This is a genomic window from Algoriphagus confluentis (genome assembly GCF_036245625.1).
Classification (GTDB): Bacteria; Bacteroidota; Bacteroidia; order Cytophagales; family Cyclobacteriaceae; genus Algoriphagus; species Algoriphagus confluentis.
Genome location: NZ_BTPD01000018.1, coordinates 1 through 57671, shown reverse-complemented (window position 1 = coordinate 57671; position 57671 = coordinate 1). Strand labels below are relative to the sequence as shown.

Genomic DNA, 57671 nt, shown 5'->3' with positions numbered 1-57671 from the left:
CCTGTCTTAAGTAAGGAAGGTAGTACTTTTCCTTGAGGCAAGAAGTCAAAACTCCGAAAATCAAGTCTTACTCCAGCCCATTCCTTTCAATCAAAAACATATTTCTTGGCATTTCCCCAAAAATCATCCATTGGTAAATTCCTTTTATCAAAATCGAATGGTTTGGATTAGCTTGTATCCCCAAATCCAATCCCTATGAAAAAACTAACCCAACCGGCTGTACTTCTGGCCTTGGGGCTGACCGTCAGTACGGCAGCAATTTTGCCAAAAACCGCTGAATTGTTGTCCCCTCTGGAAGAAAACAAGGCAATTGCTGCTGACAGTACCGCTAAAGACTCGCTGGACTACCCCAAGTTCAAAGACCTTCCCCTAAAACCCGAGCGCGAAGTCAAATTCACCACTCAAGAAGGCACTTGGATGAGCGTGGATGTCAGCCCCGACGGCAAGACGATCGCCTTCGATCTCATGGGGGATATCTACACCATTCCTTTGGAAGGGGGAAAAGCAACCCCAATTACCACAGGGATGGCCTATGAGACCCATCCCAGATATTCTCCTGACGGAAAGAAAATCCTTTTCACCTCTGACCGTGCCGGAAATGACAATCTTTGGTACATCGACCTAGAAAAAAAGGATACCGTCCAGGTCACTAAAGATAAAAACGGCGATGTCCCCGGAGCGCACTGGACTCCGGACGGGAAATATATCGTGGTGGCCAAAGGTCGACGAATCACCAAACTATGGATGTACCATGTTGATGGAGGAGGTGGAATCCAGCTCAATGAGAATCCGGCTTCCATGAAGACCATAGATCCTTTTGTAAGTCCGGACGGAGAAAAAATCTATTTTTCATGGAGAACTGGGGCATGGAATTACAATGCCATGCTTCCCCAATATCAAATCGGAACATACGATTTGGACAAAGGAGATATTACCAGCATCACCTCCAGATATGGTTCAGCTTTCACCCCTACCCTGAGCAAAGACGGCAAATGGATGGTATATGGATCCAGATGGCAGGATAAAACCGGCTTGGTGATCCGAGACCTGAGCACTGGAGATGAAAAATGGCTCGCCTACCCGGTGCAGCGGGACGAGCAGGAATCCATAGCTCCACAGGGAGTGCTTCCAGCCATGGCATTCACTCCCGACAGCAAATTTGTTATCGCTTCCTACGGCGGTAAGCTTTGGAAGCTCCCTGTAGACGGGAGTGCAGCCACTGAGATTCCATTCGAAGCGGATGTAAAACTGGCCATGGGTCCTCGCTTGTACTTCAACTACGCCATCAAAGACACCACTCACAAGCTAGCCACTCAGATCCGCGATGCTGTCCCTTCCCCTGACGGGAAAAAACTGGCATTTACTGCCCTAAACAGACTTTATGTAATGGACTATCCCAATGGTACTCCAAAGCGGATAACCAAAAATGAGTTTGTAGAAGCAATGCCTTCCTGGAGCCCTGATGGTACCCAACTGGTCTTTGTCACTTGGGAAGAAAAGAACGGTGGAAGCATCCACAAGGCAGCCATTTCGGGCAACATGACCACGACAAAGATTTCCTCCGAAGCTGCCTTGTATTCTGGTCCAGTTTGGGGTCCAACTAACCGAATCGTAGTATTCAAGGGTCCCAAGAGAGTCTTGGAGGAGGCCGAAGGACCCGGTGTGGATGGTGCCGAGGCCGAATTGATCTGGATTCCAGCCAACGGTGGACCAGAAAGGAAAATACTGGATGCCGGGAACTATGGAAATGCACACTTTACTCAAGATACCAGCAGAATCTACTTAAACAGTCCGGGAGGCACACTTTTGAGCATCAAATGGGATGGGACAGACCCTCAGGAACATGCCAAAATCACAGGTATCACTCCTTTTGGATCAGCCTTGGATGACCACTCAGATCACGGACACCTCACTCAGGATGTCCGGTATGTAATGGGCAAAGCATTTTCCAACGCAGACGCAGTAAACTACTGCATGCTACCCGAGGGAGTAAGTGCAAGAGAGCCCCAAATGCGTCCTGCAAGTGCCAGTACCATCCTTATGGCACCGGTTGGGGACATGGCTTTGGCCCAGGTAAATAATAATGTCTACGTCATCACTATTCCCAAAGCCGGAAAAACCCCAAGCATCAATGTGGCAGATCCTAGCTCAAGTAATTTCCCTTCCCGGCAGCTGACCGAGATCGGTGGAGAATGGCCTGCCTGGGAATCCAATGGAAAGAAAGTCCACTGGTCCCTTGGAAACGGGCACTGGGTGTATGATTTGGATCGCGCCGAATATGTCGAGGATTCGGTCAAATCTGCGAAAAAATCCAAAACTCTGGCAGATGCAGACAGCCTAGCTTCGCTTAAGGCGAAAGGTGAAGACGCGGTTAAACTTGCTGATTCCTTGGCTAAAGCTGAGAAAAAGAGAATCGATTCGCTATTCAAAGCAGACAAAGCCTTGGCAAAAGCAGATAGCCTTCACAAAGCACAGCTGAAGGAAAAAGAAACCTACAAGCCAAGCGAAAACCAGGTAAAAGTCTATTTTGCGAAGGACACTCCTAAAGGAAGTATCCTCCTGAAAAATGCCCGAATCGTGACCATGAACGGTTCTGAAGTCATTGAAAATGGGGACATCCTGATCGAAAACAACCGAATCAAGGCTGTGGGAAAAACAGGAACCCTGGATGCAGGTTCGGCCAAAGTGGTCGATGTCTCGGGCAAAACAATTACTCCGGGTTTCATCGACACCCATGCCCACATGTGGCCAACTTGGGGCTTACACAAAAACTCCGTTTGGATCTACGCAGCCAACTTGGCCTATGGGGTGACCACTACCCGAGATCCTCAGACGGCCACCACCGACGTGCTCACGTACGGCGATATGGTGGAAGCAGGAATGGTCCCTGGACCACGGGTGTATTCCACAGGACCGGGTGTGGGCTACTGGATGTACAACCTAAAATCTCTCGAGCAGACAAAGAACGTCCTCAAGCAGTATAGCAAGTACTTCAATACCCAATACATCAAGATGTATCTGGTCGGAAATCGACAGCACCGTCAGTGGGTGATCATGGCTGCCAAAGAGCAGCAATTGATGCCTACCACGGAAGGGGGGTTGGATTACAAACTCAACATGACCCAGCTCTTTGATGGATATCCCGGGCATGAGCACTCCATTCCTGTCTTCCCGCTTTACAGCGATGTCACCCGCACTATTGCAGAAAGCAAAATGGCCTACACACCGACCTTATTGGTATCCTATGGCGGACCTTGGGCAGAAAACTATTTCTACACAACCGAAAGTCCACTCCATGATCCAAAGCTGAATCGCTTTACCCCATACAATGAGCTCAATGAAAAGGCAAGAAGAAGAGTAGGCGGTCTCGGTGGCTGGTTTGCTCCAGAGGATCATGTATTCCAAAAGCATGCTCAGGGGGTGAATTCCGTCGTGAAGCAAGGCGGATTGGCCGGTATAGGTTCACACGGTCAGCTTCAGGGACTGGGTTACCATTGGGAGCTTTGGTCAGTCGCCAGTGGTGACATGAGCAATTTGGATGCCCTGAGAGTTGCGACCATTTTGGGAGCCGAATCGCTTGGCTTGGATAAAGAACTCGGAAGTATCGAAGCCGGAAAATTGGCCGACCTGGTGATCATGGATAAAAATCCGCTGGAAAACATCCGGAACACGAATACCATCACCCATGTCGTGAAGGATGGACGAGTTTACGATGGAAATACGCTGGATGAAATCCTGCCAACTCCTCGTAAGCTGGACGTGAGTCCTTGGACTAAAGAGGCACCGAAGGTGACGACTTCGGTAAAGGAATAATTGGCACTTTGAAAAATGCAGGCCAGCTAATTTGATGTTAGCTGGCCTTTTTTTTTAATTCAACCACCAAATGGCAGCATTCAATGCTGTCGCAAAAGACACCCAAAGCAGGTAAGGAACCATCAATCCTGAAGCCCAAGTACTGACTTTTTTGAACTGAATGACACAAATCAAAATCATCACCCAAAGCGGAAGGATCACCACCAAACCCAATATCGGACTTTCAGCTCCAAAAAAAGCCGGAGACCAAAGGGCATTGAGCCCCAGTTGGACAAAATAAAGGGTCAAAAGCTGCTTTTTCTGAGGATGCTCGCTTTTCCAGATCAGATAGCAAGCGATTCCCATCAACACATACAGCGCAGTCCACATCGGTCCAAAAATCCAATTCGGTGGATTCCAACTGGGTCGATTGATGGTCAGGTACCAGTCCCGGACCGATGAAAAGGTAAATAAGGCACCCAAGCCACCTGCTAATTGTGGCAATGCCAAGCTGATAATTAATTTCAGGGCCTTAGACATCAGATCGTCTCCAGTAAGGTACGAAATGCCACTGCCTTGTCTCTATACCTTTCCTGGGTTTTGGCCCGAAGCAGCGCAGCATGCTTTTTTTCGTACTCCATCATCTGCTCCATGCTGTGAGTAAAGTATTGGATACAGTAATTGGTAGAACCATCTTCGGACTCATGGAGTAGACGCAAAAACTTGTGGTCATGGAAAATTCCCGTTTCCAACACTTCAGGGATATGGGTAGACCTCATCCAGGACAAAAAGTCCTCTTCGATGTCCGGGGTTACATTTATCGTGATATTATACAGGATCATATCCGTAAAATTGGGTTTTATTTACATTTGTCGGCAACAAATAAAGCTTCACAAAGTTAGGAATCCCAAACAGATTCCTTTGCCATCCCTGACAAATATGCACAAATACGTTCCCTCGAGAGGAGAAAACAGGATTTCCAGAGAATTGATTGCAAAAATTGTAATTGTTGTATTGCACCTAGTAGGGCTGATTGGGCTGAGTATTCCAGAATATCGATCCATGTTTCAGGCACTCACTCCTGCACAGCTAATTACCACACTGGTTATCATTCTTTTTTTTCATCGAGGCTGGAATGATGCCTTTCCCATCTTTGCAGCTGCAGCGTTTTGGATTGGATTTGGGTCCGAATTGATCGGAATCCACACGGGCTATTTATTTGGAGACTACGTATACGGACCCGTTTTGGGCCCAAAGCTTTGGGATGTTCCTTTGGTGATTGGGGTGAATTGGTTTATTCTCAGCTATCTCACAGGATCCGTATTCCGAAATATTCCCAACGACTATTATGCTGCCTTTTTAGGTGCAAGTGCCATGACTGCACTCGATTACATTCTGGAACCGGTGGCAGTGGCTTTGGACTTTTGGGCTTGGAAGTGGGAGATCATTCCGATCAGTAATTTTGTTGGCTGGTTTATTATCGCATTTCTGATCCACCTGATTTGGAGAAAAGCCAACTTTGAGAAATCCAATCCTATTTCGGCATTTCTGTTAATCACTTGGATTATATTCTTCACCGTATTGAATTTTACACTCGATATTTGATAGAAAGCTGAAAAAGCAAAATCTTTGTTTTAAAAGGCTAAAAATTCTTTTCTTTAACAAAACTCTCTAAATCTGGTTGTTCTGATAATGATAAAAGCAATTGGTTTCGTCGCTTTAGGTTTTGGAGTTATGGAATTATCCGGATGGTTCATTCATAAATACCTGATGCATGGTCCGCTGTGGATGATCCATAAAACTCATCATCAGCCATCCAAGTCTTTCTTTGAGCTGAATGATTTGTTTTCCTTACTGTTTGGGGGGATTGCTGTACTATTAATTGTACTCGGTGCGGAGGAATTGGACTATCGGTTTTGGATGGGTGTCGGCATCAGTGTCTACGGGATTTTATATTTCATCTTGCATGATGTGATGGTCCATCGTAGACTGAAGTGGTTGGAAAGGCCAAAGAAGGGATTTTTGAAGGGAATCTTCAAAGCCCATCAGGCTCATCACAAAACCAATGCGAAGGAAGATGCCGTTTCATTCGGCTTATTTGTTGTACCCAGAGAATTCTTTAAAGAAGAAGAAAAGTGAGCACGTATTCAATAAAAGATCTAGAACAGCTATCCGGAATCAAGGCGCATACCTTGAGAATCTGGGAGCAACGATACAATCTCCTCTCTCCCAAGAGGACGGAGACCAATATTCGTTTTTATGACGATGATGATCTCAAGCTGATCCTCAATGTGGCCTTGCTGAATGACAATGGTTTCAAAATCAGCAAAATCGCCTCTATGGACATGGGAGATATCCGGGAGGAAGTGATGAAGCTTACCGAACGCTCCCTCACTCACGACGATCAAATCCATGCGCTGACCATCTGCATGATCGAAATGGATGAAGAGCGTTTTGAAAAAGTACTCTCCACCAATATCATCAAACTGGGATTTGAGCAGACCATGCTCAATATCATCTATCCTTTCATGTCCAAGATCGGTGTCCTATGGCAAACAGGAGCGATCAATCCTGCACAGGAGCATTTCATATCCAACTTAGTGAGGCAGAAACTGATCGTAGCGATTGATGGACAGGTGAGCAACGGCACAGGGAAAAAATTCCTCCTTTTCCTCCCGGAAGGAGAATTGCACGAAATCTCTCTGCTCTTTGCCAGTTATCTGATCAAATCCAAAGGGCACAAGGTGATTTATCTGGGCCAAAGTACTCCTAATGAAGATCTTCTATCTGTATACAAGGTGCACAGCCCCGAATATCTGCTCACCGTAATTACCACCTCTCCCTCCTCAGAATATGCACAGGATTACATCAATGCCTTGGCAGACCGGTTTTCCCAATCCCAGATTCTGGTCACTGGATATCAGGTGATAGGACAAGACTTGGTTTTCCCTGCCAATGTCAAGCAAATGAATTATATCCGGGACATCAAAGAGCTATTGGAAGAGATCGAGCAAGTTCCCCAAGAAAAGTAAGTGGAACAAAATTAACCAAACCTTAAACAAAGGCACTTTCCAAAAAAGTGCCTTTTTTCATTATATGGGAGCAATTCAGATCAATTTTTGGCCATTCCTCTAATTTTGTTTAATATTTATTAAAAATAATTCCACAAAATGTTTGCTATTTGTTTAATCATTACTAGATTTGATTAAACAAAAACCAAAAGCCATGACGACTCTAGAATTTAGCTACTCCCTCCACAAGCTTTCCAGTTCGTTGAAGCCTTTTGCACTTAAGTTGACCAGAGATGTCGATGATGCAAATGATCTTCTACAGGATACCATGGTGAAAGCTTTCACCAATCGTGAAAAATTCACTGAAGGAACCAACCTTAAGGCATGGCTCTACACCATCATGAAAAACACCTTCATCACTAATTATCAGCGAATGGTGAGAAGAGGTACTTTTGTGGATACCACGGATAATCTCCACTACATTAACTCCAGCAACGTGCAGATCGAAAACGGGGTTTTTGGCAACTTTACCATGGATGACATCTACGAGGCCATTGGCAAATTGGATGATGTATACAAGACTCCATTCATGATGCACTATCGAGGTTTCAAATACCATGAGATTGCCGATAAGTTGCAGATTCCGATTGGAACTGTAAAAAATAGAATCCATATTGCCCGAAAGCTTCTCAAAGAAGATTTAATGGTCTATAAGCACAAAAACTAATTTCATGGCACAAAAGCATGTGGTAGTCATCGGGTCTGGATTTGCAGGCCTGTCAGCCGCTACCCATCTGGCCCATCATACGAGTTGTTCAATCACCCTTTTAGAAAAAAACGATTCCCCCGGTGGGAGAGCTAGAAAGTTCGAACACCAGGGGTTTGTTTTTGATATGGGTCCCAGCTGGTATTGGATGCCCGATGTATTCGAAAATTATTTTTCGCATTTCAATAAAAAGCCTGCAGACTATTACGACCTCATTCGGCTAGACCCCTCCTATGCAGTAATCTATGGAGAAAATGATACGTTGGACATCCCCGCTGATTTGCAGGAATTCAAGTCCATGCTGGAAAAAATCGAGCCTGGAGCAGGCACCAACTTGGACAAATTTCTGGCTCAGGCCAAATACAAATACGAAGTGGGGATTCATGATTTGGTGAAAAAGCCAAGCCGATCTCTTTTGGAATTTGCTTCTCCTGGTCTTTTGGTGGATATGGTAAGGATGGACATCTTTCAGTCCATGTCCAAGCATGTGAGAAAATATTTTTCTCACGACAAAATCATCCGCCTGATGGAGTTCCCGGTATTGTTTCTGGGAGAAACAGCAGAGAACATTCCCGCACTCTACAGCTTAATGAATTATGCAGACATCGCTTTGGGGACTTGGTATCCAAAAAAAGGCATGCATGAGATCATTCGAGGTATGGTGGCCTTGGCTGAAGAAAAAGGAGTAAAAATCAGATATTCAGCCGAGGTCGAAGAAATCGAAATAAAAAATGGCCTTGCCAACAAAATCCGCTTGAAATCCGGTGAAAAAATCGAGGCAGATGTGGTCGTAGCCGGCGCAGATTATCACCATGTAGACAAACACCTAATCAACCCCAAATACAGCAATTACTCCGAAGACTATTGGAATAAGCGAGTCATGGCTCCATCCAGCCTCCTGTTCTATTTGGGTATCGACAAAAAACTCAAAAAACTCAGGCATCACAATCTATTCTTTGACGAACCCCTGGGGCCTCATGCTGATGCGATTTACAAAAATCCAAGGTGGCCGGAAAGACCTCTGTTTTATGCTTCAGTCCCTTCCATTACCGATCCGACCGTAGCTCCTGAAGGAAAGGAAAATCTGTTCCTGTTGATCCCTCTGGCTCCTGATTTGGAAGACTCTGAAGAGATGCGGGAAAAATATTTCACAATTATTTTAGACCGTTTGGAAAAAATAACGGGACAGGATATTCGATCCCATATCCTTTTCAAACGTTCCTATGCACACAGCGATTTCAAGGCAGATTACCATGCGTATAAAGGGAATGCCTATGGATTGGCGAATACGCTCCTTCAAACGGCGATTTTAAAGCCTGGACTGAAAAACAAAAAGGTCCGCAATCTGTATTATACAGGACAGTTGACCGTACCGGGACCGGGGGTGCCACCCTCACTCATCTCGGGTCAGGTAGTGGCAGATGAGGTGATGAAAGAAAACAATTTGTAAACAAAATGGTATATTAAAGCAATGGACGCTATCGAGCTTTTTGATCATACCACGCTGGAGTGCAGCAAGCTGATCACCCAACGTTACAGCACCAGCTTCACGCTGGGGATCAAGACGCTGGACAAAAAATACCACTTACCCATCTACGCCATCTATGGATTCGTGCGCTACGCGGATGAAATTGTAGACACGTTTCACGACAAAGATAAACAAGCCCTGTTGGACCGCTTCAAAAAAGACACCTATGAAGCCATAGAATCCCGGATATCTCTCAACCCTGTCCTCCACGCCTTTCAGCTCATGGTCAACAAATACCAAATCCCTTTGGACTTGATTGAGGCCTTTTTGCACAGCATGGAGATGGATTTGGATTTCAAAACCTACAACGACTCCAAATACCATGAATATATCTATGGATCGGCCGAAGTCGTCGGACTGATGTGTCTGAAAGTTTTTTGTGAAGGAGATGAGCAGATGTACCAAAGACTCAGAGAGCCGGCATGCAAGCTGGGAGCAGCCTTTCAAAAAGTCAACTTCCTCCGGGATATCAAAAGTGACTTTGAAGAGCGGGGCAGAGTATACTTCCCGGGAGTGGATTTTACCCGCTTTGACAAATCGGCCAAGACCTTGATAGAAGAGGATATTCAAAAGGATTTTAATGATTCTCTCATTGGAATTGAAAATCTGCCTTCCGGGGCCAAACTGGGAGTAAGAGTAGCCTATCTCTATTACCAAAAGCTATTTGACAAAATCAAAGGGCTTCCGGCAGAGACAATAACCCAACATCGGGTCAGAATCCCCAATTCCAAAAAGCTTTCCCTATTAGTAGGCACTTATTTTGAAACCAAACTAGGCTTGCTCTGATGGAAAAGTACCTCTATTTCGGTGTGCTGCTATTTGCGATATCCTATCCCTTGGCTCAATCATTTGAGCACAGGATTCGCTATGCGACCAAATGGGGGGCCTTATTTCCTGGAATGGTCCTTACCGCTCTATTCTTTATCGTTTGGGATGTATGGTTTACCCGGATTGGGGTATGGGAATTCAATCCCCGATACATTCTCGGAAGCTACATTTTCAATCTTCCGATTGAGGAATGGTTATTTTTCTTCATCATTCCATTTGCATGCGTATTCATATATGAAGTGCTGATTTACTTCTTTCCCAAAGACTACTTCAAGCCTCTTGGAAAACCTTTTGTATTTGTCCTGATACCGGTTTTATCGCTGTTAGGTATACTCAATTTAGACAAATGGTATACTTCAGTGAATTTTATCATCGGCGCACTCACCCTTCTCATTCACTACCTGATCTTTAAAGATCAGTATTTGGGGAGATTTATTTTTGCCTATCTGGTCCACCTGATTCCTTTGATGCTTTGCAATGGTATATTGACCGGAGGATTGACTGAAGAACCCGTAGTGATTTACAACAATGCAGAAAACTTAGGAATCAGAATTTGGACGGTGCCAATAGAGGATACCATCTATTCCATGACTCTTTTCCTTATGAATATCAGCTTCTTCGAGAAGTTTAGAAGTCAAAAAACAATTGCCAATCTGGAAAGTTTGAAATCCAATGAAGAATCTCCAAGTACATATTGACAATCACTCAGGCTTCTGCTTTGGGGTAGTGTACGCCATAGAAATGGCCGAAGAAATTCTCGATGAGCAAGGCTACCTATATTGTCTGGGAGATATTGTCCACAATGACGAAGAAGTCAATCGCCTGACCAGAAAGGGACTTAAAATCATCGATCATTCGGATTTACATCTTCTTTTCGACGAAAAAGTACTCATCCGGGCTCACGGAGAACCTCCATCTACCTACGAACTGGCCATCAAAAACAACCTGACGCTAATCGATGCAAGCTGTCCGGTGGTCCTCAAGCTTCAAAACCGGATCAAAAATTCATTTGACAAGGACGAGACCATTTACATTTATGGCAAGCATGGCCATGCAGAAGTGATTGGCCTTTTGGGACAAACCAATAACAAGGCAGTGGTATTTCAGGACATTTCAGAGTTGGATATTCCTTCCTTACCCAAAAATCTCACCCTGTACAGTCAGACGACCAAAAGCACGGACAAATTCTATGAAATCAATGAAATTCTTACTAACAATGGGATTTCAGTAAACACGAATGATACCATATGCCGTCAGGTCTCCAATCGGGATAAAGAACTTCGGGATTTCGCGGATAAATTTGACAAAGTAATTTTTGTGAGTGGAACTAAATCTTCCAACGGAAAGGTTCTGTTCAATGTCTGCAAAGAGCGAAACCCAAACACCTATTTTGTATCCAATCCGGATCAAATCGAAAAGGGATGGTTTGAAGATAATGACCGAGTTGGGATTTGCGGAGCTACTTCCACACCCATGTGGTTGATGGAAGAAGTCAAGAACCGCATCCTGACTTTCTGATTAAAAATGCCATGAATACCGCTAAAAGTACCCAAATCATCGATCCCAAAGGTCTTTTGATTGGATGGACGATTATTGGCTTGTGGTTGATTTCCGTGATTCTTTTGCTTGGCTGGGACTTTACTTGGACCAATCCTCTCACCTACATCGGCATTTTGATCCAAACTCACCTATACACCGGTCTCTTCATTACCGCTCATGATGCCATGCACGGAATAGTATCTTCCAACAAAAGATGGAATCACTTCACCGGATGGATTGCTGCTATTTTGTTTTCCTATAATTTCTATTGGAAGCTTTTCCCAAAGCATCATGAGCACCACCGCTATGTCGCTACGGACCAAGACCCGGATTATCATCCTTCGGGTAATTTTTTCATTTGGTACCTGAGCTTTATAAGACAATATGTGACTATCTGGCAGATTCTACTCATGGCCATTACCTTCAATATTTTGAAGCTTTTTCTCCCTACTGAAAACCTGATCGTATTCTGGATGCTTCCTGCCATCCTTTCTACCCTTCAGCTATTCTATTTTGGAACCTACCTGCCCCACATGGGAGAATGTGAAAACCAGCACCACTCACGTTCTCAATCCAAAAATCACCTTTGGGCTTTTGTCAGCTGTTACTTCTTTGGTTATCACTTTGAGCATCACGACTCACCGGGGACTCCTTGGTGGAGGCTCTGGAGAGTAAAGGAGCAACAAACAACCTGATTCTGTCAATTTTTGACGAAAAATCAGAAATAAGAAAACTTTTTCTGTGAATTCAACTTGTAGGAATAAACCAACTATCCGATGAAATACTTGTATTCTCTTTTCCTATTCAGTATCGTATCCTTTCAGGCAATTTCTCAGGGTACGATTCGGGGAAAAATCACCAATCCGGTCAACAACCAACCCGTTGCCTTTGCCAATGTACTGGTCTTGGAAACTGATCTTGGGGCTATTACTGATGAAAATGGGAATTATGAAATCACTGATGTACCTCCGGGCTTATACAATGTCCGTGCAAGTTTTGTAGGGTATAAGACCTCCACCCAATTCGAAATCCAAGTGACCCTGGCCCGGGCTGTTCAGCTGGACTTTTCCTTGGAGGAAGACGCCTCTGAGCTCTCTGAAGTAGTGGTGGCCAGTGAGTTTACGCGCTCAGATGAGACCCCAATTTCGGTGCGAAAAATCAACTCCAACGAAATCGAACGCTATCCCGGAGGAAACCGGGACATCTCTCGGGTCATTCAGGCTTTACCGGGGGTGGCAAGTACTCCAAGCTTTAGAAATGATATCATCATCAGAGGGGGCGCACCCAATGAGAACAAGTTTTTCGTAGATGAAATAGAAATCCCCGTGATCAATCACTTTGCTACCCAAGGCTCCTCCGGAGGTCCTACCGGTATTCTGAATGTGAATCTGATCAAAAGTGTGGACGTCATCACCGGAGGTTTCCCCGCTGACCGGATGAACAGCCTGAGCTCCTTCTTCGAGTTTCAACTGAAAGAAGGAAGAAATGACAAAATGTTTACCCAACTCACCTTGGGTGCCAGTGAATTTACTTTTTCCAATGAAGGTCCTATCGGAAAAAACACCACCTACCTCATCTCAGCAAGGAGGTCCTACCTTCAGTTTCTCTTTTCCGCTTTAGGCCTTCCCTTTTTGCCTACTTTCAATGATTTCCAAGTGAAAACCACCACCAAAATCAATGAAAAAACCGAGCTGACGTTTATCGGGGTGGGCGCGATCGATGATTCTGTACTCAATTTCGATGTTCCGGATGATGAAACCGAAGACGAAAAGGACGCCAGACTTTATCTTTTGGATAATCTGCCCTACACTTCCCAATGGAACTATGCCACGGGCCTGAAATTGAAAAAATTTAGAGACAACGGTTTCTGGACTTTTATCCTGAGCCGAAACATGCTCAATAACCGGTCATACAAGTACTTTGAAAACAACGAGAGCAATCCGGACAACCTGATCTACGATTACACTTCTCAGGAAAGCGAAAACAAATTCAGAGCAGAAAATTCAATATTCAAAAAGACCTTTACCCTAAAGTATGGGGTGAATTATGAGTATTCCCGCTTCCTGGTAGATACCTATGACGAGTTTACCTTCGCCAGTCAGGGAATCATTCTCAATGTGAATGACAAAACCAATTTTAACTCCTATGGAGCTTTTATTTCGGCAAGCAAAAACTTCAATCAGGAGCGTCTGCTAGTCACAGGCGGTGTCCGTGTGGATGGAAGTGACTTCGGACAAACGGCCCAAAACCCGCTTAATCAGCTTAGCCCGAGGGTTTCTATTTCCTATCAGCTGAAGCCAAATCTCTACCTCACGGCCAATTCAGGCATCTATTATCAAAAACCACCTTACACTGCACTCGGCTTCCGAAACAATGAAGGAGACTTGGTCAATCAGGAAAATGATATCCGATTCATCCGATCGACTCATTTTATTACAGGTATCGAGCGGGTGATTCCTGAGAAAAACAGGAGATTCTCCATAGAAGGATTTTACAAACTGTATGAAAATTATCCTTCTTCAATTGCAAACGGAATCTCTCTGGCTAACCTAGGTGCAGACTTTGGGGTCATTGGCAATGAGCCCGTGCTTTCGGATTCCCGTGGGAGGGCTTATGGACTGGAGTTTCTTGCTCAGCAGCGGTTGTTTAAAGGATTCTATGGTATCGCTGCGGTAACTTTGGTTAGAAGCGAATTTACCAATCCGAACACGGAGGGTTTTGTTCCATCAGCCTGGGACAACGGAATCATTGTCAGCATGACTGCCGGAAAACGCTTCCAGAAAAACTGGGAACTGGGAGCAAGATGGAGATACCTTGGCGGCTTGCCCTATACCCCAATTGATGTAGCTACTTCTTCCCAAATCCCTATTTACGACAGCAGGCCTCAAGGCGTGCTGGATTTCAATCAGATCAACACCCTGCGACTGGAAGGCTTCCATCAATTGGACTTGCGCGTAGACAAAAAATACTTCTACGAAAAGTGGAACCTCAACTGGTACATTGACATCCAAAACCTGTACAATTTTGAAGCCGAACAGCCCCCACTTTTAGTACCCAATCGGGATGCGAATGGAAGGCCCATCGTAGACCCAAACAATCCGGGTAGCTATCAGACCCGTTTGGTAGCGAATACAGCCGGCCGAATTCTACCTACCGTGGGAATTATTGTGGAATTTTAACGTGTTCAATAAACGGAGAAAACAGGAGGTATTTTCTGGGAAAGGTAAGGAGCCAAAGCATCTTTACCTCCCCAAGTACCTTCGGAGTGCCAAGGAAAAAATCGGGTAAACATTTGTTCTTTGAAACCATTAAGCCGGTAGACTTCCCGAACTGCCTCCCCATGAAAAGACTTCCGGGCAAATGCCTCCATCTCCTCCACACTTTCCCAGACTGTAAACGTAGCCTGCTCCACCAAGGGAAGTTCACCAATCCCCTGAGAGAAAACCAATCCTTTGTAATCTTTTTGCTCCAGACTGATCGGGCTCACCATTTTCCAGAAGCGGTATAAAAATTCAGGCTTTAATGAAGCTCGGGTAAGGCTGCAAATCAGTCCTGAAGTGCCCTTTTCTTCGCTTATTTGCCAGGAATCGAAACTGCTCCAAGAACCTCTGGAAGAGGTCGGGGTCATAAATATGCAGTAGTTTTCTTCTGATTTTTCCAAAAATTCTCCGAATTCCTCTCTGGATCTGAAATCCATGGCTGCTTTGGCATTTTCGAAGACCATAAAAAAGCCCGAGGCCTCCCATTTAGGCCATGCCCTATACCCATGGCCGCTGCCGATTCCCAAGGGTTTTATAAACTGCAAACCCGGAAAATAAGGGGTGAACAATCGGGAATGAAACATCCGGTAGGCTCCCCAGGTTTTGGAAATCGCTCCTTTAAAACTGAAGAGTTGCAAAACTGCACATTGCCCGGAAGGAATTAAAAAAGGGTCCATGGTTCGCCAGATTTTGATACCATGGAAACCCTCCGGTTTCGACTTGGTTTTCTCAGATTATGATTATCTCCTGAAGTGTAGAATTTGTGCCTTGAACTGAAAAAAATGACCTATAAAAAAAGCTACCCAAAAGTAGCTTTCTATAACTGAATAAGGAATTAATTGAACCTCCATCGGATATTTAATCCAAATCCTCCTGCATCAAACGTCGTTTCTTCTACCAAAATAAAATAGGGTCTCCAATCCAACCCTATAGTTATGGGAACATCTGCGAAGGGATATTCCAATCCGATCTCCCCGGCTGCTCCAAATCTGAAATCATCAGCAAGAAAAAGAGAGGGACCAAAGCCCGCATACCACATGAAATCTGAGGAAGAAATATTATCATAAATAGGGTTCCATAGAGCATCTATTCCCACACCTCCGTTGCCAAAGCTTACATCGGCATGAATTCGGCTAAACTCACCTAAGGCAAATACTCCGTCTAAGGCTACATTATTCCCATTGACATTTCCGAATCGGAGACCTAATTCTTGAGCTTGAAGCTCAACAGTTGAAATAAGGGCAAGCCCAACTACAAGTAGTACTAGTTTGATCTTTTTCATATTTGTTTTAAAAGTTTAAACCTTCATCAGCGAAAATTACGCCAACTGATCGGAGAATTTTGAATTTTGGCTTAAACTAAATCTCAGATCCAAGCCTCAAAACTTCTCTAATCAACAAATCTATATCCTCCATTCGGGTTCGTTGATTGACATTGGCTACACGCAAGGTGTATTTTCCATTTAAAATGGTGCTGCTTGGAGAAGCAATGCCTTCCTCCTGCATGCGAAGAAGGATTTCTCGATTAAGTTCTCTAAGCTGATTCTCAGAAAGACCTGGCTTTACCATTCGAAAACAAGTAATGCTCATGGAAACAGGAGCCATTAATTCTAGATTGGGATGGCATTCTACCAAACTCGCCAAATATTCCGCCTGCCGATTATTCTGGGCAATCATTTGAGCGTATTTCTCCCGGCCATGCTCTTTGAGTGACATCCAGATTTTTAGGGCTTTGAACCCTCTAGACAATTCAAAACCATAATTATTGATCGAATCCAAACCTCCGGAAAGACCTCGGGACTCCTGAAGCAAGTAATTCGGGGTGATGGCAAAGGCTTCCCGATGCTTTTTGGCATCCCGAATCAGCGTACAACCCACTTCATAGGGTACATATAGCCACTTATGCAGGTCAAAAGCCAAGGAATCAGCCTCTTCAATTGCCTTTAAACGCTCAGAATAAACAGGATCTAATTTGGCCAAAGCCCCATAGGCTCCATCCACATGAAACCACAAACCATATTTTCTGGAAATGGCCAACAATTCCTCCATCGGATCGATAGCTCCGGTATTCACAGTGCCGGAGGTGCCGACTACAGCAAAAGGAAGCAATCCCTCTTGAATATCTTGATGGATTTGCTGTTCCAGTTCGTCGGCATTCATTTCATATTTGGCATTCACTCCGATTTTTCTGACCGAATCCGTCCCCAAGCCAATGATTTCAGCTGCTTTCTGAATGCAGGAATGGGTTTCCACCGAACAATACAGCACCAACTGTGCTGAAGCGGCTTTCAATCCTTTTTTTCGAATCTGCTCTTCTCCAAATGAATTACGGGCTACGGTCAATGCAGTGATATTGGCCATTGACCCGCCGCTAACCAGAATTCCTGAAGCCTCCGCAGGGAAATTCATCATTTCCTTACACCAATTCACGACTTGGCGATCCACATACATCGCTGAATGTTCTCCAATTGTAGTATTTGGATTCATACCTGAGGCTAAAAGATCAGCCAAGACCCCCATGGGCGTGCCCGTCCCCTGAATCCAGGCAAAAAATCGGGGATGTACATTGCCTTTATTGTATTGGAAAATATACTTTTTGAACTCCTCGTAAACCTCCTGAGGATTTTGTCCTTTTTCAGGAATCGGTTGATCTAAAAATTCCTTGACCTCATCGGGCATAGGTTTCCAGATTTTCTGATCTCGAATAGACTGCCAATAATCAAAGAGATCATCAATTATCTGATGGCCTAAGGCTCTCATTTGATCCCAGTTTTCCGGATCAAGTGTGAGGTCTTTTTGGGGTGTATTATTCATGGTATTCATTTATTCTTTGGCAAAAGACGGATACTAAATATATCTCCCAATCCCTCTGATGGGATCTTTTTTGCCGAGAGGATTAATTTTTCCTTGCCTTCTGCAAGTTGGATCTGACCCAAAAGAATTCTATTCCAGGTTTGCTCTGGAGCTTCTTTTCGGGGGACTCGATCAGGACTTGGGATTGGAATGGATTCAAGGCCTTGATCCAAAGTCTGAGTCAAGTTGGTTGAAGAAGTCGAAAGGTTCAATTCAGCACCTAGCTGATTGGGAGCTGCTGAATACTCCAACCAAACCTCAAATTCTCCCGAATCGATCACATTCAATGGCCAAACAACACTGTCCGATTCATTTTTCCAGTTAGTCACCCAATCTTGGGCCCATCCATGTCCCTCAAAGAATTTTAAATCCCCCTTGAGTTCTGCTTCATAGGTAGGAAGGGCAATTTCTGGTGCCAAATCACTGATAGGAATCTGTCGATCCATTTCTATTTCTTCAGTCACCTCTTGCCACCATTCCCGGTATTCTTTCTCCAAAGAGCTAACTAATTCCAACTTACCCGGTGCCAAATTCACCAACTGCTTGGGATCATTTTTTAAATCATAAAGTTCGGAGCGATTGGGAAAAAGAGTCAAAAGCAAGGAATCCTTCCGTATGGCACCCGGCCTATCTTTTAGTTCTTTATCCAGCTGGGCTACATGAGAAAAAATACTTCGATACGGTATTTCTCCTCCTTTAAAAAGTGGAACCAAAGAAACCCCATCCCATGGTTTTCCTTCTTTTTTCTCCAAACCAAAAAGATCCGTCAAAGTCGGCATCACATCGATATGAGCGGCAGCAGTAGAAATCTCCTGAGGCTGAATTTCACCTTTCCACCTCCAAAAACTCGGCACCCGAACTCCCCCTTCATGAACAGACCCTTTCACACCCTTCATTTCTGCATTGAACCGCTGCCCATTGGGACCATTGTCGGTAAGGAAAATCACCAAGGTATTTTCATCCAAATCCAGTTCTTTCAAGAGATTCATGATCCGACCCACATTCCAATCTATATTTTCCACCATCCCATAGATCGCTGCCAATTCATCACTCAAGCCGGAAATTTTGTACGGATCAAAATATTCATCCGGTACTTGGTGAGGGCTATGGGGAGTATTCAGAGGCAAGTAGGCAAAGAAGGGCTGGTCTTTATTTTTGCGGATAAAATCCAAGGCTTCCTCTGTTAACACATCCGGTAAATAGCCTTCAAAGACCATTTCCTCCCTGTTTTTCTCCAAATGGGTATCAAAATAATTGGACCAATGCCCTGCAGAAAACCCGGTAAACTCCTCAAAGCCCTGAGCCAAAGGATGATGGGGATAATGCTGCCCATTGTGCCACTTGCCAAAGATTCCGGTTCGATAGCCATTGTCACGAAAAAGCTCAGCCAAAGTATATTCCTCAGCATCCATCGTTTCCAAACCCTTAGAAACCGACACGACGCCTGTACGCAAATGATATCGACCTGTCAATAAACTTGCGCGCGTAGGAGCACAGAGCGGACTGACGTAAAATCGGTCAAAACGGGCTGACTCCGCTGCCAAGCGATCCAAATTGGGAGTTTTGACTACCTCATTCCCATGGACTCCAAGATCACCATATCCCTGATCATCCGTCAAAATCAAGACAATATTCGGAGGAATTGCTTTTTCTTCTTTACAGGCAGAAAAAACCAACAAGGCAATCAGTAAAATTGAAAATCGCATGAGCTTTTGGCTACTTTTTGAAAATAAAATAGACAGCCAAAATAAGAAAAATAGCTCCGATGAGGTGATTTAGCCTTAAGGTTTCATTTTTAAAAGCGATCAGGGTAAAAATCATAAATACCACCAGCGTGATCACTTCCTGAAGCACCTTCAGCTGTACGAGCGAAAAAGGTCCTCCATTACCAGCAAACCCGATTTTATTGGCAGGCACCTGAAAGCAATATTCAAAAAGTGCAATTCCCCAACTGATCATAATCACCGAGACCAGCCCGAGTTTGCTAAACCATTTCCACTCGGCAAACTTCAAATGACCATACCAAGCCAAGGTCATAAAGGTGTTGGAAAGGACAAGGAGTCCGATGGTGAGGAGAGCTTTCATAAAATTGAAAATTTAATCCTCTAAAAATACATTGGATTAAAGTTCAAATTTTTAAAATATCAACTGATACATCTCCTCCAGCTTGCTCACCTGGAGGATTTGTATTTTAAACTTATTCAGGTCTAAGCCTTTGACGGCGTATTTGGAAACTACGATCTTTTTAAAGCCTAATTTTTCTGCTTCAGCGATGCGGTTTTCGATTCGGGATACGGCACGAATCTCCCCTCCCAAACCGACTTCTCCGGCGAAGCAAATCTGCTCCGATACAGGCGTATCCTCATAGCTGGAAATCAACGAGGCGCAAACTGCCAAATCCAATCCTGGATCATCCACTCTCAGCCCACCTGCTACATTCAAAAACACATCCTGCTGCCCCAAGCGCATCCCTCCACGCTTTTCCAAAACAGCCAAAAGCATATTCAATCGCTTGGCATCGTGACCGGTACTGCTTCGCTGTGGAGTACCATAAGTGGCGGGACTAACTAAGGATTGGATCTCAATCAATAGCGGGCGATTCCCTTCCATCATTGCACCAATAGCCACGCCGTTTAGAACCTCTTCCCGCTGGGTCAGGAGAATTTCGGATGGATTGGCCACAGACCTCAATCCTTCGGCCCGCATTTCATAGATCCCCAATTCATGAGTAGAGCCAAATCGGTTTTTAGAGGTGCGAAGAATCCGGTAAGTCAGGTGTCGGTCTCCTTCAAACTGCAATACCGTATCCACCATGTGTTCTAGGACTTTGGGTCCAGCGATGGAACCATCTTTGGTGATGTGACCGATCAGGAAGACAGGCGTACCGGTCTCCTTGGCAAACTTCATCAGCTCGGCTGTACACTCTCTGACTTGAGAGACCGAACCAGCGGCGGATTCCACATATTGACTATTCAGTGTCTGAATGGAGTCAATGATCAAAAAGTCAGGTTTTAAGATTTCGATCTGCTGAAAAATCTGCTGGGTATTGGTCTCTGAAAGGACGTAGCAATCCGGATTTTTGGCAGCCATACGGTCTGCTCGCATCTTGATTTGGGCTTCGCTTTCCTCGCCTGAGACATACAGTACTTTTTTCCCTTTTAGCGTCAAGGCAATCTGTAGCATGAGCGTGGATTTCCCGATTCCGGGTTCGCCCCCGATCAAAACCAATGAACCCGAAACAATCCCTCCCCCAAGCACGCGGTCCAGTTCCGGGTCGGAAGTGATCCAGCGGGGTTGTTCTTCGTAGTTGACCTCGGCGATTTTCTTGGGGACACTGGCTTTTTTGAGTCCGGAGCCTTGCGGTTTCCAACTCCCTTTCCCGCTTTCTTCCTTTTGGAGGATTTCTTCCACATAAGTGTTCCATTCCCCGCAAGCAGGGCATTTTCCAAGCCACTTGGGACTTTGCGCACCGCAGTTTTGACAGAAAAAAGTGGTTTTGACTTTAGCCATATGGAGGTACGAATTACGATTTTTGATTTACGACACTCTTGAAATATTTGCCTTTATCCTTGATTTTAGGACCTTACTTAAGTTTTTTTTTTTAACGTCAAGTTTTGTCTGAAAAATCAGTATCAACTACCCTTAGGCTCACCCCTTTCCCAAATCTTGCATCTTGTGTATAAAATCTTACCAATACTCAATGCGCCTGCAGCCAGTCTGTCCCTACACCCACTTCCACTTCGATAGGCACAGGGAGCTTGATGGCATTGGACATCAATCCGGGAATATGCTTTTTGAGCAAGTCCACCTCGTCTTTGTGCGCATCAAAGACCAATTCATCGTGTACTTGAAGGATCATTTTAGATTTCAGTTTCTCCTTCTTCATCCAGTCATGCACATGGATCATGGCCACTTTGATCAAATCCGCTGCAGAGCCCTGAAGCGGGGCATTGATGGCGTTGCGCTCGGCAAAGCCGCGCATAGTCATATTTCGGCTGTTGATGTCACGGAGGTAGCGGCGGCGACCGAGGATGGTTTCCACATATTCATGCTTTCGGGCTTTCTCGATAGCACCGTCCATGTATTCTTTCACTGCAGGAAACTCAGTGAAGTAGGCATCGATGATCTCCTTGGCTTCTCCTCTCGGGATGGAAAGTCGCTGCGCCAAACCAAAAGCCGAAATCCCGTAAATAATCCCAAAATTGGCTGTCTTGGCTTTTCTTCTCATATCCGAGGTCACTTCTTCCAAAGGCACTTTGAAGATCTTGGCGGCTGTAGTGGCATGGATATCCCGACCGTTTCGGAAAGCCTCAAGCATGGACTCATCCTGAGAAAAAGCCGCCATCAGACGCAATTCAATCTGAGAATAATCCGCCGACAGCAAGACATGATTTTCGTCTCGAGGCACAAAAGCCTTCCGGATTTCCCGACCTCTGGAAGTTCGGATCGGAATATTTTGGAGGTTGGGATTGATGGAAGAAAGTCGGCCTGTCGCTGCCACAAACTGATTATAAGTCGTATGAATCCTTCCGGTTTTGGAATTGATCATGGTCGGCAAAGCATCCACATAGGTGGATTTGAGCTTGACCATTTGCCGGAAGTCCAAAATCGCCTGCGCGATTTCATGCTCGTCGGCCAGCTTGCTCAGGATCTCCTCACCCGTGGCATATTGGCCTGTTTTGGTCTTTTTGGCTTTGGGATCGAGCTTGAGCTTTTCAAAAAGTACTTCACCCAGTTGCTTTGGCGAAGCAAGGTTAAATCTCACCCCAGCCAACTCATACACCCGCTTCTCAATTTCTTTGCTCTCCTCATCCAAGGCCACTGAAAGCTCCGCCAAGCTCTCTGTATCAATTCGTACTCCTTCAAACTCCATGTCGGTCAAGACCCGAATCAGCGGATTTTCGACTTCATCAAAGAGCTTTTTCAGACCATTGGATTGGATGATCGGGTCGAGTTTTCCTTTCAGTCTCAAGGTAATATCTGCATCTTCCGCAGCATAGGCAGTGACTTCATCCTCATCCACATCCCGCATATTGCCTTGATTTTTCCCTTTTTTCCCGATCAACTCGGTAATGGAAACCGGTCTGTAGTTTAGGTATTGCTGGGCTAGCCAGTCCATGCCGTGCTTGCCTTCCGGCTCGATCAGGTAGTGGGCCAGCATGGTGTCATACAGCGTGCCTCTGACTTCGACCCCATAGTTTTTCAGCACCAGCATATCGTATTTGATATTCTGTCCGATTTTTAGAATTTCTTCATTTTCCAAAATAGGACGCAGTTGCTCAAGGATAGCCTGGGTTTCTTTTTGGTCTGCAGGTACTGGAATATAAAAAGCCTCTCCCTCGAAGTATGCAAAGGAAAGCCCTACCAACTCAGCCTTCATCGCATCGAGATCGGTCGTTTCCGTATCAAAGCATATTTCTTTTTGCAATAGCAGAAACTCCACCAACTCTTCTATGGCTTCTTTTCCTTTGATTTTATGGTAGCGATGAGCATTGGAATGAATCGTTTCCAGCATTTGGGGTGCTGATGGGACAGCTTGCTCTACTTCATCTCCTTCAGACGGGGTAGCAGGACTGACTGCTGCAGCGGTACTGAAAAGGTCCATTTGTGCCGGAGCAGCAATCCCTGCTTTTTTGGAGCCAGCATCTTTAAAAATCCTGCTCGCAAGTGTTCTAAACTCCAATTCAGAAAAAATAGCTCTGAGCTTTTCCTCATCGAATCCATCATATCGAAGGTCTTCGTCGTCGAAATCGATGGGAACATCTATTTTGATCGTAGCCAGTTCTTTGGATAAAAGGCCCTGCTGGGCAAAATTTTCCACGTTTTCTTTTTGCTTGCCTTTTAGCTTGTCCACATTGGCAATCAATCCCTCCACGGAGCCGTATTCTTTCAGGAGCTTGACGGCGGTTTTTTCGCCGATGCCCGGGATTCCTGGAATATTGTCGACTGCATCACCCATCAGCCCAAGGATATCCCGAACTTGGTCTACATTTTCGATATCCCATTTGGCACAGACTTGCTTTGGCCCCATGACATCGACTCCATTGCCCATAAAGGCCGGCTTGTAGAGAAAAATATGATCATCCACAATCTGACCATAGTCTTTATCCGGGGTCATCATATAGACTGTGAAATTTTCTCTTTTGGCTTTTTTGGCCAGTGTGCCAATGATATCATCCGCTTCAAATCCATCCATTTCCAAAACGGGAATTTTGAAGGCCTTTACTATTTCTTTGACCCAAGGAATGGAGACGGTAATATCCTCTGGTTGCTCCTGTCGATTGGCTTTGTAGGCTTCAAATTGGGTATGTCGAAAAGTAGGGGCAGAGGTATCAAAAGCTACGGCTATGTGACTCGGCTTTTCTTTTTCCAAAACTTCCAGAAGGGTATTGGTAAATCCGAGCATTACACCGGTATTGAGCCCTTTGGAGTTGATTCTTGGGTTTTTGCTGAAGGCAAAATGCGCCCGGTAAATCAGGGCCATCGCATCCAGAAGAAAAAGTTTATGAGGTTGATTTTGAGACATGGGGGAGAATTGTAACTTATTTGAACCTCCAAGTTACAAATTTCAAAAACGGGAGAGTCCTTTTTTCCCTCAGTAAAGAGTATATATTGGATTCAATTTTTAAAATCTCTAAATTTCAACTAAACCTAAACTTCTTTTTCTATGAAAAAACTACTCACCATCCTGGTTTTGATTGCTTCCATGGGACTTCTCGAAGCCGCACCAATCAAAAAACCCAAAAAAGACCTTACTGAAGAACAGCTTCAGTATTTGGAAAAAATGGAAGCCCGAATTGATGAAATTAAAGCTATGGATTTTAAAGCCATGAGCAAAGCCGAAGTAAAAGCAGTAAAACAAGAACTCAAAGAGATGAAAAAAGAGGCCGAAGGAAAGGGAATTTATCTTTCCATTGGAGCCATCATTATCATTATTCTCCTTTTGATTTTACTTCTTTAATTTGAAAAACCCTAAAAGCAAAAGGCACATCTGGTGCTTTTTGCTTATTTTTTTTCTTGCTCCAGAAGATAATTTTTAACCTGAAGGCTCCGCAGGAATATCAAAATCAAAGGAATCAACCAGAGCAATTCATTGAAAACCAGATGGAAAATAGTCCGCTTATTCCAGCCTAGGTCAGGAATAAAGCCCAAGGAAAACCAAATGGCTGTAATTATTTTCCCTGTAATCCCCGCCAAAATCAGCCATACCCAACTGATCGGGTAAAACGCAGACACAAATAAAATCAGCCCAATCAGCAAGCCAAAAGTCCCAAAATAATTGAAAGGGGGGAATTGGGTAAGCTCTGCATCCATCGCCAACCATCTCAAAAGAGTCTCGCCATACCACTTATAAAATGCCGACCAGCATACCGTGTAGATGCCCGCCAAAAGGAGCAATCCTCGGAAATGCATCGGGAAAACTGGAAAGGGTGAATTTTGCTCCATGAGTGGTTTGATTTTTCTGCTCTAATTAAACACCTTGGCGGTTGTCTAGTTTGGACTGAACACAAAACTATCCAATGAAAACAAAAAACCACACAACCCAACCTGCATTTATCATTTTGGGTGCCCTTAGCTTTTTGGCTTTGGGATTTACCTTGGGAAAAAAAGCCGGGGAAATCACTCCGGCTGCCATTGATGCCGCTGCCGACTTGATTGGGCTTTCTTTTTCACCGGAGGAAAAAGACAGCATGCTTACCAATCTGAATAATCAGCGGAATAATTTGGAGACCCTTCGCAAAACCAAACTGGACAATTCAGTCTCTCCCTCCCTGATTTTTAATCCATTGCCAAAGGGTTTCATCCCCTCTCAAGACCAAAGAGAATACGATTGGGGTCTTCCGGACCAAGTAGAGCTACCAGGGGCAGACCACGACATCGCTTTCCTTCCTGTGAGTCATCTTTCGGTATTGATCAAAACCAAAAAAATAACATCCGAACGACTTACCAGAATCTATCTAGACCGGATCAAAACCTATTCCGATACCCTTCAATGCCTGATCACCTTGATGGAGGGCACGGCTTTGGAAAGAGCCAAAGAAATGGACCGGGAATTAGCAGCTGGAACCTACCGGGGACCTCTTCACGGCATACCCTATGGCATCAAAGATCTTTTAGCTGTAAAAGGAACTAAAACAACTTGGGGCGCTATGCCCTACAAAGATCAGGTCATCAATGAGACCGCTACGGTTGTCCAGAAATTGGATGAGGCCGGGGGAGTCTTGGTGAGCAAATTTACCTTGGGAGCTTTGGCCATGGGAGACATATGGTATGGAGGTGTGACCAAAAATCCATGGAATCTAGCACAGGGCTCCAGCGGCTCCTCGGCAGGTTCAGCCTCTGCCGTGAGTGCGGGATTGGTCCCTTTTGCAATTGGGACAGAAACCCTCGGGTCAATCGTATCTCCCTCCACCCGAAACGGAGTCACCGGACTCAGACCGACCTACGGCAGAGTCAGTAAGCACGGAGCCATGGCCCTGAGCTGGTCTATGGACAAAATCGGCCCCATCTCCCGATCTACTTTGGATAATGCCATCGTCCTTTCCATCATCAATGGTGCAGACCCAGGGGATCCTTCGACGATTGAAGCCGCTTTCAATTATTCTTCGAAAAAAGACGTAAAAAAACTCAAAGTAGGCTATTTCCAGCCTTTCTTTGAAGGCGATCGGCCAGGACAGGAAAACGACCGTCAGGTTTTGGAAGAATTGAAAAAGCTTGGGATTGAACTTCATCCCTTAGAACTCAAAACGGCCATCGATCCTGCGCCGATCGTCAGTATGCTGATGGTGGAAGGAGCAGCGGCTTTTGACGAACTCACCCGCCTGAATCTGGATGATCAGCTGGTCGCACAGCGAAGAAACGCATGGCCCAACCTTTTCCGTGCCACCCGGTTCATTCCTGCGGTGGAATACGTACAGATGAGTCGGCAGCGTAGCCTTTTGATTCAGGAAATGCACGAACTAATGAAGGACTTTGACGTGATCGTCACGCCTTCTTTTGCCGGACAGCAGCTGCAGATTACCAATCTGACAGGTCATCCGGCTTTGTGCCTTCCCAATGGATTCAATACAAGTGGAAGCCCCACCTCAATCACTTTGCTAGCCAATCTTTTTGAGGAAGAAAAATTGATCATGTTGGGTAGATTGATCCAGGAAAATACAGACTGGCAGGCAAAAAGGCCTCCTTTGTTTGATCGCTAAAAAGGGAACTCAGGAGTAGGGCCTTATCGGACTACTCCTGAGATTTTGATGTTGGTTGGCTTCATGAAGACCACTTTCTGTGTGGTCTCAATGGTGTAGTGATCGAGTTTTTGGGTGACCTGATTGAGGTAAAACTCCCCTGAAGTTGCAGTGGAAAAAAACAAGTTTTCATTTTTCATCTTAAAGGTGATGGAAGAAGGATAGTCTTTGTTGTATTTGATTTTGATTTCTTTGACATTTCCTTTTTCATCAGGCAAAAGCGCATGAATCAGGTATTCGAAATAGGCATTGGTGGAGTAGGAAAGGGCTAGGGATGGTTTATTGATATCCGCCTCATAGAAAGCCTGGAATTCTTCCTTCCATTCTTGACTGGAAAGTGTAACCTCAGCTGATTTTTCATTTCCATTGATTCGGGAGACTTTTGAAACAGATACTCCATCCAATTTGGCTACTTCCAAATCCATAAATCCTTTGAGGTCAAAATACGGAAGCTTCTCCATCTTGACTTCTTTTCTTGCCGAATCGCAGGCAAGACACCCGACTATCAAGAGGATAATTAAATGCGCAAATTTTACTTTCATGCTTCAATGAGGATTTCCCCAGTCATTTCGGAAGGGATATCCAGCCCCATTAGTCTGAGGATCGTAGGAGCCAAATCTCCCAATTTTCCGTCTTTGACTGGAAATTGTTGATTTTTGTCTACCAATATAAAGGGAACCAAATTGGTCGTATGGGCAGTATTGGGAGAGCCATCCTCATTGATCATCATGTCTGAGTTGCCATGATCCGCGATGACCAATACGGTGTAATCATTTTCCAAAGCAGTGGTGATTACCCGCTTGGAGCATTCGTCCACGGCCTCGCAGGCTTTGACGGCAGCGTCAAAATCTCCGGTATGGCCCACCATGTCAGCATTGGCAAAGTTGAGACAAATAAAGTCTGCTTTTTTCTTCTTGAGTTCAGGTGAAATTTTGGACGCAATCTCAAAAGCACTCATTTCCGGCTTGAGATCATAAGTTGCCACTTTGGGAGAAGGGCAAAGTATTCTGCTTTCTCCTTCAAACTCTGTCTCCCTGCCTCCTGAGAAAAAGAAGGTCACATGAGGATATTTCTCAGTCTCAGCGATTCGGATCTGGGTTTTCCCAGCCTGAGCCAATACTTGGCCTAGGGTATTGTTCAAGTTGTCCTTTTCAAACAAAACCTTTACACCCTTGAATGTATCGTCGTAATTGGTAAAGGTGATGTAGTCCAGGTTGAGTTTTTTCATGTGATAATCCTCAAAGTCCTTTTGGGTGAGAACTTGAGTGATCTCCCGACCTCGGTCTGTGCGGAAGTTGAAACATATCACCAAATCTCCATCTTGAATAGTAGCAAGAGGCTTGTTTTCATTTCCCACAGCGATAATTGGGCGAATAAACTCATCTGTGACGTTATTGTCATAAGACTTTCGAATCGCTGCCAGAATATCTTTTGATTTTTCGCCCTCGCCATGTACCAAAGCATCATAGGCAAGCTTTACACGCTCCCAACGATTGTCCCGGTCCATCGCGTAGTACCTGCCTACTACAGAGGCTATTTGTCCGACAGAATTCTTCAAGTGATCCTGAAGATCAGACAAGTAGCGTACTCCTCCTTTGGGATCGGTATCCCTTCCGTCGGTGAATGCATGGATAAATACTTGCTCCAATCCATTGGCTTTTGCCGCGTCACATAACCCTTTCAGGTGATCGATATGGGCATGGACACCTCCATCTGATACTAGTCCGATGAAGTGAACTTTTTTATTTCCCTCTTTAGCTTTCGCGAATGCGGAGACCAAAACAGGATGTTCATCCAGTTCTTTGTTTTTGACTGCCTGATTGATTTTTACCAGATCCTGGTAGACCACCCGACCGGCACCGATATTCATGTGACCGACTTCTGAGTTGCCCATTTGCCCTTCCGGAAGTCCCACAGCCAGGCCGGAGGCCTCCAGCGTGGAGTGAGGATATTTCTCATAGAGGCTATCTACAAAAGGGGTCTTTGCTTTGTCAATCGCAGAGACCGCAGGATTGGTTGCCAATCCCCAGCCGTCCAAAATCATCAATAAAACTTTCCTGTCCATGGCGCAAATATATTACTTTTCACTCCAAAGTAGCCCAAGAGATTGTTTTTGACAAAGATTGACTTGATCTCTTTCTTAGCCAAACAAATGAATTTCAACCTGATTTTTTTGGCTTGGATTTTGCCCAATTGGGTCGATGCTCATCGTGAAAATCCTTTTTTTCTTTTTCCTAGTCATTTCTCCTTTTTCAGAAGAGAAGGAAACAGTACCTTCCATAGACCCTATCATCTCTGCTTTGGAAAGTGGATCCAGCAATGACCTAGCCCGGTTTTTTGAAAACAGCATCACTTTGAATATCAACGGGCAGCAGGGTGACTATTCCAGAAACCAAGCTGAATTGGTGCTAAAAGACTTTTTCAAAAAAAACCCTTCCCAAGGCTTTAGCATTTTGTATCAAAAAGAATCTCCCGGAAGTATCAGTACCTACATTGGTGAATATACCAGTAGCACAAGCATTTATCGGGTTTTTATAAAAGTATCCGATTCCAACAACAGCTTTAGAATTTACAGTCTCGATTTTGTAAAAAACTGACTACCTCAAGCGAACGGATAGTTTTGACTATTTTTGAGGGATGAAACCACCCTATCTAACCCCGGAAGCCCTCCAATCCTTTATTACAGCAGCTTTGCAAGAGGATATTGGCCCCGGGGATTATTCTTCCTTAGCCGCTATCCCTGATGGGAAAAAAGGACAAGCCAGACTTCTGGTCAAGGAGCGGGGAATACTCGCAGGGGTGGAACTGGCCACTCACATTTTCCAAGCCGTAGATCCGGAACTCCGGGTGGAGCTCTTGAAAAAAGATGGAGACGAGGTGCAAAGTGGTGACCTGGGGTTGCTCGTTTCTGGACCCTCAGGTTCCATTCTTTCTGCTGAGCGCTTGGTATTGAACTGCATGCAGCGCATGAGTGCCATCGCTACCAAGACCCATCGGCTCACCCAGCTGATCTCCCACACTAAAGCACGCCTCATGGATACCCGAAAAACTACCCCCAATTTCCGCCTAATGGAAAAGTGGGCCGTATTGATCGGAGGAGGAGTGAATCACCGCTTTGCCCTGTACGATATGATAATGCTGAAGGATAATCACATAGATTTTGCCGGAGGAATACGACCGGCAATAGAGCGAACAAAAAACTATCTGGATGACCATCAGCTAAATCTCAAAATCGAGGTGGAAACCAGAAATCTGGAAGAGGTGGACCAAGTCCTGGCGGTAGGCGGAGTGGATTTCATTATGCTGGACAACATGGACCCCGACACCATGAAGGAAGCCGTGAAGCGGATCAATGGAAGAATGGGCACGGAAGCTTCAGGAGGAATCACCGAATCCAATTTGGTGGAAGTAGCCGAATGCGGTGTGGATTACATTTCCATGGGTGCCCTTACGCATTCGGTAAGTAGCCTGGATATCAGCTTGAAAGCTTTTTAGGTCCAATATTTGAACGCCGAAAAAGAAACCTATTCAGGATTAATCAGCTTATACTATAGAAATCAAACCAACTAAACAACCATGAGTACAAGATCATTGTTTTTTGTTTTAATGTCCTTTCTTGCTTTTTCTTCCTGCAAATCTTCCATGCCGGATGCCAGCTGGACAAATAAGCAATGGACTGTAGTGGAAATGTTGGGCGTGCCGGTACAAACTTCCAATTCCCCTCAGGATGCCCATTTATATTATAATGCTTCCGACAAAACAGTAACTGGAAATGGTAGCTGCAATCGCATTTTTGGTCCTTACGAATTGGAAAAAAAGAACAGAATTTCCTTCGGAAATTTGGGCGTTACGATGATGGCTTGCCAAAATCAGGCTTTCGAAAACAAATTTCTCGAAACGCTCAAGTCAGTAGAACGCTATCAGGTCACCGGCGGACAATTATGGCTGAAAGACAGCAAAAAACGAGTCATCCTCAAGCTTCAATAAGCTAAAGCCATTTTTTGGAGCGAAAGTAAAAAAGCATCCCCAAGGCCGCAAAGCCCATCCCTCCCAGGACGTAGAAATACCCGTTTTTGAATTGCAGCTCCGGCATATTTTCGAAATTCATCCCATATACACCTGCTACAAAGCTGAGGGGAATGAAGATGGTAGATATGATGGTCAGGACCTTCATCACGTTGTTCATTCGGTTGGACAGACTGTTCATGTACAGGTCCAATACACCGGAAGACATATCACGAAAAACCTCCATGGTCTCAATGACCTGAATGGTATTTTCATACAAATCCCGAATAAATGGCCGCACTTCGGCAGAAATCCTGTGTTCCGCATACTTGTCAAAAGACCCAATTACCTCCCGGAGTGGATATACCGAACGCCTGAGGTCCATCATCTCTCTGCGTTGCAGGTAGAGGGTTTGTAAGGTCTCATTTCCAGGGTCCAGCATGGCTTGAGATTCGAGATTTTCGATTCTAAGGCCGATGTTTTCCATCACCGTGAAATAATTATCGATCACTGCATCCAAAAGAGCATAGAGCAAATAGTCGGTGCCCCGATGCCGAATAGCCCGCTTGGGATCTTGTAGTCTATCCCGTACAAATTGAAAGACATCTCCTTCTTTTTCCTGAAAAGTGATCAAAACCTCCTTTTCCATCAGGAAACTTACCTGCTCTTCGTGAATAGGTGATTCCGGGCTGGGACATTGGATCATTTTTAGTGTTGCAAAAAGATATTCCTGAAACACCTCCATTTTGGGACGCTGATCCACATCCAGAATATCTTCCAGGGTGAGTTTGTGAATGCCAAAAAGCTGACCTATTTCTTCCAAAAGGGAAATATCATGCAAGCCTACGACATCTATCCAAACTACTTTCTTTTTATGCTCCAGATGCTTTCGAAGTTGGTCCAGAGTGACCCGCTCCTGAAAAAAAACCAATTCATCATACCCAATCAGATTGATAAAGACCTCCTCCTGTTTTTTGTCTCCGGTGAAGACCAAGGCTGCAGGAGGTAGGCCTACTTTATGAGCCGGTCTTTTCTTATGCTGAGTTTTAAATAACTTCTGAAATTGCTTTAATGGAGACTTTTGAAGCATGACTTAGGAGTTGTTTACCCCTATAAAATCGATATTTCTTTTCAATCCGGCAAATTTGGTCCGCTTGACGGCGGATTTGGAAAATACCCGTTTGAAGGTTTCTTCAGTCATTTCGACCCATTCCTTATTGGAAAAATTAGCCAATTCCTCACTGGGTCGAAAAGCCGGTTCGTGATGAGGTTTGGAAAAGCGATTCCAAGGACATACATCCTGACAGATATCGCAGCCAAATACCCAATTTTCCATCTTTCCGGAAAATTCATCAGGAATAGCTTCTTTGAGTTCGATAGTCAAATAGGAGATACACTTCGAAGCATCAATCACCTCAGGCTGCACGATCGCATCGGTTGGGCAGGCGTCGATGCAGGCGGTGCAAGTGCCGCAGTAGTCTTTAGCCAAAGGCGTATCGGGAGTTGCCTCCAAATCGAGGATCAGTTCGGCCAAAAAGAAATAACTGCCCATCTGCCGATTGAGAAGCAAGCTGTTTTTCCCAATCCATCCCAATCCGGCCCGTTGCGCCCACTGCCGCTCCATCACCGGTGCCGAGTCTACAAACGATCGCCCGTTGATTTCGCCGATTTCTTCCCGCAGCACTTCCAAAAACTCGGTGAGCTTAGCCCGAATCACGTGATGGTAATCAGCTCCATAAGCGTATTTGGCCAGTTTGAGGTCTTCAGGCTGATGAGGAAGCTGCTTTTCCGGATAGTAGTTATAGATCAGGGAAACCACTGTTTTGGCATCTTCGACCAGTTTGGTAGGATCGAGACGCTTGTCAAAATGATTGGCCAAGTAGGCCATTTTCCCTTGATAGTTTCGATTCAGCCAATCCTCCAATCTGGGAGCTTCTGACTCCAAAAACTCCGCCTTGGCAATCCCGCAAAAGTCAAAACCCAATCGCTTGGCAGTGGATTTGAGGATTTGGGCGTGTTTTTCGGCGGGGGTCATAGGATTCGAAAAGTAGTTTAAATCATTTTAAAGCGGAAATTTAAAACTTCTAGTAAAAGACACGTATATTTCATAAAAACACGTGTGATCATGAAGACAAAACTAACCTTGACCATTAAAAAAGAAGTGGTGGAAAAAGCCAAGAGAAGGGCAGCAAGCCAAGGAATTTCTCTTTCCCAAATGATTGAGGATATTTTTGAAAAAGAAGATCCTTCTGTTCAATACTCAGAATCACAACTTGCTGCTAAAAAACTCTTGGAAAGACTAGAGGAAATGGATTCTACCAAGGTACCACTAGAGTCCGACAAAGTAGCTTTGACTAAATATTTGAAAGAAAAATATGGTTAAGATTTTTTTGGATACCAATGTGGTCTTAGACATCATTGGCAAAAGAGAGCCATTTTTCAAGGAAGCAAAATTATTTTTGGAATTGCATGCCAACGGCCTAGCCAAACTTCAAATAGCTGAAAGCAGTATTGGAAATCTCTATTACTTGGCCTTTAATGTGTACAAATTGCCTTACTCTGAATTTACTATGAGTCTCTTTTTTAAAGCTTGCGATATACTTTCAGCAGGCAAAGATTTGATATATAAGTCTTTAGAGTCCGATTTTAAAGACAAAGAAGACGCCTTGCAGTACTATACGGCTTTAATGAATAGATGTGATTTTTTGGTCACAAGGGATAAAAAGGACTTTAAATATGCCAGAGAAATCCGTGTCCTTTCGCCAAAGGAATTTTTCTCAAACTGAATAGTCCTAGCCCCTCCTGAAATCCTCCCGATCCTGATACCATCGTTCCTCAAAAGTCTCCTGAATCTCAACCGGTGCAGCTAGTACAGCCCACACCATCCATAAAATCAAAAACGGCCCAGCCAAGAAAATCGCCCAGATTAATAGATGGGCAATATCCAATTGAATCAAAGTGACAAAAACGATCAATACCGCCGTCACTATTCCTACTGCACTGTGATAGTTTTTCATTTTTTTATAGAATTTCAGTCCCTTATTAAACTCAGCAGGGCCCCGCTTTGTTAAACCCTCAACAAACTCAATTATTTAAAAACTTGATATTAGATACCAGCTACTTGTTAACAAAATCTTGTCTCTTGTATCTAATCTCTAGCGTCTTCCTATGAAAGGCTTCCGATTTACTCAATACGTCCCACCTCAAGACCCGGAGAAAAATACCTTCGAAAACCTGCTAAACATCTTTTTGCAGCTCGTGACCATGACCGGAGGAGATGTCGCCGAAGCCCTGAGTTGGCTCACCAATCTGGACAAACGATACAATCTCACCAATCCCAACTACGGTATCGGGGACTTTATCGAAGACCTCAAATCCAAGGGTTATCTGACTGAGGAAAACCAAAAAGGAGAGTTCAAAATCACTGGAAAAGCCGAACAAACAATTAGAAAATCGGCTTTGGAAGAAATCTTCGGCAAACTCAAGCGCGGCAAATCCGGTCAGCACAAAACCACGCACTCCGGACAGGGCGAGGAAAGAGGAACTGACCGTCGGGCCTATGAATTCGGGGACAACTTGGATCAAATTGCCCTGACTGACTCCCTTCGAAATGCCCAAGCCAATCATGGACTTTCTGGAGATTATCTGCTTACGGAGGACGATCTGGAAGTGGTAGAGACGGAATATCGCTCCCAAACCTCCACGGTATTGATGATCGATATTTCCCACTCCATGATTTTGTATGGGGAAGATCGAATCACTCCTGCAAAAAAAGTGGCAATGGCTTTGGCTGAACTGATCAAAACCCGCTATCCCAAGGATACGCTGGATGTGATTGTCTTTGGGAATGATGCCTGGCAGATCGAAATCAAGGATTTGCCTTACCTACAAGTCGGTCCATATCATACCAACACCGTCGCTGGACTAGAGCTTGCGATGGATTTGCTTCGCCGAAGAAAAAATCCCAACAAGCAAATCTTTATGATCACCGACGGCAAGCCCACTTGTCTCAAAGTCGGGATCAAGTACTATAAAAATGCCTTTGGTATAGACAGCAAAATCCTCAGCGAAACATTGAAACTGGCTGCCCAATGCCGAAAACTGAAAATCCCCGTGACGACCTTCATGATCGCCTCGGACCCCTACCTCAAAGAATTTGTAAAGGAGTTTACCAAAGTCAACAACGGCAATGCCTATTACAGCAGCCTGAAGGGGCTCGGTGACCTCATTTTTGAAGATTACAGACGCAACCGAACCAAACGATTTTAACCCACATGGACTACCAAAAACTGACTGGAAAAGAACCCACTCAAATCAAAACCCTCGGCCAACTCAAGGCCTCCGGCTATCAATCCAAGTCTATCAAAGAAGAACTTCGCGATAACCTGATTCTGAAAATCAAGCGGAAAGAAAATGTATTTGAAGGAATTTGGGGATACGAGGACACGGTGATCCCTGACATTGAGCGGGCGATTCTTTCCCGTCACAACATCAACCTACTTGGTCTACGCGGTCAGGCCAAGACCCGTATCGCCCGGATGATGACTCACCTCTTGGATGAATATGTGCCAGTGGTCTTCGGTTCGGAGCTTAACGATGACCCGATGCACCCGCTCTCCTCTTTTGCAAAAAATCTGATAGAGGAAAAGGGGGATGATACGCCGGTCACTTGGCTATATCGGGAAGATCGCTACGCTGAAAAGCTGGCCACTCCCGATGTCTCTGTGGCAGACCTCATTGGAGATGTAGACCCGATCAAAGCCGCAACTATGAAGCTTAGCTACAACGATGAGCGGGTAATTCACTACGGTCTAGTGCCACGTTCTCACCGATGTATATTCGTAATCAATGAACTGCCGGACTTACAGGCGAGAATTCAAGTGGCGCTCTTTAACATTCTCCAAGAAGGCGATATCCAAATCCGTGGCTTTAAGCTGAGATTGCCCTTGGATATTCAGTTCGTCTTCACCGCTAATCCTGAAGATTACACCAACCGGGGCAGTATTGTGACTCCGCTCAAGGACCGAATCGAAAGTCAGATCATCTCGCACTACCCGAAGTCTATTGAGATCGGCAAGAAAATCACCGCGCAGGAAGCCAATTTGGCTGGAAAGCCAGTGAACCAGATCCATGTGCCCGAACTGATGAAAGACCTCATCGAGCAGATTGCGATCGAAGCAAGAGGTTCAGAGTTTGTGGATGAAAAAAGCGGGGTGTCGGCTCGATTGACCATTTCGGCTTACGAAAACCTGATTTCCGCTGCGGAAAGAAGACTTTATCTCAATGGAGAAACAAACACAGTAGTGAGAATTGCCGATCTCATTGGAGTGATTCCGGCAATTACCGGAAAGGTAGAGCTAGTCTATGAAGGAGAGCAGGAAGGCGCCGGACTCGTGGCTTACAACCTGATCGGCAAAGCGATCCGTACCCAGTTTGTGAACTATTTCCCTTCCCCTGAGCAAAAGAAAAAGGACAAAAACGGAAATCCTTACGTGATTCCTTTGGCCTGGTTTGGGGAGGGAAATGAACTGGATATTTTAGCTTCCCAATCCGAAAAAGAATATAAAACCTTGCTTCATTCCGTCCCGGGTCTTGAGGAAGTGGTCACCCAGATGGTAAAAACCTTGCCCGAAAAGGAAAAGGAGTTTTTTATGGAGTTTGCGCTACATGGACTAGCAGAGTATTCTCAACTCAGCAAAAAGCTTTTGGACACCGGGCTTCAGTTTAAGGACCTGTTCAGTTCCATGTTTGACATGGGTGCGGGGGATGAGGATGATGACTTCGATGAAGACGACAATTAAAGAAAGGGGCGCAAGCCTCTTTTTTTGTAAATTAAGATTTCAAATGTGTTGAAAATGACTATTGCAGAGAAAAAAATAGATCTAATCTCCTGGCTGTCCAATCTTCAGGATGAGGAGATTTTGGATCAATTGGAATCTATTCGAAAGAAAGCAGTTCAAGGTGACTATCAAAAGTCACTCTCTCCAATGACAAGGGTGGAATTTGAAAATCGAGTTGCAGAAGCGGAAGAAGATTTGAAAGCAGGTCGAATAATTTCACAGGAAGAGCTAAAAAAATGGATCAAAGCTGGCTGGATTCTATGAAAATCTTTGGTCAGTAAAGTCCTTATTGAATTGAAGACACAGATGGGAATAAACGTTGATAAACAAGTTGAATATTGGATTAATGGAGCTTCTGAGGATCTGGAAGTTGCTGAAATCTTGATCGAAAAACGCAGATTTATACATGGCTTGTTCTTTTGTCATTTGGTAATTGAGAAAGCAATCAAAGCGCATGTGGTCAAAGTCACTGGAGAATTAGCTCCCAAATCCCACAACTTGATTTATCTTTCTGAAAAATCCGAGCTAGTACTCGAGGATGAAACCTTGGAGTTTTTCGGCTTATAGATGAAATATCAATTAGAGGGAAGATACCCTGGATATCAACCGTTTATTCCTGAGTACCGTATAGTTCAAGAGTATTTGAAAGAAACAAAAAAGCATTTATCATGGCTCAAGGAGAAGTTGTTCAATTATTGAAAAAATACATTGAAATTCTTCGAGCCGAGGGAATTTCAGTCAGTAAAGCTTTCTTGTACGGAAGCTATGGAGATAATTCTGCCACTGAAGAAAGCGATATTGATGTGCTATTGGTTTCAGATAGCTTTGAGGAATCCAATGATAGATTGGTAGGAAAAGTTTGGCGTTTGACCAGCAAGGTCAATTCTCGAATTGAACCATTTCTGATTGGAACCAAAAATTTTGAGAAATCAGAAGGTTCTCCTTTGATTTCAAAAATTAAAGAAACAGGAATTCAAATAGCCTAAACTCGACCTAAACTAAGAATCAAATCAAAATCAACACAATCCCCACCAAAGCCGGTAATCCTTGCACATAAAAGATTTTTTTGCTTGCAGTAATCGCTCCAAAAATCCCCGCAATAAGCACACAGGTCAGAAAAAACAAGGCTACTTTATCTGCCCAAACCGGATCTGTAATAACCCTTGACCAAACCAGCCCCGCGACCAAAAATCCATTATACAAGCCCTGATTAGCGGCTAAAACTTTGGTCTTTGGAAACATTTCCTTCGGCATTTGCCTAAAAATCTTCCTCCCCGTAGTCTCCCAGGCAAACATTTCAAACCAGAGGAAATACAGATGAAGCGCGGCAATCAGGCCGATAACAAGGTTGGTGAGGAGTCCCATAAGTTTTTATTTGAAGTTAATGAAAAAGGTCAACAGTCCACAGACGACCGACCACCGCTGAATCTGCCAATTCATATTGCAGTGGACGGTTGACGGTCGTCCTCGTTGACCAAAAAACTTATCTTTGCCGTATGTCCGACTTCCAACTGCCCAAAGACTTTCAATCCCAAATGCAAGCCCTTTTGGGAGCGCAAGAATTCGAACATTTTAAATCTGCAATCAACCAAACTCCACGAACCTCCATCCGACTTAACTCGGCAAAACCATTTTCCCCTATTTGGCCCAAAAGCCCGATTCCTTGGTCAGACCAAGGCTATTTTTTGGAAGAAAGACCCAGCTTTACCCTCGACCCCGCCTTCCATGCAGGAGCTTATTACGTGCAGGAAGCTTCCTCCATGTTTATCGAGCATATCTTGAAAAGTTTGGAAATTCCCAGAGGGGTTTACCTCGATTTGGCAGCAGCACCCGGGGGGAAAAGCACCCTTCTGTCTAGCTATTTGGGAAATTCGGGGCTGCTTGTCGCCAATGAAGTCATTCAATCCCGTGCTCAAATCCTCAAGGAAAACGCCATCAAATGGGGTTTGGGAAATACCGTTGTGACCAATAATGATCCTGATCATTTTGAACCCTTGGAAGGTTTCTTTGACTTGGTCCTGGTAGATGCACCGTGTTCTGGCGAAGGTATGTTTCGCAAGGATCCTCAAGCCCGTGAAGAATGGTCCCTCGACCATGTCTTACTCTGCTCTTCCCGCCAAAAACGAATCATGGACAAGGCGGGTGCATTGGTCAAAGGAGGGGGTTATCTGATTTATTCCACCTGCACCTTCAACGAGCAGGAAAATGAGGAAATGATCCGATTTCTCACCGAAGAGTTTGCCTTTGAGCCTGTTCGCATTCCTCGGGAAGAAAGTTGGGGAATTGTAGAGACTGAAGTAAAAACCGAGGATGGAACGTTCTTCGGCTACCGCTTTTTCCCCCACAAAGTAGAAGGCGAGGGATTTTTCATCACGGTACTGAAACGACCGGATTCGGCTTCTACTCAAGAACCCGGACGAATCAAAGACTTCAAGCATCCAGTACTGAAGGGACTTGGTGGTCGGGAAGGAGAAGCTTTGGAGCAGGAATTGGGATTTGATGGGACGGGAAAATACTACTCGCTCAAGGACTCTTTTTTTCGGATCAATCGGGAATTTTACCGGCATTTTGAGAAAATCGCTCAGGCCTTGAGTCTACGCTATTTTGGGGTGGAATTGGGGAAAAAGCAGAAAAACGAATGGATTCCAAGTCACGAATGGGCACTTTCTACCTTGCCTAAAAATGGTTTTTCGCAAGTTGAACTCAGCCATGAGCAGGCACTGGAGTTTCTGAGAAAAAACGACCAATCCTTTGACAATCTGCCTAAGGGATGGGTCCTCTTCACTTACCAAAACTTGCCCTTGGGATGGGGAAAAAATCTCGGAAACCGAATGAACAATTATTACCCGAAAGAGTGGAGAGTCCGGATGTAGGTTTTATTCTTTGATAAACTCAAACCGAGCCCACTTATCTCGGTGGCGAAGTTCATTCCCTACTCCCAAAAACGGAGATAAATAAACCAACTTCTCAACACGAACTTCATGGATTCCTTTTTCCAAGTGAGCAATTGGGAATTGCCCAAAAATAGCTTTTTGTCCACTATGGCCTGATTTAACGGCCCTCCACCTTTCAGGATGAATGAGCGAGTCGTTCAGGTAAATCCTAAATTGATCAGAATAAGATTTTAGATTTTCCCATGAAATACTGTCTGTCTCCAACAAAACATTCATTTGGGAAATGGCTTTACTTTCTCTCACATAATAGGGCAAGTAAATTTCGAGATCTTCTTTACTTACTCGTTTTCTGGGTGTCCAGGCACGGGGAAATCTTTTCTTCTCAGGATTGAATTCCTCATAGTAGATCTGTTCGTTTGGCCATTGGTAATCTTCCTCATCAAGATTTGTTTGGGCTTGATAGCCAGAAAATCCTTTCAAGTCCTGGATAGTGAATGGAACAGAAACTAAAATCAGTACTAATGAAAAAACTATAAAGGACCATTTACCCAAGTTGCTTTGATAGACAGCCCCTATAGTCCCGCTCATACTTTTGCCAACCATCTCCTTTACTCGGGTATTTTTCCTGACCAAACCGCTGATGGCAATTCCTATCACTGTAAGCATAAAAATCAGATAGACTACTTCAAAATTCAGATTGAATATCAGATAAATACCAATGAGGAATAATAGATACAAGGTGATACTGAATATGGGAATGGCTACCGTGATGGGAAATCCATATAACATGCTGCACCATCTTTCCAACTTCAGAAGGTAATGAACGGGATGAAAGTAGTCTATATTTTGAGAGTACTTAAAAAGGTTTTCTTTGATTACTCCGTTGGGAAATGCATAGGAAATTCCCAGTAAACCCGCCCAGATAAACCTCATGATGAGGTGAATAATCAGAAATAGTTTAAATACGGTAATAATCAGGGAAAAATAGACCAAGATCAATTGTGCCGGAATCTGCTCCAGCCCATAGTCCTGAATAAGAATGACCGAAAATTCAAATAGGCGTGAAGGAATCACAAACAAAAACGCCAGCGAAATACCCGAAATGATCACCTCCGGCTCCCAGCTGTTTTTTTGCAGGTGCTCCAGCCAAGTCAAATCTTTTTGTTTTTCCATATCCTCCATTTCCATCTTTATTTCTTTTAATCCATTAAAAATCAACAGAAAATTTTGATATTTTTCCAGTAAATGGCAATAACTTTTCCTTCAGGACACCTCCTACCAGAATAAATTCCAATAATCTTCTATTCAATGGAAAAAGCCCCAACCGAAATCCAGGACGCCATACAAGATTCCAAAAAAGGCAAAAAGGATCTTCAAATGGAGCGTACTCGGGCAGCCTTTGAGCGGCTTCAGCTCGCTTGGGTGAGAACTTCACTCACTATCTTGGCCATCGGAATAGGAGCCTATGAGTTTTTTTATAATCGACTGGAATCGGGCAAAAAGCTTCTCTTTGAAGAATTCACCGGAAAAGAATTGGCCTTGATTCTCTATGTAGTAGCAATCATCATGATGATACTTTCTCTGATCCAACACAAGCAAAGTATGGAAAAACTTAAAAAAAGCTATGTTGGAAGCCGGTATTCCATCGCCACTATCCTTTCCTTTTTAATTCTGCTTTTAGGAGTATTTCTTCTTGGGATGCTGCTTTGGAAATCCTTTATTTCCTGATTCACTTGGAAATAACCCATTCCAATACTTTTTCTTTGGGCAAAGCCTCCACGGTTCTTCCGCCCTTTCCCTCCAAGGTCTCTGCCGCAAAAAGTGAGTTGATAATTGCTTCTTCAGTAGCCTCAATCACAGCCATAAAAAGTGCCGTCATATCATCGTTTGCCAGAAATTCCCCCTTTTGAAGCTGCTGAGAAGGTCTCGAATAGGGGATCCGCAAGCCTTCATTTGTAGAAAAAGCAACCACATAATCTCCCGAACCATTCGACGCAATCCCTCCTGTTTTGGCTAGGCCCATCATGGCTCGCTGAGCCATCCGTTCGAGATTTCGTTCCAAAACAGGCGCATCAGTCGCCACCACAATCATGCAGCTCCCGTCTGATTTTTCCAGGGCATCTTTAAATGGATATTTGCCTAAGTTTTCTCCCACCGGAACCCCGGCGATTTGCAGATTACCTCCAAAATTGGTCTGGACCAAAACTCCCACTGTATAGCCTCCCAGGCTTTCGGGCAACTTTCTTGAGGAAGTCCCGATACCTCCCTTCCAGCCAAAGCAAACAGTGCCCGTACCCGCACCCACATTTCCCTCATTTACTGCTCCGGAATTAGCTGATTCGATTGCGTGGATTACTTCTTCAGGAGAAATATGCATACCCCGGATATCGTTCAAATAGCCATCGTTGGTCTCTCCGACCAAAGCATTGACAGATTGTACGGCCTCATTTCCCTGCTGGGATAGGGAAAAGCGGACGACCCCTTCAATCCCTGCTGCCACACTCAGCGTATTGGTCAAAATGATGGGAGATTCCAGATTACCAAGCTCTTTAACCTGTGTGACTCCGGCCAATTTCCCAAAGCCATTCCCTACAAAAATCGCCGCAGGCACCTTATCCTGAAAAAGATTTCCCCCATGGGGCAAAATCGCAGTCACCCCGGTTCGAACATCACTTCCCTCAATTTTGGTCAGATGACCGACCTTCACTCCGGGTACATCGGTAATGGCATTGAGTGCTCCTGAGGGCAAAATTCCAAAAGGAATACCCAATTCTCTGGGTCTGGATTGGGAAAATAACATTTGGAAAGTCAGAAAGAAAAAAGCACCGACTAAAATTGATTGAGATTTAGGTTTTGACATGGGGAGACTAATTTTTCAATTTTCAAATCTTCCAATTTTCCAATAATACCTATCTTACCTTCCCTTTCCAAGATTCCCTGTAAAATGCTCAAAAAACAACGCTACGAGGCTTTTATCCATCACTTTTCTGAAAATATGCCGGTCGCCGAGACTGAGCTGGAATACGATAATCCTTTCCAGCTTTTGGTGGCTGTGGTGCTCTCTGCCCAATGTACTGACAAGCGCGTCAATATTGTGACCCGAGAGCTATTCAAGCATTTTCCCACTGCCGCCCATTTGGCGGCGACTCATTTCGACGAGCTTTTTCCCTATATCCGATCCATTTCCTACCCCAACAACAAGACCAAGCACCTCATCGGGCTGGGCAAAATGCTGATCGATGACTTTGGCGGGGAAGTTCCCTCGACGGTAGAGGAACTGGTCAAACTTCCAGGAGTAGGAAGAAAAACAGCCAATGTCATCACCTCCGTGGTCTGGCAGCAGCCCAATATGGCGGTAGACACCCATGTTTTCCGCGTTTCCCGTCGCTTGGGCTTAGTCCCGATGACAGCAAAAACCCCTCTGGAAGTCGAAAAACAATTGGTCAAACATATCCCCAAGCAGTACATCCACAAAGCCCATCATTGGCTGATTCTCCATGGGCGCTACACGTGCCTGGCCAGGAAGCCTAAATGTGAAGAATGCCAGATCATCCACCTCTGCAAGTATTTTGAGAAGAATCAAAAGCAGAGTAAAAAACAAGAAGGAGAAGGCTGATGTGTGGAATTCATCTGATTTGGGGAAAGGATGCCAATGAAGTCGCCATCCAAACCATGGTCTCTGATTCCCATCACCGGGGTCCTGATCAGCAGGCCGTTTATTCACCTTGGCCAGGCTTGTGGATTGGGGTAAACCGGCTGAAGATCCTCCATCCCGGACCGGATGCGGACCAGCCTTTTTGGTCTCCTGACGGCAACACCCTACTGATTTGGAATGGGGAGATCTATAATTTTTTGGAATTGAAAAAGCTCCTGACCCGCATGGGGGTCGAGTTTCTCACCCAATCAGATACCGAGGTTTTATTGCATTACCTCAGATACTTTGGGGTAGATGGACTAAAAAATCTGGAGGGCATGTTTTCCCTTCTTTTTGTGAATCTGATCGATCAGTCTGTCGTGGTAGCCAGAGACAGAAACGGGGAAAAACCTCTGTATTTCTCCCAAAATCCAGACACGCTGGCAATTTCTTCAGAAACCAGAAGTCTTGCCAGACTTACTCAAGCTGAACTGGATACCCATCAAATCCAACCCTATTTCTACCTCCGAAGTCCTATTCCTGAAAAGACTTTTTTCAAAGGAATAAGACCCTGGAAACCGGGCAGATTCAGTAAAATCTCCCAGCATTCGACCTTTCGCTGGGACACCTTGCCCGATCCAGAGCCACAACAGGCTGCACCTGACCAGAAGTCCTTTATCCAATGCCTGAGTGGAGCAGTTCAGCGGCAGTTTCACGCAGATGTCCCACATGGGATCCTACTGAGCGGAGGAGCGGATAGTTCTTTGATTTATTCGCTGTGGTATAAGGAGACAGGAATTCCCCTGCCGGCCTATACGATCGAGGTGGAGAAAAAGTACCGGAAAAAATATTCAGACGCCACTTTCGCCAAGCAATTGGTGCGGCAGGTGCCTGCCGAGCACCATTTGGTAGCGGTCTCCCAGCAAATTTTTCTTGATCGCTGGGATGAATACCTTCAAGGTGTGGATCAGCCCATCGGGGATTCGGCTGGCTTCCTTACTTGGTTGATCGGGGACCAAGCCAAAAACCAAGTGAAAGTCCTGGCCTCGGGCGCTGGGGCAGACGAGCTCTGGGGTGGATATCAGCGCCATCAAGCCTTTTTTCAGTATCTGAATTATCCAGGGTTCTGGGGCCAAATAGCTCCATTTCTGAGCAAATGGCCCTTGGGAAGGACTTGGAAAAAATTCATGCAAGGTATCGATGCTGACCCAAGGATCACCTTTATGAATTTCGCAGCCCTTCAAAATGCTCCCAAAGAACTATTGGAAGATTACCTCCGGATTTTTGATTCCCATATCAGCCCTTACAAGCAGGCTTTGGATTTTGACCGGAAAGTTTATTTGGTACAGGACGTATTGAAAATACAGGACAAGGCATTGATGGCCCATGGCATAGAAGGCAGATCTCCCTATTTGGATTCATCAATGATCTCGATTTGGAGAAGTGTGGAAGACCCAAAAGCCCTTTTGGGCAAACCATGGATCAAACAAGGCCTTGAGGACCTCAACTTGGGTTGGATCGCCTCCAGGCGAAAGTTTGGTTTTGGGTTGCCTTTGACTGAATGGCTAGGGGAAAACGGACCCTTTGCCCAAAGGGTATTTGCTTCCATTCGGGATTTCGCTCCCATTGCGGCAAAAGAGCTTCCCCCTGACGTGGCAGATTTTTGCAGGAATCCGGAGAAACAGGTGAAAGTCCATTTTTTAACCCTTTATAACCTGTTTCTTTTAGCAGAATGGATGAAATTGCACCGAGCATGAGAATCATCTACATCCACCAGTATTTTCGCACCCCGGAAGAAGGCGGGGCCGTGCGGTCCTACCACCTTGCCAAAGGCTTGGTGGATGCGGGTTTTGAGGTGGAAATGATCACTGCGCATGATTTGCCCCACTACGATCAGCGCTGGATTGACGGGATCAAAGTCCATTATTTGTCTGCTCCCTATGATCAGAAGTTTGGTTTTGCCAAACGGACGCTTGCCTTTTTCAGCTTCGTTTGGAAGGCTAAAAAACTGCTTCAAAAGCTTTCCCGGCCCGATTTGCTCTACATCACCTCGACTCCTTTGACTACCGGATTGATCGGCCTTTGGGCTAAAAAAACACTTGCTCTTCCTTATCTCTTTGAAGTCAGAGACCTTTGGCCGGAAGCTCCGATTCAGGTAGGGGCTATCAAAAATTTTCTCCTGAAAAAAGCCCTTTATCGGCTGGAAAAAAGAATCTACGATCAGTCCATGGGTCTGGTAGCCTTGTCTCCGGGTATCGCCGCACACCTGAAAAATATCAGTCCCGCAAAATCAGTGGCTCTGATTCCCAATTTTTCATCATTGGAAACCTTTTTCCCTCAGGAAAAAGAACTTCGAACTTTAAAATCATTCGGTATTTCAGATAGCCTTACCATCAGCTATACAGGCGCTTTGGGTCAGGTCAATGCGGTGGAGGAGCTACTTCAGCTCGCTGAGATGGCAAAAATTGAAGGCAAAAACTGGAATTTTCTCATCATGGGTAAAGGAAGTCATGAGCAAATCCTCAAAAAGAAAGCAAAAGATATGGGTTTGACTCAGGTCCTCTTTTTTCCTTTTGGTTCCAAGGAAAAAGTCAATCAGATCCTTTCTGTCACGGATTTAGCTTGGATCTCTTTTGCCCACCTACCCGTATTGAAAACCAACAGCCCAAACAAGTTTTTCGATGCCCTCGCAGCAGGAAAGCCGATTTTAGTCAATCACAAAGGCTGGGTCTATGATTTGGTCAAAACACACCAAATCGGGATTTCCTGCCTTCCGGGAAAAATGGAAAAAGCTTTCGCCAAACTGGAGAATCTGGAGCAGAACAAGGAGGAATTGAAATCCATGGGAATCCGCAGCCGAAAGTTGGCCGAGACCTATTTTTCCAGAGAATTGGCGGTATCCCGGCTGATCGAGGTCATCCGCCCTAAGAAAGCCAATCTTACTCAGGGCGACGAGGTCGATATTCGGACTGCCTGAAAATCTTCTCTGCGTCTGATTCTCCCATCAGTATTGCCAAGTCCACCTGCTGATTCATGCGGTAATCATCCACAATATTCCAGCCCATCCATCTACCCAGCCTTCCCGGTGCCTTGGTGCTGATCGCATCCGTAAATGGCGCCTCACCAATATATTTCCGGATTTCAAAGGGATTGGTCTCATACAAAAGTTCATTTTCTACAAAATGAGACCAGATATACTCCTCATTGGACCAGCACTCCTCGATCTCCTCTGGGGTATAGCCGATGATAAACTGATCGGATGTGCAGGGTAGGATGGACTTGACAAAATGGTAGGACTTCCCGTAATAAATCATCTCCGAAAGCAGAGTCTTGTCCTGAGGATTAGTCTGATTGTATCGGGAGGAAATAGCTAAAACAATCATGGGGACCAGGTATTCTCTTTGGTACCGCTCTGCGATGTAAATGGGCAAATCCGGCTGAAAGCTGTGATCTGAAGGAAGAAAATAATCCAAACCGATCACCAACATATCCTCTGAAACCAACAGGTCAGAACCAAAGCCCGACACGAAAGTATAGACCTTGGGAGCTTTGAAATCCGGGAAGTAATATCGGATGTATCGAAAGGCATTTTCCAAATCAGTCTCCAACCAGGAAATATCTCCAAACTCCACCTTCACCGAATCATAAAGGGATCTGAGCCCTGGGTCTCCGTGAACCTGAACCAGATTGGAAATCAAGGAATCCTGAGATAAATAGAGGTCTTGCTCCAAAAACTGATCCGCAAACTCAGGATACTTATCGAGCAAATAGGCAAAATCCAAGGGTGTCTTAGCCTGAAAAAACTCATCCTCCAGCCGGGTAATTTCCAATCCCATGGGTTCGCCGAGAAGTTCTGCGTTTAGGGCACATTCTTGGGTTTTCTTTTGACAGGACCCCATCCAAACCATCAAAACAGCAATTACGACAAGTCCGATTTTATTCATGAAGTCGATTTTTTTGACAAAGTAAACAAAGCCTTTCGAAACCAACGAAGTTTATGCAGGCAGGTTAGGAAGGCAAGAGTTTTATCCTACCGGCAAATCCCCGTATTTTTCAGCGTGAAAAATCAATGGATTACAGCAAAGGCCTTTATTTCTTTTTTGAGCTTTTCCAAAGCACTCAATTTGCTGCAGCTTTACATTTCTTTTCATCTGAGCAGGTGGCTGGGCAAGCCGATCATTTGGGGTCAGCCGACCACCCTGAGCATTGAGCCCACCACCAGCTGCAATCTCCGCTGTCCGGAATGCGCATCAGGTCTGCGTTCCTTTACCCGGCCTACGGGGATGCTTCAGGATGGGCTTTTTGAACGGACCATTACTCAGACCAAAAATCAGCTTACCTGGCTTCACTTGTACTTTCAGGGAGAGCCTTTTCTCAATCCCCGATTTTTGGAAATGGTGTCTCATGCGGATTCGGCGGGGATTTTCACTTCCACTTCTACTAACGCTCATTACCTCAGCGAAAGTACGGTGCAAAAAATACTTTCTTCCGGACTTCGTCAGCTGATCGTCTCCATGGACGGCGTCACTCAGGAGGTCTATGAAAAATACCGGGTAGGAGGGAATCTGGAGAAAGTAGAAAAGGGCTTGAAACTTTTGCTGAAAGAAAGGAAGGCTCAAGGGAAAATGTTTCCAAGAGTCATTCTTCAATTTTTGGTTACCGGACTAAATGAGCACCAAATCCCCGAACTCAAAGTCTGGTCCCAAGAAGTGGGGGTAGACGAGCTTCAGCTGAAAAGCACCCAAATCTATGATTATGAAGAGGGCTCGGAGTTGATTCCTTCTGATTTGGGGTATTCCCGGTACATTCCCGATGGTAGAGGGAAGTGGAAGCTGAAAAAAAAGATAGAAAACAAGTGTTGGAGAATGTGGCAAGGGGCTGTAGTCACTTGGGACGGGAAGGTGGTACCCTGCTGTTTTGACAAAGATGCCCAGCATGTCATGGGAAATCTTCAAGACCAAAGCATGCAGGAAATCTGGGAATCCCCCTCTTATTTTTCATTTCGGAACCAACTGCTTCAGGACCGAAGTCAGATCGAAATCTGCCGGAATTGCACCGAGTAGCAAGTGAAGTGATGGGGGTTTTTAGCATCAAATTTGTTAGAATTAAGAAATTGATGGATTTTTAGTGGTTGATTTGCCCTTAATTCACCTGCAACAGTCTTTTGCCCATGACTTTATTCAAAAGAATCTGGTACTTTTTCGCCTTGGTTTCCTTGCCGGTTTTCCTTAGTCCTCAAGCTTTTTCCCAGCAGTCTATGGATATTTCCACCATTCAGGTGGATGAGCTCAGTAACGCACAAATCGAAGAATTGATCCAAAGAGCCAATGCGGCCGGATTGAGTACAGTAGAGTTTTTGCAGATGGCTCAAATGCGGGGAATGCCTCCTACAGAAGTGGAAAAGCTTAGGAATAGAATCGGAATCCTAGAAACCTCAAGCTCCACTTCCCGTATAGGTTCGGTCTCCAAAAGAGAGCCTAGACAGCAGGTTGATCTCAACGAAATCACCCAAGGAATCGCCCAATATCAGGAAATCCCTGATAGTTCGGGGGGCGAGACCATTTTTGGCTCCTCACTTTTCTACCAAAAAAACAGAAGACTCAGCTTTGAGCCCAGTCTGAATCAGGCGACTCCAAAAAGCTATGTTTTGGGGCCGGGAGACCTGGTTTATGTGGACATTTACGGACAATCCGAAAAATACTACGAAGCCACAGTAAACCCTGAAGGGTTTATCCTTCTGGACAATATCGGTCCGGTATCGGTATCAGGCAAAAGCCTGGAAGAAGCCACCGCGTTGATCAAAAACCGGGTAAGCCGATTTTATCCCGGTCTCAGCGGGAGCAGTCCAAATACCTTCCTCCAAGTCACTTTGGGCAATGTCCGAACCATCAAAGTTCATATTCTAAATGAGGTGAGGCTACCGGGAACCTTCACGCTTAGTGCTTTTTCCTCGGTATTCAACGCACTGTATGCAGCAGGCGGACCCAACGAAAACGGGACTCTTCGAGCCATCGAACTGATCCGGAATAACAAAAAAGTGGCTGAAATCGATGTGTACGAGCTCCTGACCAAAGGAACTGCCAATCTGGATATTCAGCTTCAGGATCAGGATGTGATCTTGGTCAAGCCCTACCTTGCCCGGGTGAAAGTATCCGGAGAGGTGAAGCGCCCCATGACTTTTGAAGCCAAGCCCGGTGACAATCTTGAGGATTTACTGGGTTATGCGGGAGGTTTTACGGATTTGGCTTTCCGTGACCGGATCGGGATTTCCCGAATTACGGGAAATCAGCGCTCGGTATCGGATGTCTATCAGAATCAATTTGGCCTGTTTCTCCTCCAAGGGGGAGACGAAATCACTGTGGGTCGAATATTGGACCGATACGCCAACCGGGTACAGATCAAAGGAGCTGTCTTCAGACAGGGCACTTTCTCTTTGACTGAAGGACTTACCCTGACCCAACTGATCAAAAATGCGGAAGGCCTCAAAGGGGATGCTTACACCCAAAGAGCCAGTATCCTTAGAACACGGGACAATCTGAGCTCGGAAATCATCGAGGTAAACCTGAAAGCGATTCTAGACGGCACTCAACCGGATATCATCCTACAGCGGGAAGATGTGGTTCGGATTTCCTCCATTTACGATATCCAAAATGAGCGTTATGTTCAGATTTTGGGAGAGGTAAAAAGACCGGGCACCTATCCCTACTCAGCAGGAATGACTCCTGAGGAATTGATCCTATTGGCGGGAGGCCTTCAGGAATCTGCCAATACCCAGGATATCGAAATCGCCAGAAGGCTGGAAGATGCGGATTTGGGCACTTTGGCGGACATTATCCCCACTGCTGTCAATCCTGATTTGTCTTTCCGCTCAGATGCCCCTGAGCTTCAGCCCTTCGATCAGGTGATTGTAAGAAAAAGGGCGAATTTCAATATGCAGAAACTGGTGGCGGTAGAGGGTCAGGTAAATTCACCGGGAATTTTTGCTATCGAAACCAGCCTGGAACGGGTCTCTGACCTAGTCAACCGGGCGGGTGGCCTGAATCAATTTGCCTATGCCAAAGGCGCTACCTTGATCCGAAGGACCGAATTTTTCAATACCGAATCCGAGCAAATCCGCAGACAGAGAAATCTGGAGGCGCTCCGACTCAAACTTTTGGAAGACCCCAACAACTCGGAAGCCCAGGAAGAATTGTTGCAGCGCCTATTCAGGGATTTGCCCAAGGAAAAAACCAATCCCGTGGATTCCCTGCTTTCCAATGCAAAAAGAGAATCTTTGGATCAGATCGCAGTCAGTACTCCGGGATTTGCAGTGAAATTGAAAGAGTCTGAAGCAGTCGCCATCAACCTGGAAAAAATCCTCCAAAATCCGGGCTCTGCTGAAGATCTGCTTCTGGAAGAAGGAGACATTTTGGCTGTGCCCAAGCTATTGCAGACAGTCCGAATGAGAGGAGACGTAGTCTATCCGACTACCCTGAGACATGAAAGCGGCAGAGGACTAAAATACTACATCAACGGGGCAGGAGGATTTGAGCGAAGAGCCAATCGAAAGCAGACCTATGTGGTCTATGCCAACGGAGCGGTGAAGCGGACCAAAGGCTTTTTGGGAATTCGAAATTATCCGACAGTCGAGCCAGGAGCAGAAGTGATCGTACCTACCAAAGGGCCGAGAGTCCCGCTTCGTTTGGGAGATGTAGTGGGTATTACGACCGGCTTGGCCACTCTGGCTTTGGTGCTTTCGCAAATCAACTGGAACCAGCCATGACAGAGAATAAGCACTTTTCCGATAGCCAATTTACCCTTCGCGAAGTTGTCCAGAATCTTCGCGATTGGTTTGCTTTTTTTCTTTCCCAATGGAAAATCTTATTCGCAGCAGGGATAATTGGTCTGGCCTTGGGGGCCTTGGTATCTATTTTCAAAAAACCTGTTTTTCATGCAGAAACCTCTTTTGTTTTGGAAGAGGGAGATTCCGGAGGGATCAGTCAGATGTCCGGACTGGCTTCTTTGGTGGGAGTGAACTTGGGCTCTTTGGGAAGTACCAGCGGGCTCTTCCAAGGTGCCAATATCATGGAACTGTACAAGTCTGACCGAATGCTCGGGGAGACTTTGCTCAGTCCCTTTGATGGGGAAAAACTCCTGATCGATCGCTTTGTAGAGTTTGAGGAGCTGGATAAGAAATGGGCTTCCAAAGTGGATATCCCCTCGATGGACTTTTCTATCTCCAGGGGGCAGTTTTCCGTAGCACAGGACTCGGTCGTGAAAGAGGTGGCCAAGCTGATCCGGGAGCGGCAATTGTCCGTGACCAAGCCTGACCGAAAGCTCAGCATCATTCAGGTGAGCATTTCTTCAAAAGACGAACCTTTCGCCAAGGTCTTCAATGAAACGCTGGTGAATAAGGTGAATACCTTTTACTTCGAGACCAAAACCAAAAAGACCGGAGAAAATCTCTCCATCCTTCAGTCTCAGGCCGATTCCGTTCGGGCTATTTTGGACGAAAGTATCGGGGCCTATGCCACGGCTCAGGACCGCGTACCCAATGCCAATCCCCTGCTCAACAGTGCCACTGTGGAAAGCCGTAAGCGACAGATTGATGTGCAAGCGACGGGAGCCGTCTATCAGGAAATCGTCAAAAACCTGGAAATCGCGAAAGTCAATCACCGCAATAATTCGCCTTTGATCCAGATCATCGACTCCCCGAGATTTCCGCTGAAGCGGTCCGAGATCCGACTCGTCAAAGGAATGGTTTTGGGGGCTGTCATTACAGGCCTTCTCGTTCTTTTTGGTCTCTACTTCCGCAGACTGTATCAAAAACATGTGCAGGAAAGCTAAACCCAAGCTGCCATGTTTGAAAAACTCACCTTACTTCCGCTCAGTAATTTTATTCGAAACAAGTCGATTCAGAACTTTTTGTTTCTGGCGATCATCCAGTCCTCCAATGTGCTGATTTCCATCATTACCATGCCTCTGCTCATCCAAAGCATTGGGGTGGATCAGTTTGGACTGGTCAATTTGGCGCTTTCAGTGATTATTCTGCTGAATATCCTGGTCGGTTTTGGGTACAATCTCAGTGCCCCAAGAGAAGTGGCCATCAATCAGGAGGACAAAGATTCCTTATCCCATTTGGTATCCAATGTATTCTCAGGCAAAATCATCTTGGCTTTGCTTGCGACTTTGGTCATTTTCATCGGGGCTTTTGGATTCAATCTATTTCAGGAATATCGGCTTATTCTGGTTTATTCTTCCCTACTCCTGTTTTCTGAAGCGACCTTGCCGCTGTGGTTTTTTCAGGGGATGGAGAAAATGAAACTCGTCTCTATCGCCAATATTTTCTCTAAACTCCTCTTTTTGATGGGCATTGTGCTCTTTATCCACAGTCCGGAGCAAAGCCAGTGGGTGAACTTTATGTTGGGATTTTTTGGACTTTCTATCAATCTGATGCTCCTTTTTTACATCCACGCATTTATGGGTATCAGGTTTTATCGCCCTGAGTTTTCGGCCATTTACCAAAGCCTGAAGGAAAATATCCTTCTTTTCTTCTCCAATCTGGCCAGTCATATTTCCATCAACGGCGGGCTGATTATTCTGAGTTTCTTTTCCGCAGCAGAGACATTGGGGATGTATAGCCTGGCCGAGCGGGTGGTCATGGTATTGAGACTATTTCCTGCACTGATTATTCAGGCCATATTTCCCAATGCGTCCAAACTTCACAAGGAAGATCCGGTACGCTTTTTCCGCTTTCTAAAAAATGTCTATCTGCGGGTGCTTTTAGCTGGAATGGTAATTTCGGCAGGGGCACATTTTACAGCGCCTTGGATCATCCGGGTTCTTTCCCGAACAGACTTGCAGGAGTCGGTGATTTATCTGAAAATCCTTGCGGCAGTTCCTTTTTTAGCCTGCCTGAATGTGGGAAATGTAACTCTGCTTTTGGTAGCAGACCTGAAGGAGTTGCTGTTTAAAGCCAGCTGGATGATGTGTGTTTACATGATCGTTGTTTCGGCGATTCTGACCAGCTATTTGGGAGGCCTTGGGCTTTGCATTGGAATTATCTCCACCGAGATCGTCGTGTTTTTGATTTGTCTCACGCTGCTGTATCGGCACAAAAAAGAGCTAATCCGTGGCTTTTACACCTGACTCTTCGGTAGCGATCATTTTGGTCAATTGGAATGGACTGGAGTATACCAGAGCCTGCCTCCATACTTTGGAGAAGGTGGATTTTCCTGATTTTCAGATCATTTTAGTGGATAATGATTCCAAAAAACCAGAAGGGCAGGTGCTGAAGAAGGAATTTCCAAAGCTTGTGCTTTTGGAGAATGAGCAAAATCTGGGTTTTGCCGGAGGAAACAATGTGGGCATCCGAAAAGCTTTGGATATAGGTTTTTCTCACCTCATGCTCCTAAATAATGATACCCTGGTGGAGCCGGATTTTTTGGGAAAAATGATGCTTGCCTTTTCAAAAAATCCCAAACTAGGCCTGCTGCAGCCGATGATTTGCTTTTTGGATGAACCCGAAAAAATCTGGTCGGCCGGTGGAAAATTCATCTCCCTGCTCGGTCGTGCCAAAACCCTAGGGGACCGAAAAACCCTAAAAAATTATCAGCCATTTTCGAAAAAACTAGACTGGGCGACTGGCTGCTGCATGTTGCTTACTCGAGAAGCCATTCTACAATCAGGACTCCTCAATGAGCAGTATTTTGCCTATTTCGAAGATGTGGAATGGTCCCTGAGAATTCGGAATCAGGGCTTTGAAATCGGTCTGGTCCCTGAAGCAAAAATTTACCATGAAGCCGGAGCTTCCTCCAAAAAGTCACACTCTGAAGGAACCTTGAGTGCAAAGGTGTTTTATTACCATGTGCGCAATCAATTATTCTTAATTCGAAATCAGAATATTCCTTTAGGATTCATCTATCATTTGGGGAGATTTACGCTTTGGATGGGATATTTCCTGCTTCGAGGCCGATTTCAAAAGCTCAAAGCTGTGGCCAAAGGAATCAAAGATGGGCTATTCACTCCGCTTAAAACTGCTCCAAAATGGCCTTGATCGTCTTTCTATTGATCGCATTGGCGGTAGGGGTAGGATTCCTCTGGACACTGGAAAAGATGATTTTTCAGGGCAAATGGACTTATGCCATCTTCTTTCTTGCCGCATTTCTTCCCTTTTACAATACCAGCTTGAGTGTGGTGTACCTAGCCACTCAATCGGCTGCCGTGGTGAGTATATTTCAAATCCTCAAGGAGCTAGTGGTCTTGGTAGGGCTGCTGGTATTTGTCCTTTATCATCGGAAAATCGCCGAGTATCCCTTCCGGTTGCAGTCCACGGATTGGTTCTTCTTGGCATTCCTGAGTTTGGCCTTTGGCTATCTCTTGCTTCCCATCGGGCAGGCCTCGTTTTTGAATAAGGCCCTGTATTTCAAAAGCATGCTGATTCCCGGCTTGGTTTATTTTCTGGGGAGAAATACTACCTTTTCAGACTTCGAAATTCAGCGGGTTTTCAAGATTATCTTTTTCGTAGCTATTGGAGCTTTTCTGGTCAATCTGGTAGAAAATTTTCTGCTCAATGCCCACTTGCAGCAGTTTACAGGCTATGCACTCTACAATTTTGCGATCAATGACATTGAGCCCACAGGGAACTTTGGTCTGACCTGGACCTTTGAAACCCAAGCGGTGACGAAGCGATTGGCGAGTTTCTTTTCAGACCCTCTGGAAATGGCCAGTTCGGTTTTGATGGGCTTTGCGGCAGGATTGATCTGGTTTTTGACCAGCAAAAGAGAATACAACTGGCTCTATCTTTTGGTGATGGCCTGTTCACTGGGCAGTTTGGTTTTTTCGGCTTCCCGGGCGGCGTTTGGGGCCTTTTTCGTGATGATTTTCTTTATCGCCTTGGTTTTTCGACTGTACAAACTGATCGGTGCGGGCTTTTTAGCCTTATTGGCATTTGGTATTTACGTGGTCTTTTTTGCCTCTGAGGACTTTTACTTTTTTGTGATCGATACACTCACATTCGAAAATACCTCCAGCATCGGTCACGTGGTGGAGTGGCTTTTGGCTTTAGATTCTATGGTTGCCAATCCCTTGGGGATAGGCTTGGCCATGAGTGGCAATGCCGGAAGTGTCACGGATGAACTTCGGGTAGGGGGAGAAAACCAGTTTCTGATCTACGGGGTGCAGTTGGGCTGGATTGGGATGCTATTGTATATCCTGATCCTAGCTTCTGGGGTGGTACTAAGCCTGCGGGTTTTTTACGGAACAGAATCCACACCCAAGGCTCGGATTGCCTTTGTCGGAGCAGCTACAAAAGTTGGCTTACTTTTGCCCCTATTCACGGCCAATGCAGAAATGTACACCTATGTAGCTTGGGTAAGCTGGTGGATGATTGGTTTTTCGGTGAGGGAGTATGGGAGAATTCCCACTAAGGAATAGAAACAGGCTTGATGGTCTAACGGCCCTGGCTATGGAAAGTGCTGGATTTTGAAACCAAATCTTTGTCCACTAGCCCGAATGTTATTTAGTTGAAATGCCTTCATTAATTAAGCAGTAAGCCCGCATTTGCTATACCCGATTTGGTGCTTAGTCTTGTTCTTTATTTTTCAATTACAATCATACGATAATCTGTTTCAGATTTATGTCCGCTTTCTTTATCTTCAAAAACGTACTTGAAGTCCTTGTCAATAAGTCGTTTTTGTTTTCTTTCAAAGTCAATTGCTTTGTTGAGAGTTTGGACTTTATTTCCTGTGTCCTGAATGCAAAAGACAACATGGCATCCGTTTCTCATATCCGAAACGATTTTTTTAATCAGTTCTATTTCTTGTTCTCTGTCCTTCTTGGCGAAATGAAACATACTATCCAATAGAATAAAGTCAAACTCACCAAAACGGTCAAAGGTGTAAATGTCTCCGACTTGCCCATCCAAATCCAAATTTTCATTTTGTCCGATTTCCTTCATTTGATTGATACCGACTTTTGAGTTGTCAATTCCTGTCACAGAGTAGCCAAGTCTCGCCAAAGCAATTGCATCTCTTCCTTGTCCGCAGCCTAGGTCAAGTACTTTTCCTTTCGTTGGAAATCCACTAAAAAACTCGATCAATTCAGGATAAGGCTCTCCGAATAAGTTTTCTGTCTGATAGTATTTGTCATAGGTTACTGGCATTTTCGTCTTTTAGCATCAGGCATAACGGCTACGTATTGGCGATGGAGGGGCATTTGAAAAACTTCAGCCTAACATTTGCACAAATGCCCAATAGAATTACAAATTTTGAGTTTACAATTGTCAGCCCTACTATTGCCAATACGTTGTTAGCGGTTCGTTGTTTTATCTTCATCGTTTCTGTCAAAGTTTGTAGTATGGTTTGTACATCCCGTCTGCAAATGATACCGTTTCGTCAAACAGTTTTTTTAAATGCGATACATTGTCAGTAAGCGTGTCTTTATTACAACATAAAATGAGGTCAATTTTTAAAGACAAAAATTCAGGTCTGATTTTCGTTTGTTCTAAAATGCTAATTGCTCGTTTGTCGCCCATAGGATAGAGTTCATTGATAGCAAAAAGTGATGTTATAATACTTTTAGTGGCTCTGGTCAAACAGCCAACTGTGTTGAATGTGTCATTTTTACCAGCAAATTTTTCAGCTTGCCAAATTGTAAATTCAGCCGACCACAAAGATTGCTGTATTACAGATTGCTTTAACTTTTTTGGATACTGCTTTACACTTTCTTTTAAATTCTTTACTACATTATCTGGGTCATAGAGAGCATGACTGCTTTGTGTTTCTGAAAGAAAGATAATGGATGAAAATCCGTAGGGCGGTTGTTGGTCAAAATTGTTTTCCCAAATGCCGTTTTTGGAATTGTCAATTGTCCTTGTAATTTGTTCAATGTTTTTATAGAGAAAGTCAACTTCACCACTTGTAGTATTTATCCAAGCACCGCCATTTACCCAAGGTCCCCATTCGTAAAAGCCTGTAACTATTGGTTGGTCGTTGTTAGAAATGTTTTTAGCTACCTCTCTTACTTTTTCTATGTCAAATGGATTAAGCTCAGAATAGTATATACCAATATCAAGGTCTGAGCTTTTTGTCGCCATACCAATTGCATACGAACCGCCAAGAACAATTGCCTTCACACCGTCAACTTGCTTCAATTCGTTTGTTATGTCTTCTAACAATTTTTTTTTATCGTCTGGTAAAGTCATTTTTATAATATGTCTGTTGAGTATTGTCGATTTACAATGACCGCTAACGGTTTGCCGCTTTGCGAAGGCGGGGAATTTTAGCACTAAACTGTCAACCAAGCACAAACTTTGATAGAAGCACAAAGCTCCAAGTTTGCACGTCACCCCGCCTGACGCAAAACCCGTGTGCCTGTTGCACAACTCTCCCAACAAGATAGTTTTTTTAGGTATGAAGACCTCATGTCTCATGATTAATTTTAATTGCATGCTGATTTTAAGTTGATTAAAATATTGTAAATCAGTATATTAAAACATGCAAGGA

56 protein-coding genes (1 of these 56 running past the window's edge) are annotated in these 57671 nt (G+C 44.8%); 35 read left to right on the top strand and 21 right to left on the bottom strand.

Annotation, left to right across the window (positions count from 1 at the left end; genetic code table 11):
* Positions 1–10 carry the 3' portion of an adenylate/guanylate cyclase domain-containing protein gene (locus AAA943_RS20190; protein WP_338226184.1) on the top strand. It extends 1031 nt beyond the left edge of the window, so the window shows 10 of its 1041 coding nt (coding positions 1032–1041); its start codon lies off the left edge, out of view; the stop codon is at positions 8–10.
* A gap of 185 nt (positions 11–195) precedes the next feature.
* On the top strand, positions 196–3813 hold the full coding sequence (locus AAA943_RS20185; protein WP_338226183.1) for an amidohydrolase family protein: 3618 nt from the start codon (positions 196–198) through the stop codon (positions 3811–3813).
* Positions 3814–3867: 54 nt separating this feature from the next.
* Here AAA943_RS20185 and AAA943_RS20180 read toward each other — a convergent pair whose 3' ends face one another.
* Both AAA943_RS20180 and AAA943_RS20175 read right to left on the bottom strand, forming a co-directional pair.
* On the bottom strand, positions 3868–4332 hold the full coding sequence (locus AAA943_RS20180; protein ID WP_338226182.1) for a TspO/MBR family protein: 465 nt from the start codon (positions 4330–4332) through the stop codon (positions 3868–3870).
* On the bottom strand, positions 4332–4634 hold the full coding sequence (locus AAA943_RS20175) for a DUF4286 family protein (RefSeq protein WP_338226181.1): 303 nt from the start codon (positions 4632–4634) through the stop codon (positions 4332–4334). Before AAA943_RS20175 ends, AAA943_RS20180 begins: the two co-directional genes overlap by 1 nt.
* A 97-nt stretch (positions 4635–4731) precedes the next feature.
* Here AAA943_RS20175 and AAA943_RS20170 point away from each other — a divergent pair, with 97 nt between their 5' ends.
* From AAA943_RS20170 to AAA943_RS20125, 10 genes are all read left to right on the top strand, one after another.
* A complete protein-coding gene (locus tag AAA943_RS20170) occupies positions 4732–5397 on the top strand; it encodes a carotenoid biosynthesis protein (protein WP_338226180.1) in 666 nt (221 codons plus the stop codon).
* Positions 5398–5484: 87 nt separating this feature from the next.
* Positions 5485–5931 carry a sterol desaturase family protein gene (locus AAA943_RS20165; RefSeq protein WP_338226179.1) on the top strand — a complete coding sequence of 149 codons (447 nt, stop codon included), beginning with the start codon at positions 5485–5487 and terminating at the stop codon, positions 5929–5931.
* Complete coding sequence (locus tag AAA943_RS20160) at positions 5928–6824, top strand: MerR family transcriptional regulator (protein WP_338226177.1); 897 nt, start codon at positions 5928–5930, stop codon at positions 6822–6824. The genes AAA943_RS20165 and AAA943_RS20160 overlap by 4 nt, the downstream gene beginning before the upstream one ends.
* A 193-nt stretch (positions 6825–7017) precedes the next feature.
* Entirely contained in the window at positions 7018–7530 is a 513-nt protein-coding gene (locus tag AAA943_RS20155; protein ID WP_338220144.1) for an RNA polymerase sigma factor, read from the top strand.
* A gap of 4 nt (positions 7531–7534) precedes the next feature.
* Positions 7535–9019 carry a phytoene desaturase family protein gene (locus AAA943_RS20150; RefSeq protein ID WP_338226176.1) on the top strand — a complete coding sequence of 495 codons (1485 nt, stop codon included), beginning with the start codon at positions 7535–7537 and terminating at the stop codon, positions 9017–9019.
* A 21-nt stretch (positions 9020–9040) separates the two neighbouring features.
* Positions 9041–9883, top strand: coding sequence for a phytoene/squalene synthase family protein (locus AAA943_RS20145; RefSeq protein ID WP_338226175.1), 843 nt, complete (start codon positions 9041–9043; stop codon positions 9881–9883).
* Positions 9883–10623: a lycopene cyclase domain-containing protein gene (locus tag AAA943_RS20140; RefSeq protein ID WP_338226174.1), complete on the top strand. Its 741-nt coding sequence runs from the start codon at positions 9883–9885 to the stop codon at positions 10621–10623. Before AAA943_RS20145 ends, AAA943_RS20140 begins: the two co-directional genes overlap by 1 nt.
* Complete coding sequence (locus AAA943_RS20135) at positions 10598–11443, top strand: 4-hydroxy-3-methylbut-2-enyl diphosphate reductase (RefSeq protein ID WP_338226173.1); 846 nt, start codon at positions 10598–10600, stop codon at positions 11441–11443. Before AAA943_RS20140 ends, AAA943_RS20135 begins: the two co-directional genes overlap by 26 nt.
* Positions 11444–11454: 11 nt before the next feature.
* Complete coding sequence (locus AAA943_RS20130; RefSeq protein ID WP_338226172.1) at positions 11455–12159, top strand: fatty acid desaturase; 705 nt, start codon at positions 11455–11457, stop codon at positions 12157–12159.
* A gap of 81 nt (positions 12160–12240) precedes the next feature.
* A complete protein-coding gene (locus tag AAA943_RS20125) occupies positions 12241–14643 on the top strand; it encodes a TonB-dependent receptor (RefSeq protein WP_338226171.1) in 2403 nt (800 codons plus the stop codon).
* Between the two features lie 5 nt (positions 14644–14648).
* Here AAA943_RS20125 and AAA943_RS20120 read toward each other — a convergent pair whose 3' ends face one another.
* The 7 genes from AAA943_RS20120 to polA form a co-directional block, all read right to left on the bottom strand.
* Complete coding sequence (locus tag AAA943_RS20120; protein ID WP_338226170.1) at positions 14649–15401, bottom strand: spheroidene monooxygenase; 753 nt, start codon at positions 15399–15401, stop codon at positions 14649–14651.
* A gap of 158 nt (positions 15402–15559) precedes the next feature.
* Positions 15560–16006, bottom strand: coding sequence for an outer membrane insertion C- signal (locus AAA943_RS20115; RefSeq protein WP_338226169.1), 447 nt, complete (start codon positions 16004–16006; stop codon positions 15560–15562).
* Positions 16007–16082: 76 nt separating this feature from the next.
* Positions 16083–17537 (bottom strand): pyridoxal phosphate-dependent decarboxylase family protein, encoded by a 1455-nt coding sequence (locus AAA943_RS20110; RefSeq protein WP_338226168.1) that lies wholly within the window; start codon positions 17535–17537, stop codon positions 16083–16085.
* Between the two features lie 5 nt (positions 17538–17542).
* On the bottom strand, positions 17543–19282 hold the full coding sequence (locus tag AAA943_RS20105; RefSeq protein WP_338226167.1) for an arylsulfatase: 1740 nt from the start codon (positions 19280–19282) through the stop codon (positions 17543–17545).
* Between the two features lie 10 nt (positions 19283–19292).
* Positions 19293–19661 carry a DMT family protein gene (locus AAA943_RS20100; protein ID WP_338226166.1) on the bottom strand — a complete coding sequence of 123 codons (369 nt, stop codon included), beginning with the start codon at positions 19659–19661 and terminating at the stop codon, positions 19293–19295.
* Positions 19662–19712: 51 nt separating this feature from the next.
* Positions 19713–21086 carry a DNA repair protein RadA gene (gene radA, locus AAA943_RS20095; RefSeq protein ID WP_338226165.1) on the bottom strand — a complete coding sequence of 458 codons (1374 nt, stop codon included), beginning with the start codon at positions 21084–21086 and terminating at the stop codon, positions 19713–19715.
* 187 nt (positions 21087–21273) lie between these two features.
* Positions 21274–24102 (bottom strand): DNA polymerase I, encoded by a 2829-nt coding sequence (polA, locus tag AAA943_RS20090; RefSeq protein ID WP_338226164.1) that lies wholly within the window; start codon positions 24100–24102, stop codon positions 21274–21276.
* A 141-nt stretch (positions 24103–24243) separates the two neighbouring features.
* On the opposite strand from polA, the gene AAA943_RS20085 reads away from it, so the two are divergent.
* On the top strand, positions 24244–24537 hold the full coding sequence (locus AAA943_RS20085; protein WP_338226163.1) for a hypothetical protein: 294 nt from the start codon (positions 24244–24246) through the stop codon (positions 24535–24537).
* A gap of 44 nt (positions 24538–24581) precedes the next feature.
* Here the strand turns inward: AAA943_RS20085 and AAA943_RS20080 are convergent, their stop codons facing one another.
* Positions 24582–25022 carry a hypothetical protein gene (locus AAA943_RS20080; RefSeq protein WP_338226162.1) on the bottom strand — a complete coding sequence of 147 codons (441 nt, stop codon included), beginning with the start codon at positions 25020–25022 and terminating at the stop codon, positions 24582–24584.
* A gap of 74 nt (positions 25023–25096) precedes the next feature.
* On the opposite strand from AAA943_RS20080, the gene AAA943_RS20075 reads away from it, so the two are divergent.
* Complete coding sequence (locus AAA943_RS20075; RefSeq protein WP_338226161.1) at positions 25097–26776, top strand: amidase; 1680 nt, start codon at positions 25097–25099, stop codon at positions 26774–26776.
* A gap of 23 nt (positions 26777–26799) precedes the next feature.
* Here AAA943_RS20075 and AAA943_RS20070 read toward each other — a convergent pair whose 3' ends face one another.
* Entirely contained in the window at positions 26800–27357 is a 558-nt protein-coding gene (locus tag AAA943_RS20070) for a helix-turn-helix domain-containing protein (RefSeq protein WP_338226160.1), read from the bottom strand.
* On the bottom strand, positions 27354–28880 hold the full coding sequence (gene gpmI / locus AAA943_RS20065) for a 2,3-bisphosphoglycerate-independent phosphoglycerate mutase (RefSeq protein ID WP_338226158.1): 1527 nt from the start codon (positions 28878–28880) through the stop codon (positions 27354–27356). Before gpmI ends, AAA943_RS20070 begins: the two co-directional genes overlap by 4 nt.
* Positions 28881–29016: 136 nt before the next feature.
* On the opposite strand from gpmI, the gene AAA943_RS20060 reads away from it, so the two are divergent.
* From AAA943_RS20060 to AAA943_RS20050, 3 genes are all read left to right on the top strand, one after another.
* Positions 29017–29412, top strand: a complete 396-nt coding sequence (locus AAA943_RS20060) for a DUF4783 domain-containing protein (RefSeq protein WP_338226157.1) — start codon at positions 29017–29019, stop codon at positions 29410–29412.
* Between the two features lie 40 nt (positions 29413–29452).
* Positions 29453–30310 (top strand): carboxylating nicotinate-nucleotide diphosphorylase, encoded by an 858-nt coding sequence (gene nadC / locus AAA943_RS20055; RefSeq protein WP_338226156.1) that lies wholly within the window; start codon positions 29453–29455, stop codon positions 30308–30310.
* Between the two features lie 81 nt (positions 30311–30391).
* A complete protein-coding gene (locus AAA943_RS20050) occupies positions 30392–30802 on the top strand; it encodes an META domain-containing protein (RefSeq protein ID WP_338226155.1) in 411 nt (136 codons plus the stop codon).
* 1 nt (position 30803) lies between these two features.
* On the opposite strand, the gene corA is transcribed toward AAA943_RS20050, so the two are convergent.
* Together corA and queG are read right to left on the bottom strand one after the other, a co-directional pair.
* Positions 30804–31910 carry a magnesium/cobalt transporter CorA gene (gene corA, locus AAA943_RS20045; RefSeq protein WP_338226154.1) on the bottom strand — a complete coding sequence of 369 codons (1107 nt, stop codon included), beginning with the start codon at positions 31908–31910 and terminating at the stop codon, positions 30804–30806.
* A 3-nt stretch (positions 31911–31913) separates the two neighbouring features.
* A complete protein-coding gene (queG, locus tag AAA943_RS20040) occupies positions 31914–32855 on the bottom strand; it encodes a tRNA epoxyqueuosine(34) reductase QueG (protein ID WP_338226153.1) in 942 nt (313 codons plus the stop codon).
* A gap of 108 nt (positions 32856–32963) precedes the next feature.
* On the opposite strand from queG, the gene AAA943_RS20035 reads away from it, so the two are divergent.
* Together AAA943_RS20035 and AAA943_RS20030 are read left to right on the top strand one after the other, a co-directional pair.
* Positions 32964–33203 carry a DUF6364 family protein gene (locus AAA943_RS20035; protein WP_338226152.1) on the top strand — a complete coding sequence of 80 codons (240 nt, stop codon included), beginning with the start codon at positions 32964–32966 and terminating at the stop codon, positions 33201–33203.
* Entirely contained in the window at positions 33196–33606 is a 411-nt protein-coding gene (locus AAA943_RS20030; RefSeq protein WP_338226151.1) for a type II toxin-antitoxin system VapC family toxin, read from the top strand. The genes AAA943_RS20035 and AAA943_RS20030 overlap by 8 nt, the downstream gene beginning before the upstream one ends.
* A 6-nt stretch (positions 33607–33612) precedes the next feature.
* On the opposite strand, the gene AAA943_RS20025 is transcribed toward AAA943_RS20030, so the two are convergent.
* Entirely contained in the window at positions 33613–33837 is a 225-nt protein-coding gene (locus tag AAA943_RS20025) for a hypothetical protein (RefSeq protein WP_338226150.1), read from the bottom strand.
* Between the two features lie 151 nt (positions 33838–33988).
* Between AAA943_RS20025 and AAA943_RS20020 the strand changes: the two genes are divergently transcribed.
* From AAA943_RS20020 to AAA943_RS20000, 5 genes are all read left to right on the top strand, one after another.
* The gene (locus AAA943_RS20020) at positions 33989–35089 is read left to right on the top strand and encodes a vWA domain-containing protein (RefSeq protein WP_338226149.1); all 1101 of its coding nucleotides are present in this window, start codon (positions 33989–33991) and stop codon (positions 35087–35089) included.
* 5 nt (positions 35090–35094) lie between these two features.
* Entirely contained in the window at positions 35095–36621 is a 1527-nt protein-coding gene (locus tag AAA943_RS20015) for a P-loop NTPase family protein (RefSeq protein ID WP_338226148.1), read from the top strand.
* A 54-nt stretch (positions 36622–36675) separates the two neighbouring features.
* Positions 36676–36924 (top strand): hypothetical protein, encoded by a 249-nt coding sequence (locus AAA943_RS20010; protein ID WP_338226147.1) that lies wholly within the window; start codon positions 36676–36678, stop codon positions 36922–36924.
* A 42-nt stretch (positions 36925–36966) separates the two neighbouring features.
* Positions 36967–37227: a HEPN domain-containing protein gene (locus tag AAA943_RS20005; RefSeq protein WP_338226146.1), complete on the top strand. Its 261-nt coding sequence runs from the start codon at positions 36967–36969 to the stop codon at positions 37225–37227.
* 101 nt (positions 37228–37328) lie between these two features.
* Positions 37329–37646 carry a nucleotidyltransferase domain-containing protein gene (locus tag AAA943_RS20000; protein WP_338226145.1) on the top strand — a complete coding sequence of 106 codons (318 nt, stop codon included), beginning with the start codon at positions 37329–37331 and terminating at the stop codon, positions 37644–37646.
* Between the two features lie 19 nt (positions 37647–37665).
* On the opposite strand, the gene AAA943_RS19995 is transcribed toward AAA943_RS20000, so the two are convergent.
* The gene (locus AAA943_RS19995; protein WP_338226144.1) at positions 37666–38025 is read right to left on the bottom strand and encodes a DUF1304 domain-containing protein; all 360 of its coding nucleotides are present in this window, start codon (positions 38023–38025) and stop codon (positions 37666–37668) included.
* Positions 38026–38156: 131 nt separating this feature from the next.
* Here AAA943_RS19995 and AAA943_RS19990 point away from each other — a divergent pair, with 131 nt between their 5' ends.
* Positions 38157–39533: a methyltransferase RsmF C-terminal domain-like protein gene (locus tag AAA943_RS19990; RefSeq protein WP_338226143.1), complete on the top strand. Its 1377-nt coding sequence runs from the start codon at positions 38157–38159 to the stop codon at positions 39531–39533.
* Positions 39534–39536: 3 nt separating this feature from the next.
* Here AAA943_RS19990 and AAA943_RS19985 read toward each other — a convergent pair whose 3' ends face one another.
* The gene (locus tag AAA943_RS19985; protein ID WP_338226142.1) at positions 39537–40727 is read right to left on the bottom strand and encodes a hypothetical protein; all 1191 of its coding nucleotides are present in this window, start codon (positions 40725–40727) and stop codon (positions 39537–39539) included.
* Between the two features lie 135 nt (positions 40728–40862).
* On the opposite strand from AAA943_RS19985, the gene AAA943_RS19980 reads away from it, so the two are divergent.
* A complete protein-coding gene (locus tag AAA943_RS19980) occupies positions 40863–41282 on the top strand; it encodes a YidH family protein (RefSeq protein ID WP_338226141.1) in 420 nt (139 codons plus the stop codon).
* A gap of 1 nt (position 41283) precedes the next feature.
* Here the strand turns inward: AAA943_RS19980 and AAA943_RS19975 are convergent, their stop codons facing one another.
* Entirely contained in the window at positions 41284–42354 is a 1071-nt protein-coding gene (locus AAA943_RS19975) for a DmpA family aminopeptidase (protein WP_338226203.1), read from the bottom strand.
* A 144-nt stretch (positions 42355–42498) separates the two neighbouring features.
* On the opposite strand from AAA943_RS19975, the gene nth reads away from it, so the two are divergent.
* The 3 genes from nth to AAA943_RS19960 are packed head-to-tail and all read left to right on the top strand — an operon-like array spanning position 42499 to position 46165.
* Positions 42499–43170, top strand: a complete 672-nt coding sequence (nth, locus tag AAA943_RS19970; protein ID WP_338226140.1) for an endonuclease III — start codon at positions 42499–42501, stop codon at positions 43168–43170.
* Positions 43170–44945: an asparagine synthase (glutamine-hydrolyzing) gene (asnB, locus tag AAA943_RS19965; RefSeq protein WP_338226139.1), complete on the top strand. Its 1776-nt coding sequence runs from the start codon at positions 43170–43172 to the stop codon at positions 44943–44945. The genes nth and asnB overlap by 1 nt, the downstream gene beginning before the upstream one ends.
* Positions 44942–46165: a glycosyltransferase family 4 protein gene (locus AAA943_RS19960; RefSeq protein WP_338226138.1), complete on the top strand. Its 1224-nt coding sequence runs from the start codon at positions 44942–44944 to the stop codon at positions 46163–46165. The genes asnB and AAA943_RS19960 overlap by 4 nt, the downstream gene beginning before the upstream one ends.
* Here the strand turns inward: AAA943_RS19960 and gldB are convergent.
* Entirely contained in the window at positions 46128–47132 is a 1005-nt protein-coding gene (gene gldB / locus AAA943_RS19955) for a gliding motility lipoprotein GldB (RefSeq protein WP_338226137.1), read from the bottom strand. The genes AAA943_RS19960 and gldB overlap by 38 nt on opposite strands.
* Before the next feature lie 114 nt (positions 47133–47246).
* Between gldB and AAA943_RS19950 the strand changes: the two genes are divergently transcribed.
* The 6 genes from AAA943_RS19950 to AAA943_RS19925 all read left to right on the top strand — a co-directional run bounded on the left by AAA943_RS19950 (position 47247) and on the right by AAA943_RS19925 (position 55602).
* Positions 47247–48251 carry a radical SAM/SPASM domain-containing protein gene (locus tag AAA943_RS19950; protein ID WP_338226136.1) on the top strand — a complete coding sequence of 335 codons (1005 nt, stop codon included), beginning with the start codon at positions 47247–47249 and terminating at the stop codon, positions 48249–48251.
* Between the two features lie 107 nt (positions 48252–48358).
* A complete protein-coding gene (locus tag AAA943_RS19945) occupies positions 48359–50950 on the top strand; it encodes an SLBB domain-containing protein (protein WP_338226135.1) in 2592 nt (863 codons plus the stop codon).
* Positions 50947–52014 carry a GumC domain-containing protein gene (locus AAA943_RS19940; RefSeq protein WP_338226134.1) on the top strand — a complete coding sequence of 356 codons (1068 nt, stop codon included), beginning with the start codon at positions 50947–50949 and terminating at the stop codon, positions 52012–52014. Before AAA943_RS19945 ends, AAA943_RS19940 begins: the two co-directional genes overlap by 4 nt.
* Positions 52015–52026: 12 nt before the next feature.
* Entirely contained in the window at positions 52027–53316 is a 1290-nt protein-coding gene (locus tag AAA943_RS19935; protein ID WP_338226133.1) for an oligosaccharide flippase family protein, read from the top strand.
* The gene (locus tag AAA943_RS19930; RefSeq protein WP_338226132.1) at positions 53300–54223 is read left to right on the top strand and encodes a glycosyltransferase family 2 protein; all 924 of its coding nucleotides are present in this window, start codon (positions 53300–53302) and stop codon (positions 54221–54223) included. The genes AAA943_RS19935 and AAA943_RS19930 overlap by 17 nt, the downstream gene beginning before the upstream one ends.
* Positions 54214–55602, top strand: coding sequence for an O-antigen ligase family protein (locus tag AAA943_RS19925; protein WP_338226131.1), 1389 nt, complete (start codon positions 54214–54216; stop codon positions 55600–55602). Before AAA943_RS19930 ends, AAA943_RS19925 begins: the two co-directional genes overlap by 10 nt.
* A gap of 160 nt (positions 55603–55762) precedes the next feature.
* On the opposite strand, the gene AAA943_RS19920 is transcribed toward AAA943_RS19925, so the two are convergent.
* Positions 55763–56329 carry a class I SAM-dependent methyltransferase gene (locus AAA943_RS19920; RefSeq protein ID WP_338226130.1) on the bottom strand — a complete coding sequence of 189 codons (567 nt, stop codon included), beginning with the start codon at positions 56327–56329 and terminating at the stop codon, positions 55763–55765.
* 180 nt (positions 56330–56509) lie between these two features.
* Positions 56510–57370: a nucleotidyltransferase domain-containing protein gene (locus AAA943_RS19915; RefSeq protein ID WP_338226128.1), complete on the bottom strand. Its 861-nt coding sequence runs from the start codon at positions 57368–57370 to the stop codon at positions 56510–56512.
* Positions 57371–57671 lie beyond the last annotated feature (301 nt).

Excerpts from the sequence above, each read along its gene's own strand:
- AAA943_RS20185 (WP_338226183.1), top strand. The coding sequence starts at position 196 with ATGAAAAAACTAACCCAACCGGCTGTACTTCTGGCCTTGGGGCTGACC.
- AAA943_RS20180 (WP_338226182.1), bottom strand. The coding sequence starts at position 4,332 with ATGTCTAAGGCCCTGAAATTAATTATCAGCTTGGCATTGCCACAATTA.
- AAA943_RS20175 (WP_338226181.1), bottom strand. The coding sequence starts at position 4,634 with ATGATCCTGTATAATATCACGATAAATGTAACCCCGGACATCGAAGAG.
- AAA943_RS20170 (WP_338226180.1), top strand. The coding sequence starts at position 4,732 with ATGCACAAATACGTTCCCTCGAGAGGAGAAAACAGGATTTCCAGAGAA.
- AAA943_RS20165 (WP_338226179.1), top strand. The coding sequence starts at position 5,485 with ATGATAAAAGCAATTGGTTTCGTCGCTTTAGGTTTTGGAGTTATGGAA.
- AAA943_RS20155 (WP_338220144.1), top strand. The coding sequence starts at position 7,018 with ATGACGACTCTAGAATTTAGCTACTCCCTCCACAAGCTTTCCAGTTCG.
- AAA943_RS20150 (WP_338226176.1), top strand. The coding sequence starts at position 7,535 with ATGGCACAAAAGCATGTGGTAGTCATCGGGTCTGGATTTGCAGGCCTG.
- AAA943_RS20145 (WP_338226175.1), top strand. The coding sequence starts at position 9,041 with ATGGACGCTATCGAGCTTTTTGATCATACCACGCTGGAGTGCAGCAAG.
- AAA943_RS20140 (WP_338226174.1), top strand. The coding sequence starts at position 9,883 with ATGGAAAAGTACCTCTATTTCGGTGTGCTGCTATTTGCGATATCCTAT.
- AAA943_RS20135 (WP_338226173.1), top strand. The coding sequence starts at position 10,598 with ATGAAGAATCTCCAAGTACATATTGACAATCACTCAGGCTTCTGCTTT.
- AAA943_RS20130 (WP_338226172.1), top strand. The coding sequence starts at position 11,455 with ATGAATACCGCTAAAAGTACCCAAATCATCGATCCCAAAGGTCTTTTG.
- AAA943_RS20125 (WP_338226171.1), top strand. The coding sequence starts at position 12,241 with ATGAAATACTTGTATTCTCTTTTCCTATTCAGTATCGTATCCTTTCAG.
- AAA943_RS20120 (WP_338226170.1), bottom strand. The coding sequence starts at position 15,401 with ATGGACCCTTTTTTAATTCCTTCCGGGCAATGTGCAGTTTTGCAACTC.
- AAA943_RS20115 (WP_338226169.1), bottom strand. The coding sequence starts at position 16,006 with ATGAAAAAGATCAAACTAGTACTACTTGTAGTTGGGCTTGCCCTTATT.
- AAA943_RS20110 (WP_338226168.1), bottom strand. The coding sequence starts at position 17,537 with ATGAATAATACACCCCAAAAAGACCTCACACTTGATCCGGAAAACTGG.
- AAA943_RS20105 (WP_338226167.1), bottom strand. The coding sequence starts at position 19,282 with ATGCGATTTTCAATTTTACTGATTGCCTTGTTGGTTTTTTCTGCCTGT.
- AAA943_RS20100 (WP_338226166.1), bottom strand. The coding sequence starts at position 19,661 with ATGAAAGCTCTCCTCACCATCGGACTCCTTGTCCTTTCCAACACCTTT.
- radA (WP_338226165.1), bottom strand. The coding sequence starts at position 21,086 with ATGGCTAAAGTCAAAACCACTTTTTTCTGTCAAAACTGCGGTGCGCAA.
- polA (WP_338226164.1), bottom strand. The coding sequence starts at position 24,102 with ATGTCTCAAAATCAACCTCATAAACTTTTTCTTCTGGATGCGATGGCC.
- AAA943_RS20085 (WP_338226163.1), top strand. The coding sequence starts at position 24,244 with ATGAAAAAACTACTCACCATCCTGGTTTTGATTGCTTCCATGGGACTT.
- AAA943_RS20080 (WP_338226162.1), bottom strand. The coding sequence starts at position 25,022 with ATGGAGCAAAATTCACCCTTTCCAGTTTTCCCGATGCATTTCCGAGGA.
- AAA943_RS20075 (WP_338226161.1), top strand. The coding sequence starts at position 25,097 with ATGAAAACAAAAAACCACACAACCCAACCTGCATTTATCATTTTGGGT.
- AAA943_RS20070 (WP_338226160.1), bottom strand. The coding sequence starts at position 27,357 with ATGAAAGTAAAATTTGCGCATTTAATTATCCTCTTGATAGTCGGGTGT.
- gpmI (WP_338226158.1), bottom strand. The coding sequence starts at position 28,880 with ATGGACAGGAAAGTTTTATTGATGATTTTGGACGGCTGGGGATTGGCA.
- AAA943_RS20060 (WP_338226157.1), top strand. The coding sequence starts at position 29,017 with ATGCTCATCGTGAAAATCCTTTTTTTCTTTTTCCTAGTCATTTCTCCT.
- nadC (WP_338226156.1), top strand. The coding sequence starts at position 29,453 with ATGAAACCACCCTATCTAACCCCGGAAGCCCTCCAATCCTTTATTACA.
- AAA943_RS20050 (WP_338226155.1), top strand. The coding sequence starts at position 30,392 with ATGAGTACAAGATCATTGTTTTTTGTTTTAATGTCCTTTCTTGCTTTT.
- corA (WP_338226154.1), bottom strand. The coding sequence starts at position 31,910 with ATGCTTCAAAAGTCTCCATTAAAGCAATTTCAGAAGTTATTTAAAACT.
- queG (WP_338226153.1), bottom strand. The coding sequence starts at position 32,855 with ATGACCCCCGCCGAAAAACACGCCCAAATCCTCAAATCCACTGCCAAG.
- AAA943_RS20030 (WP_338226151.1), top strand. The coding sequence starts at position 33,196 with ATGGTTAAGATTTTTTTGGATACCAATGTGGTCTTAGACATCATTGGC.
- AAA943_RS20025 (WP_338226150.1), bottom strand. The coding sequence starts at position 33,837 with ATGAAAAACTATCACAGTGCAGTAGGAATAGTGACGGCGGTATTGATC.
- AAA943_RS20020 (WP_338226149.1), top strand. The coding sequence starts at position 33,989 with ATGAAAGGCTTCCGATTTACTCAATACGTCCCACCTCAAGACCCGGAG.
- AAA943_RS20015 (WP_338226148.1), top strand. The coding sequence starts at position 35,095 with ATGGACTACCAAAAACTGACTGGAAAAGAACCCACTCAAATCAAAACC.
- AAA943_RS20010 (WP_338226147.1), top strand. The coding sequence starts at position 36,676 with ATGACTATTGCAGAGAAAAAAATAGATCTAATCTCCTGGCTGTCCAAT.
- AAA943_RS20005 (WP_338226146.1), top strand. The coding sequence starts at position 36,967 with ATGGGAATAAACGTTGATAAACAAGTTGAATATTGGATTAATGGAGCT.
- AAA943_RS20000 (WP_338226145.1), top strand. The coding sequence starts at position 37,329 with ATGGCTCAAGGAGAAGTTGTTCAATTATTGAAAAAATACATTGAAATT.
- AAA943_RS19995 (WP_338226144.1), bottom strand. The coding sequence starts at position 38,025 with ATGGGACTCCTCACCAACCTTGTTATCGGCCTGATTGCCGCGCTTCAT.
- AAA943_RS19990 (WP_338226143.1), top strand. The coding sequence starts at position 38,157 with ATGTCCGACTTCCAACTGCCCAAAGACTTTCAATCCCAAATGCAAGCC.
- AAA943_RS19985 (WP_338226142.1), bottom strand. The coding sequence starts at position 40,727 with ATGGAAAAACAAAAAGATTTGACTTGGCTGGAGCACCTGCAAAAAAAC.
- AAA943_RS19980 (WP_338226141.1), top strand. The coding sequence starts at position 40,863 with ATGGAAAAAGCCCCAACCGAAATCCAGGACGCCATACAAGATTCCAAA.
- AAA943_RS19975 (WP_338226203.1), bottom strand. The coding sequence starts at position 42,354 with ATGTTATTTTCCCAATCCAGACCCAGAGAATTGGGTATTCCTTTTGGA.
- nth (WP_338226140.1), top strand. The coding sequence starts at position 42,499 with ATGCTCAAAAAACAACGCTACGAGGCTTTTATCCATCACTTTTCTGAA.
- asnB (WP_338226139.1), top strand. The coding sequence starts at position 43,170 with ATGTGTGGAATTCATCTGATTTGGGGAAAGGATGCCAATGAAGTCGCC.
- AAA943_RS19960 (WP_338226138.1), top strand. The coding sequence starts at position 44,942 with ATGAGAATCATCTACATCCACCAGTATTTTCGCACCCCGGAAGAAGGC.
- gldB (WP_338226137.1), bottom strand. The coding sequence starts at position 47,132 with ATGAATAAAATCGGACTTGTCGTAATTGCTGTTTTGATGGTTTGGATG.
- AAA943_RS19945 (WP_338226135.1), top strand. The coding sequence starts at position 48,359 with ATGACTTTATTCAAAAGAATCTGGTACTTTTTCGCCTTGGTTTCCTTG.
- AAA943_RS19940 (WP_338226134.1), top strand. The coding sequence starts at position 50,947 with ATGACAGAGAATAAGCACTTTTCCGATAGCCAATTTACCCTTCGCGAA.
- AAA943_RS19935 (WP_338226133.1), top strand. The coding sequence starts at position 52,027 with ATGTTTGAAAAACTCACCTTACTTCCGCTCAGTAATTTTATTCGAAAC.
- AAA943_RS19925 (WP_338226131.1), top strand. The coding sequence starts at position 54,214 with ATGGCCTTGATCGTCTTTCTATTGATCGCATTGGCGGTAGGGGTAGGA.
- AAA943_RS19920 (WP_338226130.1), bottom strand. The coding sequence starts at position 56,329 with ATGCCAGTAACCTATGACAAATACTATCAGACAGAAAACTTATTCGGA.
- AAA943_RS19915 (WP_338226128.1), bottom strand. The coding sequence starts at position 57,370 with ATGACTTTACCAGACGATAAAAAAAAATTGTTAGAAGACATAACAAAC.